This is a genomic window from Helicobacter monodelphidis (assembly GCF_003288845.1).
In the GTDB taxonomy this organism is placed as follows: domain Bacteria; phylum Campylobacterota; class Campylobacteria; order Campylobacterales; family Helicobacteraceae; genus NHYN01.
On the sequence record NZ_NHYN01000001.1, the window covers coordinates 115,344 to 173,014 of the forward strand.

General features: G+C 35.7%; 54 protein-coding genes (2 of these 54 cut by a window edge). 32 read left to right on the top strand and 22 right to left on the bottom strand.

From position 1 onward, the window contains the following. The 9 genes in view from CCZ01_RS00600 to CCZ01_RS00640 are tightly spaced (at most 30 nt apart) and all read left to right on the top strand, a layout consistent with a single transcriptional unit that may run on beyond the window. Positions 1-200, top strand: partial view of a YebC/PmpR family DNA-binding transcriptional regulator gene (locus CCZ01_RS00600; protein WP_112051286.1) — the final stretch only. 517 nt of this gene lie to the left of the window's left edge; only the last 200 of its 717 coding nucleotides appear in the window; its start codon lies beyond the left edge, outside the window; the stop codon is at positions 198-200. 19 nt (positions 201-219) lie between these two features. Then, the gene (locus CCZ01_RS00605; protein ID WP_112051287.1) at positions 220-1,440 is read left to right on the top strand and encodes a PLP-dependent transferase; all 1,221 of its coding nucleotides are present in this window, start codon (positions 220-222) and stop codon (positions 1,438-1,440) included. A gap of 30 nt (positions 1,441-1,470) precedes the next feature. Next, on the top strand, positions 1,471-3,495 hold the full coding sequence (locus tag CCZ01_RS00610; RefSeq protein WP_112051288.1) for a methyl-accepting chemotaxis protein: 2,025 nt from the start codon (positions 1,471-1,473) through the stop codon (positions 3,493-3,495). Between the two features lie 4 nt (positions 3,496-3,499). Then, positions 3,500-4,099 carry a sulfurtransferase-like selenium metabolism protein YedF gene (gene yedF, locus CCZ01_RS00615; protein WP_112051289.1) on the top strand — a complete coding sequence of 200 codons (600 nt, stop codon included), beginning with the start codon at positions 3,500-3,502 and terminating at the stop codon, positions 4,097-4,099. 11 nt (positions 4,100-4,110) lie between these two features. After that, a complete protein-coding gene (locus CCZ01_RS00620; RefSeq protein ID WP_112051290.1) occupies positions 4,111-5,523 on the top strand; it encodes a COG3400 family protein in 1,413 nt (470 codons plus the stop codon). Positions 5,524-5,530: 7 nt separating this feature from the next. Then, a complete protein-coding gene (gene aroB / locus CCZ01_RS00625; RefSeq protein WP_112051291.1) occupies positions 5,531-6,577 on the top strand; it encodes a 3-dehydroquinate synthase in 1,047 nt (348 codons plus the stop codon). Further along, a complete protein-coding gene (locus CCZ01_RS00630; protein ID WP_258436172.1) occupies positions 6,565-8,265 on the top strand; it encodes a mechanosensitive ion channel family protein in 1,701 nt (566 codons plus the stop codon). Before aroB ends, CCZ01_RS00630 begins: the two co-directional genes overlap by 13 nt. After that, the gene (mtaB, locus tag CCZ01_RS00635; RefSeq protein WP_112051292.1) at positions 8,259-9,524 is read left to right on the top strand and encodes a tRNA (N(6)-L-threonylcarbamoyladenosine(37)-C(2))-methylthiotransferase MtaB; all 1,266 of its coding nucleotides are present in this window, start codon (positions 8,259-8,261) and stop codon (positions 9,522-9,524) included. Before CCZ01_RS00630 ends, mtaB begins: the two co-directional genes overlap by 7 nt. After that, on the top strand, positions 9,511-11,211 hold the full coding sequence (locus tag CCZ01_RS00640) for an AAA family ATPase (protein WP_112051293.1): 1,701 nt from the start codon (positions 9,511-9,513) through the stop codon (positions 11,209-11,211). Before mtaB ends, CCZ01_RS00640 begins: the two co-directional genes overlap by 14 nt. Before the next feature lie 185 nt (positions 11,212-11,396). On the opposite strand, the gene CCZ01_RS00645 is transcribed toward CCZ01_RS00640, so the two are convergent. From CCZ01_RS00645 to CCZ01_RS00735, 19 genes are all read right to left on the bottom strand, one after another. Beyond that, positions 11,397-11,837 carry a hypothetical protein gene (locus CCZ01_RS00645; RefSeq protein WP_181566265.1) on the bottom strand — a complete coding sequence of 147 codons (441 nt, stop codon included), beginning with the start codon at positions 11,835-11,837 and terminating at the stop codon, positions 11,397-11,399. Next, positions 11,788-12,351 (bottom strand): DedA family protein, encoded by a 564-nt coding sequence (locus tag CCZ01_RS00650; RefSeq protein ID WP_112051295.1) that lies wholly within the window; start codon positions 12,349-12,351, stop codon positions 11,788-11,790. The genes CCZ01_RS00645 and CCZ01_RS00650 overlap by 50 nt, the downstream gene beginning before the upstream one ends. 15 nt (positions 12,352-12,366) lie before the next feature. Beyond that, the gene (locus CCZ01_RS00655) at positions 12,367-14,832 is read right to left on the bottom strand and encodes a DUF7494 domain-containing protein (protein WP_112051296.1); all 2,466 of its coding nucleotides are present in this window, start codon (positions 14,830-14,832) and stop codon (positions 12,367-12,369) included. A 15-nt stretch (positions 14,833-14,847) separates the two neighbouring features. Then, a complete protein-coding gene (gene nuoN / locus CCZ01_RS00660) occupies positions 14,848-16,359 on the bottom strand; it encodes an NADH-quinone oxidoreductase subunit NuoN (RefSeq protein ID WP_112051297.1) in 1,512 nt (503 codons plus the stop codon). 2 nt (positions 16,360-16,361) lie between these two features. After that, the gene (locus CCZ01_RS00665) at positions 16,362-17,894 is read right to left on the bottom strand and encodes an NADH-quinone oxidoreductase subunit M (RefSeq protein WP_112051298.1); all 1,533 of its coding nucleotides are present in this window, start codon (positions 17,892-17,894) and stop codon (positions 16,362-16,364) included. A 9-nt stretch (positions 17,895-17,903) separates the two neighbouring features. Next, a complete protein-coding gene (gene nuoL / locus CCZ01_RS00670; RefSeq protein WP_112051299.1) occupies positions 17,904-19,757 on the bottom strand; it encodes an NADH-quinone oxidoreductase subunit L in 1,854 nt (617 codons plus the stop codon). Between the two features lies 1 nt (position 19,758). After that, entirely contained in the window at positions 19,759-20,061 is a 303-nt protein-coding gene (nuoK, locus tag CCZ01_RS00675; RefSeq protein WP_112051300.1) for an NADH-quinone oxidoreductase subunit NuoK, read from the bottom strand. After that, entirely contained in the window at positions 20,058-20,645 is a 588-nt protein-coding gene (locus CCZ01_RS00680) for an NADH-quinone oxidoreductase subunit J (protein ID WP_343216150.1), read from the bottom strand. Before CCZ01_RS00680 ends, nuoK begins: the two co-directional genes overlap by 4 nt. Next, the gene (nuoI, locus tag CCZ01_RS00685) at positions 20,645-21,268 is read right to left on the bottom strand and encodes an NADH-quinone oxidoreductase subunit NuoI (RefSeq protein WP_112051302.1); all 624 of its coding nucleotides are present in this window, start codon (positions 21,266-21,268) and stop codon (positions 20,645-20,647) included. The genes CCZ01_RS00680 and nuoI overlap by 1 nt, the downstream gene beginning before the upstream one ends. An 11-nt stretch (positions 21,269-21,279) precedes the next feature. Further along, positions 21,280-22,269 (bottom strand): NADH-quinone oxidoreductase subunit NuoH, encoded by a 990-nt coding sequence (nuoH, locus tag CCZ01_RS00690; protein WP_112051303.1) that lies wholly within the window; start codon positions 22,267-22,269, stop codon positions 21,280-21,282. A gap of 11 nt (positions 22,270-22,280) precedes the next feature. Beyond that, on the bottom strand, positions 22,281-24,725 hold the full coding sequence (locus tag CCZ01_RS00695) for an NADH-quinone oxidoreductase subunit G (RefSeq protein ID WP_112051304.1): 2,445 nt from the start codon (positions 24,723-24,725) through the stop codon (positions 22,281-22,283). Continuing rightward, positions 24,718-25,497, bottom strand: coding sequence for a hypothetical protein (locus tag CCZ01_RS00700; protein ID WP_112051305.1), 780 nt, complete (start codon positions 25,495-25,497; stop codon positions 24,718-24,720). Before CCZ01_RS00700 ends, CCZ01_RS00695 begins: the two co-directional genes overlap by 8 nt. Then, the gene (locus CCZ01_RS00705; protein WP_112051306.1) at positions 25,494-25,724 is read right to left on the bottom strand and encodes an NADH-ubiquinone oxidoreductase subunit E family protein; all 231 of its coding nucleotides are present in this window, start codon (positions 25,722-25,724) and stop codon (positions 25,494-25,496) included. The genes CCZ01_RS00700 and CCZ01_RS00705 overlap by 4 nt, the downstream gene beginning before the upstream one ends. Positions 25,725-25,733: 9 nt before the next feature. Next, positions 25,734-26,960 (bottom strand): NADH dehydrogenase (quinone) subunit D, encoded by a 1,227-nt coding sequence (gene nuoD / locus CCZ01_RS00710; RefSeq protein WP_112051307.1) that lies wholly within the window; start codon positions 26,958-26,960, stop codon positions 25,734-25,736. A 1-nt stretch (position 26,961) separates the two neighbouring features. Further along, positions 26,962-27,777 carry an NADH-quinone oxidoreductase subunit C gene (locus CCZ01_RS00715; protein ID WP_112051308.1) on the bottom strand — a complete coding sequence of 272 codons (816 nt, stop codon included), beginning with the start codon at positions 27,775-27,777 and terminating at the stop codon, positions 26,962-26,964. After that, positions 27,777-28,286, bottom strand: coding sequence for a NuoB/complex I 20 kDa subunit family protein (locus tag CCZ01_RS00720; RefSeq protein WP_112051309.1), 510 nt, complete (start codon positions 28,284-28,286; stop codon positions 27,777-27,779). The genes CCZ01_RS00715 and CCZ01_RS00720 overlap by 1 nt, the downstream gene beginning before the upstream one ends. After that, positions 28,268-28,657, bottom strand: coding sequence for an NAD(P)H-quinone oxidoreductase subunit 3 (locus tag CCZ01_RS00725; protein WP_112051310.1), 390 nt, complete (start codon positions 28,655-28,657; stop codon positions 28,268-28,270). Before CCZ01_RS00725 ends, CCZ01_RS00720 begins: the two co-directional genes overlap by 19 nt. Positions 28,658-28,822: 165 nt before the next feature. Continuing rightward, complete coding sequence (locus tag CCZ01_RS00730) at positions 28,823-29,608, bottom strand: histidinol-phosphatase (RefSeq protein WP_112051311.1); 786 nt, start codon at positions 29,606-29,608, stop codon at positions 28,823-28,825. After that, complete coding sequence (locus CCZ01_RS00735) at positions 29,608-31,128, bottom strand: NAD(P)H-hydrate dehydratase (protein WP_112051312.1); 1,521 nt, start codon at positions 31,126-31,128, stop codon at positions 29,608-29,610. The genes CCZ01_RS00730 and CCZ01_RS00735 overlap by 1 nt, the downstream gene beginning before the upstream one ends. A gap of 152 nt (positions 31,129-31,280) precedes the next feature. Here CCZ01_RS00735 and CCZ01_RS00740 point away from each other — a divergent pair, with 152 nt between their 5' ends. From CCZ01_RS00740 to CCZ01_RS00750, 3 genes are read left to right on the top strand one after another with little or no spacing between them, the layout of a single operon-like run. Then, positions 31,281-32,063 carry a thiazole synthase gene (locus tag CCZ01_RS00740; RefSeq protein ID WP_112051313.1) on the top strand — a complete coding sequence of 261 codons (783 nt, stop codon included), beginning with the start codon at positions 31,281-31,283 and terminating at the stop codon, positions 32,061-32,063. Positions 32,064-32,072: 9 nt separating this feature from the next. After that, on the top strand, positions 32,073-32,660 hold the full coding sequence (locus CCZ01_RS00745) for a manganese efflux pump MntP (RefSeq protein ID WP_112051314.1): 588 nt from the start codon (positions 32,073-32,075) through the stop codon (positions 32,658-32,660). Then, positions 32,644-33,909: an aminoacetone oxidase family FAD-binding enzyme gene (locus CCZ01_RS00750; RefSeq protein WP_112051315.1), complete on the top strand. Its 1,266-nt coding sequence runs from the start codon at positions 32,644-32,646 to the stop codon at positions 33,907-33,909. Before CCZ01_RS00745 ends, CCZ01_RS00750 begins: the two co-directional genes overlap by 17 nt. A gap of 22 nt (positions 33,910-33,931) precedes the next feature. Here CCZ01_RS00750 and CCZ01_RS00755 read toward each other — a convergent pair whose 3' ends face one another. Continuing rightward, the gene (locus tag CCZ01_RS00755; protein WP_112051371.1) at positions 33,932-35,554 is read right to left on the bottom strand and encodes an L-lactate permease; all 1,623 of its coding nucleotides are present in this window, start codon (positions 35,552-35,554) and stop codon (positions 33,932-33,934) included. A gap of 254 nt (positions 35,555-35,808) precedes the next feature. Between CCZ01_RS00755 and CCZ01_RS00760 the strand changes: the two genes are divergently transcribed. From CCZ01_RS00760 to CCZ01_RS00775, 4 genes are all read left to right on the top strand, one after another. After that, the gene (locus tag CCZ01_RS00760) at positions 35,809-36,546 is read left to right on the top strand and encodes a (Fe-S)-binding protein (RefSeq protein WP_258436189.1); all 738 of its coding nucleotides are present in this window, start codon (positions 35,809-35,811) and stop codon (positions 36,544-36,546) included. Between the two features lie 16 nt (positions 36,547-36,562). Continuing rightward, positions 36,563-38,008, top strand: coding sequence for a LutB/LldF family L-lactate oxidation iron-sulfur protein (locus tag CCZ01_RS00765; RefSeq protein WP_112051316.1), 1,446 nt, complete (start codon positions 36,563-36,565; stop codon positions 38,006-38,008). Next, complete coding sequence (locus tag CCZ01_RS00770) at positions 38,001-38,633, top strand: LutC/YkgG family protein (protein ID WP_112051317.1); 633 nt, start codon at positions 38,001-38,003, stop codon at positions 38,631-38,633. The genes CCZ01_RS00765 and CCZ01_RS00770 overlap by 8 nt, the downstream gene beginning before the upstream one ends. A gap of 130 nt (positions 38,634-38,763) precedes the next feature. After that, a complete protein-coding gene (locus CCZ01_RS00775; RefSeq protein WP_112051318.1) occupies positions 38,764-39,222 on the top strand; it encodes a toxin-antitoxin system YwqK family antitoxin in 459 nt (152 codons plus the stop codon). A 3-nt stretch (positions 39,223-39,225) separates the two neighbouring features. Here the strand turns inward: CCZ01_RS00775 and CCZ01_RS00780 are convergent, their stop codons facing one another. Next, on the bottom strand, positions 39,226-40,086 hold the full coding sequence (locus CCZ01_RS00780; protein WP_258436192.1) for a YihY family inner membrane protein: 861 nt from the start codon (positions 40,084-40,086) through the stop codon (positions 39,226-39,228). A gap of 186 nt (positions 40,087-40,272) precedes the next feature. Between CCZ01_RS00780 and CCZ01_RS00785 the strand changes: the two genes are divergently transcribed. From CCZ01_RS00785 to CCZ01_RS00860, 16 genes are all read left to right on the top strand, one after another. Continuing rightward, positions 40,273-41,907 (top strand): hypothetical protein, encoded by a 1,635-nt coding sequence (locus tag CCZ01_RS00785; RefSeq protein WP_112051319.1) that lies wholly within the window; start codon positions 40,273-40,275, stop codon positions 41,905-41,907. Between the two features lie 133 nt (positions 41,908-42,040). Further along, positions 42,041-42,874, top strand: coding sequence for a metal ABC transporter permease (locus tag CCZ01_RS00790; protein WP_112051320.1), 834 nt, complete (start codon positions 42,041-42,043; stop codon positions 42,872-42,874). Beyond that, positions 42,858-43,058, top strand: a complete 201-nt coding sequence (locus CCZ01_RS00795; RefSeq protein WP_112051321.1) for a DUF5408 family protein — start codon at positions 42,858-42,860, stop codon at positions 43,056-43,058. Before CCZ01_RS00790 ends, CCZ01_RS00795 begins: the two co-directional genes overlap by 17 nt. Further along, entirely contained in the window at positions 43,058-43,888 is an 831-nt protein-coding gene (gene nadC, locus CCZ01_RS00800; protein WP_112051322.1) for a carboxylating nicotinate-nucleotide diphosphorylase, read from the top strand. The genes CCZ01_RS00795 and nadC overlap by 1 nt, the downstream gene beginning before the upstream one ends. A 23-nt stretch (positions 43,889-43,911) precedes the next feature. Beyond that, on the top strand, positions 43,912-44,442 hold the full coding sequence (locus CCZ01_RS00805) for a phospholipid:lipid A palmitoyltransferase (RefSeq protein ID WP_112051323.1): 531 nt from the start codon (positions 43,912-43,914) through the stop codon (positions 44,440-44,442). A 255-nt stretch (positions 44,443-44,697) separates the two neighbouring features. Next, positions 44,698-45,342, top strand: a complete 645-nt coding sequence (locus CCZ01_RS00810) for a DUF305 domain-containing protein (RefSeq protein ID WP_112051324.1) — start codon at positions 44,698-44,700, stop codon at positions 45,340-45,342. Beyond that, complete coding sequence (locus CCZ01_RS00815) at positions 45,339-45,974, top strand: NAD(P)H-dependent oxidoreductase (protein WP_112051325.1); 636 nt, start codon at positions 45,339-45,341, stop codon at positions 45,972-45,974. The genes CCZ01_RS00810 and CCZ01_RS00815 overlap by 4 nt, the downstream gene beginning before the upstream one ends. Positions 45,975-46,079: 105 nt before the next feature. Then, on the top strand, positions 46,080-48,713 hold the full coding sequence (locus CCZ01_RS00820; protein ID WP_112051326.1) for a valine--tRNA ligase: 2,634 nt from the start codon (positions 46,080-46,082) through the stop codon (positions 48,711-48,713). Between the two features lie 130 nt (positions 48,714-48,843). Further along, the gene (locus tag CCZ01_RS00825; RefSeq protein ID WP_258436201.1) at positions 48,844-49,605 is read left to right on the top strand and encodes a sulfite exporter TauE/SafE family protein; all 762 of its coding nucleotides are present in this window, start codon (positions 48,844-48,846) and stop codon (positions 49,603-49,605) included. A gap of 127 nt (positions 49,606-49,732) precedes the next feature. Continuing rightward, complete coding sequence (fliW, locus tag CCZ01_RS00830) at positions 49,733-50,146, top strand: flagellar assembly protein FliW (protein ID WP_112051327.1); 414 nt, start codon at positions 49,733-49,735, stop codon at positions 50,144-50,146. Positions 50,147-51,073: 927 nt separating this feature from the next. After that, on the top strand, positions 51,074-53,281 hold the full coding sequence (locus CCZ01_RS00840; RefSeq protein ID WP_112051328.1) for an NADP-dependent isocitrate dehydrogenase: 2,208 nt from the start codon (positions 51,074-51,076) through the stop codon (positions 53,279-53,281). Further along, positions 53,259-53,936: a DNA methyltransferase gene (locus tag CCZ01_RS00845; RefSeq protein WP_112051329.1), complete on the top strand. Its 678-nt coding sequence runs from the start codon at positions 53,259-53,261 to the stop codon at positions 53,934-53,936. Before CCZ01_RS00840 ends, CCZ01_RS00845 begins: the two co-directional genes overlap by 23 nt. A gap of 10 nt (positions 53,937-53,946) precedes the next feature. Beyond that, positions 53,947-54,627 carry an HNH endonuclease gene (locus CCZ01_RS00850; RefSeq protein ID WP_112051330.1) on the top strand — a complete coding sequence of 227 codons (681 nt, stop codon included), beginning with the start codon at positions 53,947-53,949 and terminating at the stop codon, positions 54,625-54,627. Then, positions 54,614-55,315 (top strand): DNA adenine methylase, encoded by a 702-nt coding sequence (locus tag CCZ01_RS00855; protein WP_458692847.1) that lies wholly within the window; start codon positions 54,614-54,616, stop codon positions 55,313-55,315. The genes CCZ01_RS00850 and CCZ01_RS00855 overlap by 14 nt, the downstream gene beginning before the upstream one ends. Positions 55,316-55,400: 85 nt before the next feature. After that, positions 55,401-55,547: a hypothetical protein gene (locus tag CCZ01_RS10970; protein WP_458692848.1), complete on the top strand. Its 147-nt coding sequence runs from the start codon at positions 55,401-55,403 to the stop codon at positions 55,545-55,547. A 56-nt stretch (positions 55,548-55,603) separates the two neighbouring features. Next, positions 55,604-56,539, top strand: coding sequence for a DUF4349 domain-containing protein (locus CCZ01_RS00860; protein ID WP_112051331.1), 936 nt, complete (start codon positions 55,604-55,606; stop codon positions 56,537-56,539). Positions 56,540-56,629: 90 nt separating this feature from the next. Here the strand turns inward: CCZ01_RS00860 and topA are convergent, their stop codons facing one another. Then, a protein-coding gene (gene topA, locus CCZ01_RS00865) for a type I DNA topoisomerase (RefSeq protein ID WP_112051332.1) crosses the window boundary here: on the bottom strand, positions 56,630-57,671 show its 3' portion. 1,169 nt of this gene lie beyond the right edge of the window; the window shows 1,042 of its 2,211 coding nt (coding positions 1,170-2,211); its start codon lies off the right edge, out of view; the stop codon is at positions 56,630-56,632.

Genomic DNA, 57,671 nt, shown 5'->3' on the forward strand with positions numbered 1-57,671 from the left:
TGTATGCCAATTATACTGATTTTGGGATGTTGTCTGAAGGATTAGAATCCATCAATGTTAGCTATTCTAAAGCGAATTTGCAACGCATTGCTAACAATCCCGTAGAATATACGCAAGAACAGTTGATGGAAATCGAAAGATTGCTTGACCGAATTGAAGATGATGATGATGTTCAGGCGGTTTATACCAATATTGCATAGTGATTGAGAGGTACTGTTAATGAAACATTATAAGAGTGAAACCAATTTGATTCACGCTGGTTGTGAATGTGCTGAGACAACGCAGATAAGGGGTGATCCATCTTATCAAATTACCTCATACCAAACGAAAGATATGAGTACTGCAACTAGTATTTTAGAGCAACGTATGTCTGTATTTGATGGAGGAGTGGGTGCCCTTGCTTTTGCGAACGGACAAGCTGCTATCCTTGCCACGATTCTTAGTGTTGCATCCGCAGGGGATGAGGTTATATCTTTAGATGGTCTTTGTAACCGTACGCATTATCTTTTTAAGCACACACTCAAGCAGTTTGGGATTAAGGTGCATTTTGCGGATTCTAGTAATATCTCTTCTGTCTCTGCCTTGCTGACTCCTCAAACAAAAGCAATTTATGCAGAGACGATTGGGAGATTAAAGTTGAATGTTACAGATATTGTTGCTTTGGGTGAAATTGCACATCGTGCACATTTACCTCTCATAATCGATAATACATTAATGCCTTTTGTATGTCAGCCATTGAAGCTTGGTGCAGATATTGTTGTATATTCTGCAACGGAGTTTTTAGGTGGGCATGGCAATAGTTCAGCTGGATTGGTTATTGATAGTGGGCAGTTTGACTGGATGTATCAGGAGAACGGGGAATATAAGTTTCCTCTTATTGTTGCAAGCAAGAATTGTTCTGAGTTGGATTCTGTGGGTTTATTAGTAGATTCTGCATTTATTATGAAAGCAAAGGCAACTTTATTGCGTGATTTTGGGGTTTGTCTTAGTCCCTTTAATGCTTTGTTGATATTGCAAGGTTTGGAGACATTGCACTTGCGCATGGAACGGCATATTGAAAATGCAAGAAAGGTTGTTGCATTTTTAAAAAATCACCCAAAAACACAAAGGGTTGTTTATCCTGGATTGCATTCTTCGCAAGAGGATATTCTTGCACAAGAAAATTTTAAGATTGGTGCTGGAAGTATTGTTGGCTTTGAACTTAAAGGTGATATTGGGAATGGAAAAAAGTTTATGGAATGCTTAAGTCTTTTTTCATGTTCAATGAATGTAGGGTGTGTGAAGTCTTCGGTTTGTTCTGTTGACACGATGTATACGGAACTGACTAATGAACAAAAAGAACAAATAGGCATAACCAAAAATTTTGTTTATTTAAGTATTGGTATTGAGCATATCGAGGATATTGTTGATGCTATTGATTCTGCCTTAAGAGATATTTGACCAAAATAATATTCAGAAAAAGGAGAAAATATGTTGAATAGATTCGTAGCTTTCTTTTCGGGTATAAAAATAAAGACAAAGATGAGGTTTTTAATACTCATTCCTCTTTGTTCTATCATTTTTCTGTCTTATTGGATAACTTCAGAGTACTACAAGGATGAAAAAAGTGCAGATTTATTGCAAGAAAGTGTGATTCTTTCTGTGCAGCTTTCTGCCGTTGTTCATGAGTTACAAAAAGAAAGAGGGGCATCTTCTGGATTTTTGGGGAGCAAGGGTGGTGAGTCCTTTAAGAACATTTTGACAAAACAACGTGTAGATACGCAGAAATCAATGGAATCTTTGGAGAATTTTTTAAAAAAATTTGATATATCCTTGCATCCCCGTTTGCAAAGTTCTTTGCAGGAATCTCTAACCCAATTAGCGAAAATTTCAGAAATTCGACAAAATGTGGATAGTCTGAATGTGAATATTAATCAGATTCTTGGTTATTATACAAGCACAATCGCAAAGATTATCGATACAATTTCTCAAGTTGCAAACGAAAGCACAAATAATCAAATTACAAAAGATTTGGTGGCTTATATTAATTTTCTCCTTTCTAAGGAAAATGCAGGACAGGAAAGAGCGGTGCTTTCTAATACTTTTGGTGCAAATCAATTTGCACCGGGTATTTATAACCGTTTTCTTGCATTGGTTGTTGCCCAAAATGCTTATTTGAGTAATTTTAGGGATTATGTCCAAAAAGATATTTTGGATATGTATGATAAAAAGAGTCAAGATAATAGTTTTGCGGAAGTAGAACGTATGCGTAAAATTGCTATGGACCGCTTTCTTGAAGGTAATTTTGGTGTAGAGGGGACATACTGGTTTACAACTATTACCAATAAAATTAATATCCTTAAGGAGGTAGAAGATCATATTGCTGAAAACTTATTGCAATCCGTAAGGGATATGTATGCACAAAGTAAATTTGCGTTTCAATTATTTGGTCTTTTAGCTGTTTTAGTTGTTTTATTTATTTTTGTTTTGGGTGTTGGGACTGTACGTGAAATTACGGGTAAGATTGACCGTATTGAATCTCAATTGTTAAACATTGCGGAGAGAAAAGATCTAAATCAGCAAATCTCTATTTATTCTAGTGATGAAATGGGTAATGTTGCAAAGGCTGTTAATGTGCTTTTGGAAAGTTTTAAAAAGGTATTGGCGAATGTTCAGCTGGGGAGTCGTCAAAATTCAAATATCTCTAGTGATATGTTTAAAATTGCAGAAGAGGCATTGAGTGTTACTAAACAAGGTAAAACTTTAAGCGAACAACTTGCAATTTTAGAGCATGATATGAAAGATTCTGTGTTGATGAATAATAAAATGGCACAGGATACAAAACAAAGAACATTGGAAGCCTCCGAAAACCTTGCAGGAATCATTCAACTAGTGAATCAGCTTTCTGAAATGGTAGAAGTAAATGCAAGTGTGCAAGAAAGTGTTTTAACGAATGTTAAACAGCTAGAATCTGATGCAATGAATATTAAAGGGGTTTTAACGGTTATTGCTGATATTGCCGACCAAACGAATTTGCTTGCCTTAAATGCGGCGATTGAAGCTGCAAGGGCAGGGGAACATGGTAGAGGCTTCGCTGTTGTGAGTGATGAAGTAAGGAGTCTTGCAGAGAGGACACAAAAAAGCTTGAATGAAGTGAATATTATCATCAACACAATCTCACAAGCAATTACAGGTGTTAGCTCACAAATTGCAGATAGTTCAGAGAGTTTCTTTAATCTTGTTAGTGTTGCTAGAGATATGACTTCACACGCACATAATATTGCAGATTCTATGAATGAAGTTACAGGAATGAGTGATTGTGCATTACAATCTTCACAAAAATTACAAGCCCATTCTCAGAGTTTTTTGGAGGGAAATCAGCAAATTACAGATTGTTTGCAAAATATCGTTAAGGAAATGGAGAAAATTTTTGATATCTCTCAAGAATTAGATCAAAAAACTTTAGAAATTCAGCAACAATTAGCAGAATTCCATATTTCACAAAAGGAGGTTTAAATCTATGCTGGACAATGAATATTTTTTGGATGTTCAAGGGCTGGGTTGTCCAGAGCCTGTTGTTCGTGTAAAACGTGCTTTAGATGATATGAGTAATGGAACTTTATATGTTACTGCAAATTCATCAATTTCTAATGAGAATATTCTTAGGTTCGCTAAAAAGGCAGGGTATGAGGCAAGTAGTGAGGAAAAAGGTGATGGTTGTTATCATATCAAAATCATTAAAGATGAAAGTTATGTCGCATTAATCACAGGAAATTCGCTAAAAAATAATACAACGATTCTGGTTACAAATGATGTATTGGGTGAACGGAATACTTTAGGTGAGAAACTACTGCGGACTTTTTTGCGGACTTTGCTTGATACAGATAGAATACCAGATAAGATTATTTTTGTCAACCAAGGTGTTTTTTTGACAACAAAAGAGGAAAATAAAGACACAATAGAATGTCTATGTCTTTTAGAAGCAAAGGGTGTTGAGATTTATTCTTGCAGTACTTGCTTAGAGTTCTTTGGATTAACAGAACAGCTGAAAGTTGGTAAGGTAGGTAATGCTTTTGAAACAATGAATAGTCTTTTGCAAGAGGCTACTGTTGTATTTTAAGAGGGATTATCTTGCGAAAAATATTACTGATTGTGGATGGAGTTGTTGCACAAGACTTTTTGAAAAATTTGTTAAAACGTGGTGTTTTACATAATAGTTATATTGTTGTTTCCAAGGAAGAATGGGTGGGGAACTTTTTATGCATTGAAGACGAATTAGTTTTTCATCATTTTGATCCTACATCTGCTTCAAAATTAAATAGTCTTTTAAGCCGGGAGGTTTTAGATGCCTTTATTGTAATGAGTGACCAAGCTGAAGCAAAGGCGGTTTATTATATTTTAAGGCAGTATTCTCAAAGGATTGCAATTACTTTCTTAGGCGGAGAGCTTGATGTAGAAGATAAGAATCTTAATATTATTACTGAAAGTTCTTTAATTGCAACACATTTAATTGAGCGAGTACCCAACATTCCAATTATTGCAAAAGATATTGGGCTTGGAGGTGGAGAGATTATGGAAGTTAGTGTACCATTTGGTAGCTCTTTTGCGTATCGCTCTATCGGTTCTATTAGGCAAAAAAACTATAAAATTGTTGCCTTGTATCGTGATGGACGTATGATGTTTGCAAAATATTCCATCATCATTGAACCTAATGATGCTTTGTTGCTAGTTGGTGATCCAGGCGTTTTGCTAGAGGTGTATAAAAGCATTAAAGAAGAATTAGGACAATTTCCTTTTCCTTTTGGAAGAAATTTAATTCTTTATTGTGACTGCTTAAAGGATTCTAATGTCTTGTTTCATTCCATTGAAGAATCTTTATATTTATTGAAGCATTCTAAGGCAAAGAAACTTTATATTCAAGTTCTTAATCCAACTTATCCTGAATTGTTGCATTCACTTCGCAAGAAAGTGGAGGAAGAATCCCATGTTGAAATTACTATTAAGTATCGTAGGCAACCCTTTGTTGAAATTCTTAAAGAAGATTATGAGAGACTTGGCGGTGGGCTTGTTTTGTTTCGGGACCATTTCTTTATGCAACGACATGTCCGCAAGGTTTTACTTAATTTAAATATTCCACTTTTACGTTTAGGGTGTGGGAGATTGCAAGATTTTGTCAGTTCTGCTGTGCTGATTAGCCCAAAAATAAGGGAAAGTGAAAAGATTTCTTCGGTTGCTTTTGATATTTCTAATCAACTTAAATATTCATTAATTCTTTATGATTTTGCCCCTGATGATCATTATCATACGGAAGTGACTGAACACTATGAAAGTATGGCGCAAATTTTTGATGTAGGCTTAGAGGTAAAAACAACTTCTATGGATAATCCTATTGTTTGGTTAATTGAGAATCCAAATATCTTAGGTATATTTCCTTTTACAGAGGAAATGACAAAACGACGTTTAGGTCCTTTTAGTACAAACTTAGGTAAACTTAGTCTGGATTTTATTGCAACACATAAATTATTTATTCCTATTGGAAAATGAGGAGGAAATGGTGCAGCGGATTGATGTAGAATGTAAAAATGAATCTTATCCAATTTTTATTGGTGAGTTACCCCAAAAATTAGAATTTGAAGGAAGTGTTTTAGTTGTTACAAATAGCAAGGTTGCAGGGATTCATTTACGTACACTATTGCAGTGTATTTATGCGAAAGAATGTTTTGTGTGTGTATTAGAAGACGGCGAAGAATATAAAAATATTCAATCTGTGCAACGGATTTTAGAAACAGCTTTTATCCATAAATTAGACCGTCAGTCGACAATGATTGCATTTGGCGGCGGTGTAGTTGGTGATATTGTAGGTTTTGCAGCAGGAATTTTTATGCGTGGAATTTCATTTGTGCAAATTCCCACAACACTTCTTGCACAAGTTGATGCAAGTATTGGAGGAAAAACAGCGATTAACAATAAGTTTGGTAAGAATTTAATTGGACTTTTTCATCAACCAAAAGCCGTTTACGTGAATCCTTTTTTCTTAGGAACATTAAGCCATCGTGAAAAATCTTCGGGCATTGCGGAAATTATCAAAATGGCAGTGATGTTTGATAAAGATTTTTTTGAGTGGCTTAGTATGCAGAATTTGCAGGGATCAAGTTTGCTTGAAGCAATTATGCGTGCTATTTTAATTAAAAAAGAGGTCGTTGTGAAAGACGAATTAGAACGAGGTGTGCGCATGGCTTTGAATTATGGGCATACTTTTGGGCATGTGATTGAAAAAGAGACACAATATAAGCAATATTTGCATGGCGAGGCGGTAAGTATGGGTATGATAATGGCAAATCGCTTGGCAGTACAATTGGGGTATTTGAGTGTTGATGAGGAATTTCGTATCCAAAAAATACTAGAGAAGAATGATTTACCGATTTATTATAAAATTCCGAGCATGGAGAGTTTTTATCAATCACTTTTTTTGGATAAAAAAAATGAGAATCATCAGATTAGATTTATTCTTCCGCATAATATCGGTCGCTTTATTCCTTGCACTCACCTTTCAAAAGCAGAAATTATGCGGACATTGGAGGAGTTTTGCGACGATTAATTTTTGTTTTTGTGGTTTTATTTTTGGGAGCGATTTACCTTTATGCAGAGGAGCAGAATCTCTCTAAAGTGGGAGATATGGATGTGGCAGCTACTTTGCTTTCCCAAAATCAAATTCTTCTACAACTTAAAACTATCAATAGAAGCTTGAATCAACAGAATAATTTATGGATGAAAAAATATGCAAATTATAAGTCTTATTATGATGTAACTATGGAACTAGTCAGCACAAAAGAACGATTGGATGCTCTTAAAAAAATCATTAAACCGTCTATTCAGCAACAAAGTGAGCTTTCAATTTTGCAACGTCGTGAGGAAACCCTAACAAAACAAAAAATGCTTCTTGCTGAATATAGAGAATCTCCGTTTAAAGAATTAATGCAACCAGCAGAGGATACAACCGAAGTTCCACATATTACGAATCCAATTCTTATTTTACAAGGATTTTCATATATTAAGCAATTAAGGCAGGAATTAGATAGGTTGAGTAATAACTACAATAGTCTTGCTGTGCTTGTTGATGAGCTTGAGAAGAAAGAAAAACTTCTTAAGGCATTGGTTGATATGGGTGTTGACAAAAATATTTTAGGTAATAATCATACACTTGAAGAGGAGATTAGTCTCACAGAGCATGCCCTCACTGAATTAGAGACGGCATATAGTGTTTTTAATACAACCCTTGATTTGTATCGCAAAAAAGTAGAGGATTTAACGGCTGTTCTAACGGCAGATATTAAGAAGCAATTTATTCAGGGCGGGATTGTTGGGATTGTTATTCTTATCTCAATTTTTATTGCATTTTTGATGAAAATGGTTATCCGCAAATATATTCGTGATAATGAACGTATTTATACGATGAGTAAGTTAATCAATTTTGTGAATATTACCATTATTATCTTTATTTTACTATTTGCTTATTTAGAGAATGTAACCTATCTTGTAACTGTGCTCGGTTTTGCTTCAGCTGGTTTGGCAATTGCGATGAAAGATTTATTTATGTCTGTTTTGGGTTGGATTGTGATTGTGGCTGGAGGTTCAATTCATGTCGGCGATCGTATTCGTGTTGTGAAAGATGGTGCAACATTTATTGGCGATGTATTGGATATTTCGATGTTGCGTATTACAATTCATGAGGGTATTACTTTATTGACCTATTCAGAACATCGTCGTGCAGGACGCATTATTTTTATTCCCAATAATTATATTTTTACAACAATGATTGCAAATTATACGCATGGTAGTATGAAAACAGTTTGGGATGGAATTGATGTTACAATTACTTTTGATTCAAATCACAGAAAAATGGTGCAGATTTGCATGGATATTGCAAAGCATTACGCAAAAGGATATACAGATATTACGCGTAAGCAGCTCAATCTTTTAAGAGACCGTTATTCCTTGCGCAATACAAATGTAGAACCCAAAGTTTTTACCATGCTAGAATCCAATGGTATTCGTGTTTCTTTATGGTATCAGACAAATGCTTATGCTGCATTGCCATTGAGGAGTACAATCTCAGGCGAAATTATTGATGCAATTAATCGCGAGGAAGATATTACAATTGCTTATCCAACAACAACTGTCCATTCCTCAAATGGGGAAAAAGGAGATGGAAATATTCCTTCAATTCAAACCACTCCTACATATCAAACAGGTGCTAGTTCAACGCATTCAGGAGAATTATTGTGAGTGTCCAAAAAGTGTTTTTTAAAACATTTGGCTGTCGCACTAATGTTTTTGATACAGAAATTATGCGTTCTTGTCTGCGGGATTTTTCTGTTACACAGCAAGAAGAACAAGCAGATATTGTCGTTGTTAACTCTTGTACTGTAACTAATGGGGCTGATAGTAGCGTTAGGAGCTATATACGTCGTTTAAATGCGATAGGAAAGAAGGTTTATTTGAGTGGCTGTGGTGTGCATACGCAAGGTGAAAGACTTTATAATGATGGACTTGTTTTTGGTGTCTTTTCACATGCATTTAGAGAGAAAATTAATGATATTTTAATGCAAGAGCAACGCATTTTTGAATGCAAAGAAAATGAATTGGTTGACTCTAAGATTGTACCTGAGGTGATTGGAAAAAGTCGTGCTTTTATTAAGATTCAAGAGGGTTGCGATTTTTCTTGTAGTTATTGTATTATTCCCTCTGTGCGTGGGCGAGCACGTTCCCAATCAAAAGAGAAAATTTATGAACAAATTGCTTTACTTTGTGATATTGGATTTACAGAATTTGTCTTGACTGGTACAAATATGGGTAGCTACGGAAAGGGCTTGGGAGATATTTTTTCAGACTCACTTGCAACTCTTATTAAGAATATTTCTAAGATTCAAGGTGTCAGACGTATTCGTTTAGGTTCGCTAGAGCCGAGTCAAATTGATGCTGAATTTAAAGAGTTGTTGGGTGAACCCTTTATGGCTAAGCATTTACATATTGCCTTGCAACACACTGATGATGAGATGCTTAAAATAATGAATCGTAAAAATTATTTTATGCAAGATTTGGAGCTTTTTGAAGAAATTGCAGATAAAGGGTATGCGTTGGGGACGGATTACATTATTGCACATCCAGGTGAGAGTCAGGAACGTTTTGAGAAAGGGTTTAAACGTTTAGAGCAATTACCCTTGACGCATATTCACCCTTTTATTTATTCTAAGCGGGACAATACCGTATCTGCTAAGTTTATGCAAGAAACAAAGGGAGATGAAGCAAAACAGAGACTCAAACGTGTAAATGATTTGATTGCACAAAAGAATTATGCTTTTCGTAAGAATATTCAAAACCAAAAAATCCCCTTACAAATTTTGATTGAGAATTCTTCACAACAATGTTTAAGTGGACTTGACCAGTACTATAATCGTATGGTGTTAGAAAATGGTGTAATGGGTTTTTGGGTAGAACTCACAAATTATCAAGTGGAGGATAAAAATAATTATGGCAAGATCTAAAGGCAGGAATTTATTAATCGGTATTGTTACATTATTATTTGCTGTGTTTTTGATGAGTTATGTTTTGTATAAAGATCGTGCAAAGCTTGTCAGTGCTGAAGAAATGGTGAATCTTGTTGAGCAGAACCAAGCATCTTATGCATATTTGGAAGGGGGGTATCTTTATTTAAAAATAAATGATTCTTTCTATAAAGCACCACAAATCAGCCTACCTATCCGTGAGTTAACAATGCGTGTACCTTTGGAAATTCGTCCAGAGTATGATGGCTATTCTTTATTGTTTGATGTTGTCATTGTTTTATTTTTTATTTTTATAGGTATTGCATTTTATCGTTTTTTTAAAAAAGAACCTCCTATTAAAGAGAGGCATTATACAGAATCTAAGAAGCATCAGCCTTTTAATCGTGAAATTCTTACGCGTAGTTATGAGGATAGAGAAGGGCTTGATATGCGAATTTCTCAAACAATGTGTGATGTTACTTTTGCGGATGTTGCGGGCATCAAGGAGGTCAAGGAGGAGCTGGAGGAGATTATTGATTTTTTAAAAAATCCTCAAAAATATCATCAATTTGGTACGAAACTCCCCAAAGGTGTTTTGCTAATGGGGCCTCCTGGAGTCGGAAAAACCCTCATTGCAAAAGCAATGGCAGGAGAGGCAGGGATTCCTTTTTTTTACCAAAGTGGCTCAAGTTTTGCACAAATTTATGTGGGAATGGGTGCAAAACGTGTTCAAGATTTGTTTCGTCGTGCTAAGATGGCAGCTCCATCAATTATTTTTATTGATGAGATTGATGCAGTCGGAAAAGCGAGGGGTGGTGGCAGAAATGATGAAAGGGAGGCAACGCTTAATCAACTTCTCACGGAAATGGATGGTTTTGAGGATTCTAAGGGCGTGATTGTCGTGGGTGCAACCAATAAAATTGATGTACTTGACGAGGCATTGTTAAGGAGCGGACGTTTTGATAGGCGGATTTATGTGGAACTTCCTGACTTTTATGAACGTGTGAAAATCTTAGAAGTGCACTTAAAGAATAAACGTTATGAATTAGATTTAGAGGAAATTTCGCGTCTAAGCGTTGGTTTTAGTGGAGCGGCGTTAGCTTCTTTGGTGAATGAAGCGGCATTAAGGGCGATTAAGCGGAAAAGCCCCAAGATTACTATGGAGGATGTTCTTGCCTCAAAAGATAAGGTTGTTTTAGGTAAACGTAAACAACTGAGTGTGAGTGACGAAGAGAAAAAGATTCTAGCTACATATCAGGCGGCAAAAGCGTTAGCAGCGTATTGGATGGAGATGGAATTTGAGAAAATCTCTCTTATTAATGAGGGAATTAAGGAATTTGATAAAGAACTGTTGAGCCGTAGTGAGATTTTTAATAAAATTAAGATTTTACTTTCTGGCATTACTGCACTTGAGATTAATTACGGCGAGAGTTATTCAAACTGTGAAGAGGATTTAAATAAAGCGAAAGTTTTAGCATTAGAAATGGCAGAAAAATATGGCATGGGGGATAAAATTATTGGTGATAGCTATGATGCCTTACAGATTTTAGGGAATGCGAAAAATGAAATGAAGGAGTTTTTTGAAAGTTCTAAGGTAGCTTTAAAAAGTATTGAAGAACGTTTATTGGAACAAGAAAGACTTAGCAAGGAAGAGATTAGAAATATTTTGAAGAAAGTGATGTTCTAGCGGTTGTACAAATTTTTATGCAATTATATTTATATTTGTTAAAGTTTTTTTATGTTCGCTTAGAAGTAAAGTGACATTGTTGGATACCGACAACAGGGGGGTATGTATTCTATTACTTTAGAATTTTTAGAGTAGAGATGATAAAGTATGCCCTATTTTTTAGGGTATGTGGGATAGGCAGATTTTTATTCAATGCTGTGGTAGATTTTGTTGCCAACTTTTTGATAGTTTTGTGTAGGAACTTGATGGATATCAACATTACCATACCGCGTGGAAAAACTGCCATCTTGATGTTGGATTAAACCCTTATCTTGAATAAAATGTTGTCCATCGCTATAATAGATATAGTTGCCCCATTGTTGTGTGTCATGAGAGATAGCTTTAAGGGAGTTCGGTAAATCTTCCTCAAGCTGAATGAGAATTTCAGGCATACTGTTTACAGGTTCTTCTAAGGAAAGAAGGGGGATATCAAGGATTTGTGTGGGTGGGAGAAGTGGCTCGTTGATGCTAACTGGTTGTTCTGCAAAGCAGAAAGTGAATGTAATTATAGCTACAATTTTTTTTATATGGATTCCTTTAATGTTTTTTACGTGCGAAACGATCGACAAGGATAAATAAACAGGCAAGGAGTATAATCCCAAATACTGGGAATAGATAAGGATGATCTTGTAGAGCATAAAAAGTTTGTACAAATACTTCTCCTAAAAAATATGCTCCCAAACCAATGGAAGCACCCCATAAAAAGGAAGCAAAAAGATTATAGACTGAAAATTTCAGTGGGGGATACTGCCCAACACCCATCACAATAGGCACAAAACTTTTGACTGCATAGATGTATTTTTGTATGAAAATAACTATACTCCCATATTTTTTTAGCCAATGTCGCACAAGTGCAATTTTACGGCGATGTTTTTGTAGTTGTCTAAGAACTTCTTGTTTTTGGTAACGTGCAAAGAAAAATAAACATTGTGAGCCAATAAAATTTCCCATAGAAGAGATAAAAATAACAAGAGAAATATCCATTTTTCCCATGAAAGAGAGAACGCTACCCGCTAGCAGAGCAACAAATCCGCCACCAAAGGAGTAGAGGAATAGAATAATATAACCATATTTAGCTAATGTATCGAGTGTTTCTTCCATATGATTCCTTAGGGTTTATTGAGGTTCCTCTGGGGGTGTTGCGGGTTCAATCTGTTCTGGAATGGGTGGTGGTAAAGGTTGATTATTCCCCTTTTGTGTACGTTGATTGAGTAAGCCCAAAGCATCGGCACAAAGTTTTTTGTATGGGCTATTGCCTTCCACTTGTGTGCATTTTTCATAACTCTCTTGACTTAATGGAGTGAATGTTAAAGAATCTGCTACAGAACCTTTGTTGTAAAGTACTTTTGCCCTCTCATCATCATTAAGCGGAAGTTGTTCTGATTGATTAAGTATTGCTAATGCCTCTTCAAGTCGATTGCTTTTAATGAGGGATTCTACATAAGTGAGTTCAGCCCATGGAGAATACTCTGGGCGTTTGTGTAATTCTTGTAAACGTAATAACTCCTTTGCATAGAGCTCAATCGCTGGACGATCATCTTTTTTTGCAGCTGCATTTAAGAGTTCCTTTTGAATCTCAATCATACGATCATCGTCTTTAAACATTTCTTCTAAACGCGGTAAATATTGCATTGCTTCTTCTATTCGTTGTTCTTTTAGTAAAGAGTTTATAAGGATAAAGCTAATATCATCGTATTTTCCTGTAGCAAGAGAATCATTCAAATCTAAACCATCTCTGGCTGCCTTAATTGCTTTAGGATAATCTCCCTTGCGTTGTTGCGTTGTTGCAATGCGATAGAGCCAATCAAGACGTCGAGTAATATTTTCAATATTAGGTTCTGCTTGAGCTGAAAGACGCAAAGCATCATCAAAAAAAGAACCTTCAGCAAGGCAATCAAAGCCCTTTAGCAATTCATCTTGATTTAAGTCAAGATTAGGGTAACGTTGTAGATAATAAGCAGCAGTTGTGCAATCATTGTTGTGTAGCGAACGTCTTACTGCACCTGTTGCCGCTTGTAGAACGGTAGGGTGTTCTGCACCCAAATTCTTTTCTAGGTTAACAGCATCACTGAAATCACCTTGCTGAATTAATAAATTTGCCTTGAGTTCATAGGCTTTTTGGGCTTCTTCTGAATCTGGATATGTGGCAATAACGCGATCTAGGTCTTCAAGCCTTTTAGTAACATTTCCCTCATTATAGCTAAAAAGTAAATTATCAGCCCTCCTTACCATCTCTTTGTGTGTTTCGCCGATGGGATAAAGCTTGAGATATTCCTGATAGACGCGATTTGCATTAGGAAAGTCAGCAGCACCTTCATACCAAATAGCTGCATTTCGTAAAAAAGCCTCTGTTAAAGCATCGTCATTTCCATCTTTAATGCCATTGTAAACAATTTCAGCAATTTTGCCAGTGGGATCAAAAAAGCCTTTTTCAGCCCATGCCCCTAAATTGTCAAGAAGTGCTTGAGAAGGCAGGTTGTGGAATAATTTAGGATTTGCATTAACAACTTGATTGAGGAGAGTTTTTGCATTATCAAATTGGTCAGTTTGGTCTTTTGTAATGTAATAGTCAGCAAGTCGGTAGGAAGCTAGGGAAGCTGTGTCAATATTGGTTGCGTCGTTTAATGCACTAATGTAGAGCTGTGGAGCAATTTTCGAATCCCCTCTTTCTAGCAAATCATCAGCAAGACTGATACGCGAAAGAATTTCAAAATTATCTCCTATATGTTCTTCTTTGAGTCTATCATAGTAGTAACGTGCCTCCTCATAAAATCTTTGTTGTCCATAAGTCTTTGCAAGAATGTAAAGTACTTCACTTACACCGCCATCAGCCGGGTAAGCCTTTAGCCAACCTCTTGCGAGTGAAATCATTTCTTCTGTAATATCTGGATCATTTTGTTTAAATAAAGCACGAATTTTGAATAGAAGTAAATCTTTTTTGAAAATAGAATCAGGGTAACGAAGAAGTGTGTCATTAATTGTGCTGACGGCTTCTCCATATGATTCTCTTTCCATAAAACCTTTAATGCTAACATAGAGTTGCGTATCTGGAGATTCATCGATAATCAAAGGTTTTTTAGCAATATCTAATGCACCGATATGAGGTGTTGTGCTACTTTGAATTGTGATGGGAAAGTTCAATCCTACTGGGTTTTGAGAGCTAAGGAATGGGATTTTGTCCTCATAGCCCACAACCTGCCATCTTGCTGAAAGTGTAGGACGTTCTTTGATAATGGGTGTAGAACGTTTGGAGTCTTGATTGAGTGCGAAAAGACGTGCTTTTTTCTTGGGTGTGATAACAAGAATGCTATTTTCTTTGTCTGCAAATGCATCAATTTTAAAAAATAAAGTTTGGTTAAAAGAGAAGCCCCTTCCAAGCTCCCCTTTGATGGTGCAAACGACTTTCTCAATTTCTGAAAACCGATTAAAGGTTTCCTGACAAGTAAAAGGTTCATTATGTTCTATTTTAAGGACAGAGAAACTCTTACCCGCCTCTTTTCCACTATTCAAATCAATCTCCAAGGCATTAAGAGATGAAAGAAATACGATAAACAAAACCCCAAATATTTTTGGATAATGCATACAATCCCCTATATTTTAGAAGTTACTTGACTCCACATAAGGCATAATAAACCCTAATAAATCATCTACATAGAAGATGGAACAAACCACCGCAAAAGCAGAAAATGCCAAGATACTTTTTAGCGGTATTGTAGCATTTTTTAGGAAAAAATCGCTTGAATTTTTTTCAAGAGGATCTTTTAAAAACATATAAATTACCAATTTTAAGTAATAGTAGGCAGAAATCGCACTATTAATTGCCATAATCACTGCAAGAATGATATGGTCGTTATTGATTGTTGCACTAATTAAATATGCCTTACCCCAGAATAGTGCAAAAGGTGGAACTCCTGCAAGTGAAAGCATAAAGATTGCCATCAAAACAGCACCCAAAGGCATGATTTGAACCATGCCTGAAAAGCGAGAGTAGGGGTGGTCATACCGTGTATGCCATTGATTTCCCTTTTGACGAGCAACCCACAACATACTGAATGCACCCAAGTTTGTAAAGAGAAACAAGCTCCAATAGAAAAATAAAGCACTCACTGATTGCGTAGTGTGAATCATCACGGCAGCAAGAGCAAAACCTGCATGAGAGATGGAGCTGTATGCCAACATTCTTTTTACATCTTCTTGAATTAACGCCATAATATTGGGAAGTGTGATTGTGATGACAACAAGGACATAAAGCAGATTCTTAATCCACTCTACCTCTAAGCTTGAATCTGTTCCAAAGAAAATATTAAAAAATCGCAATGCAACGACAAATGCGGCAATTTTAGGTGCAATTGAAAGATAGCCTGCCATTAGGGCATTAGAACCCTCATAAACATCGGGTGTCCAAGTATGAAAAGGAACGGTAGAGATTTTAAATCCAATTGCAGCAAGAATGAATAACATTCCCACAAATAGTAATTCTGGAGAATGGACAGAAGAGATGATGCGAGAAATTTGAAATTCTCCCGTTGAGACATAAATAAGCATTGCACCAAAGCCAAAGAACGCTGCTGCTAATGCACCCATACTGAAGTACTTAATTGCTGCTTCAAATGCAGTTTCACGATTGTGCATAGCGATGAGTGTGTAGAGAGCAAGGGAAGAGGTTTCAAGCCCAATAAGAATTAAAATAAGATTATCGGTCGCAACCATAAATTGTAAGCCACTAATAACAAATAAGAATAGAGCGTAGAATTCTGGATAAACAAATTCATGAAATCTTTTTTGCGTGAGTGTTAAAAGAATAAAAAATGCCGAGCTGATAAGAATGATGATATGGGACAATAATGCTATGCCATCAACTAAGATAAAATCAAAAAAGCCATAATCAATCCCCTTGATAGCGGTGTTATTATAAAGGATATAACCTAAATCAAGGGCAATGAAAATAATACACAATGCGGCATAAAAACTTTTGAGCGAATCAAATTTATTTTGTTTAGAGCAGACATCAACAATAAGAATGACTAAAGCACCTACAATGATAATAGCCATTGGAAGTAGAGAGGTAACATTGAGTGTTTCTAAAGAAATTTGAATAGGTTCCAACATAATTATTCTCCTCTTAGAATCTGTATTTGTTTTTTATTGAGAATGTCGCGTGCTTCTTGTGTTGTTGCCTTAAGTTGCATTTTGTCAATTAGTAAGGATACGCTGGTATCGATGGGAGACAACAGAGGTTTTGGGTAAACACCAAGCCAAATTACCACAAATACAAGTGGCAATAAAGCACTCCACTCACGCATATTTAAGTCTTTAAGCGTAAGGTTCTCATTGTGTGTGATTTTTCCAAAAAAGACTTTTTTAAATAATACAAGCATATAAACTGCACCAAAAATAATACTTGTTCCTGCAAAAAGCGTCATTACAGGAGAAATTGCAAAAAATCCTAGCAAAGATAAATATTCTCCTACAAATCCAATTGTAAGTGGTAAGCCTACACTTGCCATAAGCATAATTCCAAAAATAGCCGCATAATGTGGCATCACTCTTGCAAGTCCACCCATTTGATTAAGCATTTTTGTGTGCTTGCGTTCATAAATGACACCCACAAGCATAAATAATGCACCACTGACAATTCCATGACTGATCATAAAAAATATAGATCCACTGATTCCTTCCACATTCATTGCAAAAATTCCAAGCATAATTACACCCATATGTGAGATGGAGCTATAAGCGATAACCTGTTTCATATCTTCTTGTGCATAAGCAACCATCGCACCATAAATGATCATACAGAGGCTAAGGATTGCAATGGGTGTAATAAACGCAATAGAGGCATCTGGGAACATAGGGAGAGAAAAGCGCAAAAAGCCGTATGTTCCCATCTTTAATAAAACAGCAGCTAGAATAACAGAACCGATTGTTGGTGCTTGTCCGTGTGCATAAGGTAACCATGTATGAAAAGGAAACATTGGTACTTTAACGGCTAATCCCGCAAAGAATGCTAAGAATAACCATTTTTGGACATCAAATGGGATAATTAAGGATTGCCACTCTAAGATAGAAAAACTCCAATATGCACCATTGACTGCCTCATGATGGAGATATGCCATATAGAGCATTCCTACAAGCATAATAATAGAACCCGTGAATGTGTAGAGGAAAAATTTAACAGCAGCATAGATTCTTTCTCCGCTTCCCCAAGAACCAATAATGTATAGCATAGGTACCAATGAAAGTTCCCAAAATACATAAAAAAGCATCGCATCCAACGCACAAAATACACCAATCATAATAGTTTCTAAGAATAACAAGGAGATAACAAGGTGCTTCATACGTTGATGTTCGCCTAAGAAAATGAAGCCAATCAAGCTGATGAAAGCTGCAAGGATAATTAAGAAAAGCGAAATGCCATCAACACCAACATAATAGTGAATTCCAAAACTTCCAAACAGAGGATAAAAGTGGATAAATTGCATCGCTGAATTAGTGGCGTCAAACTGACTCCATAGCATTAATGCCCCAGATAATTCTATGGCACTAACAACAATTCCATAAATTCTAAAATTATCCCTTACTACTAGCCCAAGCAGTGCGGCCACTGCAGGAAAAAAGATTAGTAACGTTAAAATATGTTCCATAATTTTTCCTTATATTACAAAGATGAGGCAAAAAAGCAAGAATGCAATTAAGCCAAATGCCATTAAACGCAGGGATTTTGAAAGATTCCCGCTTTGAATTGGGCGTAACCCCTCACCACTCTTACAAAGAATACGAGCTACCAAATCAACTGATGCATCAATGATTTTCAATTCCACACCTTTCCATAAAAGGTGAGAAATCGCTTTATATGGTACCATAAAAATTTTCTCATAAAGCAATGGAATATAGTATTGATTAAAGAGAAGCTTGTAAATAAATTTCTCTTCCCACTTTTTCGATAGAGGTCCGTTACGATATATAAAGAGTGCAATAATAATTCCTGAAAGAGCGACAGCTGAAGTTACGGCAATAAGTGTAGAAATAATTTGAGCGTCAAGGTGTTGATCATTTACCGGTAAAAATTGTGCGAGCAAATGATGAAAATCTGATTCAAACCAACCAGCACAAACTGCCAAAACTGCTAAAGGAGTCATTGCACCTAGCATATAAGAATATGCTTCATGCGGATGTTCCTCGTGATTTTTAGGTGCAAAGAAGACGAGCATAATAAGTCGGAAGCTATAAAATGCTGTCAAAAATGCACCCAGCATTAATGCTACCCAAATGCCATAATATCCATAAGCAAAAGCACTTTCTAAAATTTTATCTTTTGAGAAGAATCCTGCAAAAGGAAAAATGCCTGCTAGAGCAATGGAAGCGAGAATCATCAAAATTGCTGTTACTTTCATTGGTTTATACAATGCACCCATTTTAAGAATATCAAGCTTATTATGCATGGCATGCATAACATTCCCAGCACCTAAAAATAGGAGGGATTTAAAGAATGCATGTGTCATTAGGTGGAATAATGCAATCCAATATGCACCAAGCCCAGCTGCGACAAACATATATCCAAGTTGCGAAAGTGTTGAATAAGCAATAATACGTTTTAAGTCGCGATTAACTAATGCCATAAACGCAGCAAAAAGGGCAACAAAAGCACCCAAACAAGAGATGGCAAAACTTAATTCAGGAACTTGCGAATAAAGAGGGTTTGCACGAATCACAAGATAAACCCCAGCTGTAACCATTGTTGCAGCGTGAATAAGGGCTGAAACCGGAGTGGGGCCTTCCATTGCGTCTGCAAGCCATGTGTGTAATGGGAATTGTGCTGATTTTCCCATTGCACCAATGAAGAGCAAAATACCTGCGATGGTTAGGAGGGTTATGTCTGCATTTTGCATTTTATCAAAGATTTCTTCGTATCGCAAAGTGCCAAAAACCCAAAAGAGGAGAAAAATACCTAAAAGCATACCCAAGTCAGCGATACGATTCATAATAAACGCTTCATTAGAGGCAAAGTTTGCACTCTCTTTTTCATACCAAAACCCAATTAACATCCAAGAGCAAAGCCCAACACCTTCCCAGCCAATAAATAAGCCCATAAAATTATCACTCATGACTAAAATTAACATAGAAAAAACAAAGGCAGAAAGGTAGGTGAAGAATCGGTTAAAAGAGCGATCGTGGAGCATATAACCAATCGCATAAATATGCACCATACTCGAAACAAGTGTTACAACAAGCATCATTGTAGCACTTACACCATCAACAACAAAACCAAAAGCTAGATTAATGTGCCCAACAACAATCCAATCCATTAATGTCGCTCGAACAATTTCATTGTTGAGTGTTGCATTAACAAAAAGTAGAACGGTTGCACCTAAGGAAGTCAGCAATAATAAGGAAGCGATGACGCCCACAAAAATATGTCTTTTAGATGAGCTAAAAAGCATTGAAAATAAAGAGCCAACAAGGGGTGCAAACAACGCAATGTAGAGAAGAGTAATGTTACTTAGCATATTACCCCCTCATCTTTTGTAGTGCATCAAGGTCAAGCGTACCGCTACGTTTGTACCAAAGAATGAGTAAGCCTAATCCTACTGCCACTTCACTTGCAGCGATAGCAATAATAAATAAAGCAAACATCTCCCCTGCCATATCACCCCTGAAACGTGCAGCGGCAACTAAGCCAACATTTACAGCATTTAGCATAATTTCCGTTGAAAGAAAAAGCATAACAAGATTTTTGCGTCTTATAACACCAATTAGTCCAACAGAAAAAATTAAAGCAGACAAAATCAGATAATGATTCAAGGTAATCATAAGTGACCTCCTTCGTGAGTATGCAATTCTTCATTAATTTGTTGGTCACTGATTAAAGTTAAGGAGCGATCCATACGTTTTCCTGCCAAGATAATCCCAGCAATCATCGCAACAAGAAGCATAATAGCGGCAAGTTCAAATGGAATGAGATATTGCGTAAAGAGTTGATAGCCAATCATATGCCCATCAGGAACACCCTCCTGCAAAGGTGATACCCCACCACTTAGCGTTTGTGCTTGTTCGTAGGTTAGAATGGGAGCGATGATCATCACAGCTAATAAAAGGAGTGTAAAAAGTGTGCCTAAGCAATACAGAACAATTTTTGATTGTCTTTTTTCAATGATATTCCGATTAGAATCAAAAAACATCAGTGAGAATGCGTAAACAACAACAACCGCACCAGTATAAACAATAATTTGTGCAATACCGATAAAATCTGCTCCAAGCAAGAAAAATACAGGTGAGATAAAAATCATACCTGCAGCCAACGCAACTAAAGCATATAAGAGATTTTGTGTTGTTACTACAACGCAAAACATAGCGAGACTTAATGCCCCAAAGAAATAGAATGCAAAGATTTCCATTATTGTTCCTCCTCTTTTCTTGCTTTTTCTTTTGGAATTACATAAAGAAGAGGGGTTTGCTTAATTTTTGAATCACAATCGACACTTAAAGAACCAAACCCTAAAAATTCTTTTTGTTTTCCTGCTAAAAATGTATCCATAGGGGTTAGCATATCTTCTTTTAAGGAGAAGCTTGCTCTTTGTTCTCCACCATTTTCATAGCGACCACCGTGTACAATGGCAAGCTCTGGGCAGACTTCAGCACAAAATCCACAAAAAATACAACGTCCAAAGTTAATTGTGTAAGCACTAATTGTTTTTCGCCCATCTTCTCCATAGCTTGTTTCCATACGAATACAGTTACTAATGCAGATTTTTTCACACAAGCCACAACCAATACATCGCTCATTTCCACTCTCTAAGAGTCGTAATAATTCGTGAATTGCCCTGTATCTTGGGCTTATAGGTAATCTTTCATGCGGATATTGCGTGGTGTGAATATTCATTCTCAAAAATTCTTTTAAAACTAATGCTAAACCAACAAACAATTCTCCTTTGATGGATCGTTTCAAAAAACGAACAAATCTCTGTGATGATGTCAGTTCGTTTGGTTTTTCTTGATCAATGCAACGATAATGATTCATGATTCCTCCTTTTAAAGAACTAAGATGATACCTGTGATAAGAACGTTTAAAATCGCCAAAGGCATAAGCACTTTCCAGCATGCCCACATAAGTTGGTCGGGACGAATATGGGGGTAGGCGGCTCTTGCCCAAACAAATAAAAAGATAAAAAATAAAACTTTAAGTAAAATTGCTATTCCACCGGGAATGATACCCCAATCATTGAATCCACCAAAAAAGATAATAGAAACAAGGAAGGCTAAAGTAATCATATTGGCATACTCACCAATAAAGAACATTCCCCAACGCAAACCAGAATATTCAGTTGCAAATCCAGCTACAATTTCTGCTTCATGCTCCAAGAGGTCAAACGGTGTTCGGTTTAATTCTGCATAACCTGCAATCATAAATAATATGAACGCTAGAGGTTGAGAAAAAATTAACCAAGAAGTGAACCCGTCACTTTGATATGCGTTGATGTCAATTAAAGAAAAAGAACCAATCATCATTAGTGGTGCAAGTATTGAGAGTCCTGAAACAACCTCAAAACTCAATAGTTGAATTGTTGCTCTTGCTGCTCCTATTAAAGAATACTTGCTCCCAGCGGATAAACCTGCTAAAAGGGGTCCATAGACACCAATTGCACCCACGCCTAAGACAAATAAAATTCCAATATTAATATCTGAAATAATGGGGCGAACCACATGATCACCAATTTTAAATTCCGGAAAAAAAGGAATTGCTGCCATTGCAATAAATGCAGTGCAGGCGGAGATGAGAGGAGCAATCTTGAACAAGAATCGATTCGCGTTTGATGGAATAATATCTTCTTTACAAAAGAGCTTAATTCCGTCAGCAAGAATCTGCAATAAGCCATAAGGGCCAACATACATTGGTCCCAATCGACGTTGCATTAAACCTAAAATCTTGCGTTCAATATAGGTTAAGAATCCGGCAATAGCGGCTAAAATTGCTACAACAAGAACCGCTTTAATGATAGTTTCAACAATATAAAAAACCATATTCTCCTCCTTTAAAGCATTTCAATTTTTGCAACTGCAAAACGACTAGATTTTTCAAAAATAGGATGTTCATCACGCATATATGATGCAAATGACAATGCCCCATATTCCTCACTTTCTAATTTTTTGTCCACATATAGTGTTGTTTCTAAGCAACCTCTATGATTGCTGAGTTTGATGCGACTACCTTCCTTTAAGCCTAATTTTTCTAAATAAGAGGGCGAGAGATAAAGCCCATCTTTAGAACGCAATAAATCTGAAGCATAACTCCAAGCCGAAAATTGAGACTCTGGGTCGCAACCATAAAGAAGAATCTCGCCTTCAGACTGATGGTTTAACGCAGAATCTATCGGAACATCTAATGCGATATTTGAGTCTGTGGCTCTTGCTTGTTCTAGGATATAACCTCTTTGGTGATGATATGTTGTCAAACGTACTAATTCTTGTAATGTAATTTGTCGATAACCTGATTTTTGCGGTAATAGGGCAGTGTAATCTTCAAGCGAATTTTTTTCGTTACGATATTTGAGTGCTACTGTTCCCAAAAGATTTGCAACAATATCACTTAAATCATAGCCACAATAATCAAATGCCGGTAATAGTGGGACAACCTCCTTATTAAGTGTTGTAAAAGTTCCAAATTGTTGCCACATCGATGGCATCAACATTGCCGTCTTAGTTTCTTGAGAATTAGGTAATGAAAGAAGTTGATAATCCCCTTCTTTGTTGTATCCGATACTATTGTGACCTTTTTCCGCATCTAAATCACAAATCAAAGCAACACCTAAGGCATTTCCCTCTGGAGGAAGCAAGATGACTTGAACACCAGTAATACATTCTAATGCGACTAGAATTTTTGCAATGTTTTCATGTTGTTTGGTAGCGTAAAGATCACTTCCTGCAATAATTGTAATGCGATTTGCTTTGGTAAGATTTGCTTTAAATACTTCAATTTGCTGTGTATCTAATCCTAAAGAGGTGGCAATTAGGCTCTCATAAGATTCGATAGTTTCCTTAGTCTCCTTAGTTTCACCCTTCTCATCAGTTGTGCTTGTGATTTTCTCTTTCTTATTAATTCTTTGTTGTGCTTGAAGATAAGATTCTATCTCTGTATTCACAGTCAAAGAATTCTCTGCCTTTGGTATAAGGAGTTGCAAGAGTAAACAAGCAACTTTTTCCTCTTCGCCCTGTTTATAGTTGAAATGTTGTGTCGTTTTTGCCATTTCTGTGAGTGCAGTATCTTTAAGGGGATGGAATGTCGTAAGTGTAGCACCTTTAATCATTTTAAGTGCATTATTAATGCTATATTTGAGAATCGGAACATCATGGCGAACGGAAGTTCCAAACGTGATAATGCAGTCGCTTTGTTCGATACCTTTTAAATCCCCATCATACAGGCGATGGTAAGCAGTTTTGAAAGTCTTGAGAAATTGCTGGAACATATAGGCAGTGGGATTGTAAAGTTTATAGCCACGATATTGTTTAAGGAGCTGTAGAATATAGGCTTCCTCATTTGTGATAAAATTTGTAAAACTGATAGTGTCCGCTTCTTCAAATGCTTTCGTAGCTTCTTGAAGTTTTAATGGGTTGCGATTCGATTCATTGAGTGGCATATTATAACCATAACGTCCTGCTCCACATAAAGAGTTTTGATTCCAATCATTGGTTACACGATAAACTTTGCCATGTTTACCCTCATAGGACAAGGCACAGCCAAGAGGGCAATGCACACAGCTACTTGGAATTTTTTCAAGCTCCCATGCGTTACTGACATAATGAAAATGATCTTCACCTAATGCACCAACAGGACAAACAGAAATACATTCTCCACAATCCTCGCAACTCCCATTCCCTACAAAACCAATGAGAGATTTACTCATCTTATTCCATACGCCAAATGCATCTTTGGGCATTGTTTCTTTGTAGGACTTATCAGGTGCATCAGCGTCGCGTTTAATGGTTTTAAGATAAGCATTGCCCACACGATCCTTACATGCTGTAATGCAACGTTCACAAACAATACATAAGTTAGGATCATAGAGTGCATGTCCCCAACTATCGCGTTTTTTGTAACTATCTTTGATAGCATACTCTTGGTGGCTAACACCCATCATTAGAGAATAGTTTTGTAATTCACATTCACCGCTTTTATCGCAAACACCACACTCAAGCGGGTGGTTAATATCATAAACACTCATGATTGCACGGCGCTCAGTCTCGATTTCCTCCGTGTTTGTGATAATTTTCATTCCATTCTTTGTTTTTGCGTTGCATGAATAAACGCGTTTTCCATCTGCTTCAACCATACATAATTTACAAGCAAGAGTGGGGGAGCATTGAGTAAGGTAGCAAATTGCTGGGATAAAAATATTATTTTCACGTGCAACCTGCAAAATATACGCTCCCTCCTCACATTCAATTGCTTGATTGTCAATATGAATTGTAATTTTACTCATAAATCGTCTCCTCTTTTAATTTTACACGCCAAAAGGGGTAGGAACTCAGGCTTCTATATTCTTGTTTTAGAGTGAGGATACCAATTACCCCATTCATTTCTTGTCTTTGTAGAAAATGGGCTTTAATCTTGTCTTTTCCTTGTTTTTCAAATTCAATGCAACAATCAACATCATGCCGAACTCTTGCTGCATTTGCAAATAAAGCAGAACCATATATGATGTTTTGTTGAGATTCCTGCATATAGCTTTCATAAACGACTATTCCGTTGAATTCACCAATTTCATCAATCTCTTGAATGGGATTTTGGGTAAGATAATAACCCTCAGGCAACAGAATATTGCATTGTTCAGAGATACGACCAAAAAGAGCAAGAATGTTCATCATTTTTGGGTGCAATAAAATATCTCTACCTACAATAATGAGGCTTTTTCTGGAGGTTTTTAATGTGTTTACAAGAGAATCTATTTCCTCTTCAGCAAGATTTGACTCAGCACTTAAGTAACCAATATCTAAATTCTCAAAAAAACTTTTATCTTCTTTTGCGTATTGTCCTTGCAAGAAAGTATGGATAAGCATAGCGACCACACCTTCTTCTGCACCTACTTCATAGCAATATTGCGTACTCAACGGGTGAATGTGTATCAGATTTGGGTGGTTGAGAATTTCTTTTAGTGAATCTTGTTTTTTGTATTCAGCAAGTTCTGCACCAAAAAGAAGAATATGTTCAGCGTCTAAAAGAGATTTTTGTACGACATAATCGAAGGAATTCATACCTTCCCCTTTTTAACAACGATCGTCCAATCTACTTCATTAAAACGCAAAGAATTCATCATTGTGCAATCCTTTTCTTGAATAAAATCAGCACTTTTTTGAATGGGTGAAAAATCCCCCACTTCAAACATAAAAATAGAGACCTCTCCTTCTTGCATTCCATCAATAATTTCCCCCATTCTAGGGATAAAATTTTCTTTTAAATGTCTTAAATCATATCGCTTCATTAGTATTCCTTATCGGTCAATTTCACCAAAAATAATATTTAAGTTACCAATGATTGTAACGGCATCGGCAAGATAATGTCCGGGTAATAAATCCTGTAGTAAACCCGTATGGAAGAAGCTCGGAGTACGGATTTTTAAGCGATATGGATAAGGGTCACCTTGTGAATGTATTAAAAATCCAAGCTCTCCTTTAGGTGATTCTGTTGCACAGTAAATCTCTCCTTTAGGTGGACGCATTCCTTGTGTAACTAGCACGAAATGTTGCATTAAAGAGTAATTTTGTGTCATAATTTGCTCTTTTGGTGCAGAGAGATATTGCGGAGATTCAGCCATGATGAGGCTATCTGTTTTGGGATACATCTCAATCAGTTGTTCGATAATTCTTGCACTCTCTTTGAGTTCTTCCATATAGACCAAATAGCGTCCATAGCTATCACATCTATTACTATAAGGCACCTCGAATTCTACTTCATTATAAAGCTCGTAAGGTTGCTCTTTGCGTAAATCCCATTGAATACCGCTTCCCCTTAAAATCACGCCACTACAACTCCAACTTTTTGCTAATTCTGGAGTAATTACACCGACATCTTCAAGGCGAATTCTCCAAATTCTATTTTCCTTGAGAAGCCCATCAAGCAATTTGACTTCTTCTGGAAGTTTATCGATAAAATTCTTTAGTGCTTTTAGCCACCCATCAGGAATATCTAAGGGGACACCGCCAATACGAATACTTGAATGTGTGAGTCTTGCACCGCAGTAGTCTTCCATTAGGTCCATACCCCATTCTCTTTCTCTGAAACAATAAAGCATTACACTCATCGCACCCACATCTAATGCGTGGGTAGCGAGCCAAAAGAGGTGAGAGATAATACGATTTAACTCTAAAATCATCATACGAATGATTTGTGCACGACGTGGAACTTGTATGCCTAAAAGTTTTTCCACGCTCATCGCAAAAGCGTGATTGTTAGAGCTTGAAGCGATATAGTCCATTCTATCTGTCGTGGGGATAAACTCATTGTATATCATATTTTCAGCCATTTTTTCCATGCCACGATGCAAATAACCGACATCAGGTGTTGCTTTTACAATTTTTTCACCGTCAAGCTCTAAAATAAGCCGTAATTGCCCATGTGCAGAAGGATGCTGAGGTCCAAAATTAATGATCATCGAGGAATCTTGCTGTTCAAAATGCAGGTTTTCATAATAAGGAATAAGTCGATTAGGTTGTTGCATTTTACTTCCTTTCTGTTAGCTGTCGTGATTCTTCTGGTTTTAATCGCTTAACAAGTGCCACGCCACCTTCTTCTTGATAATGAATAGGGGTTGGTTTTTCTTCTTTTGTATTATCCTCACCATAAGGTACTTCATAGCCAATGCGTCCAAACCTTGTTGTGTCGTAACGTTCAATTAATGCAGGGTCACGATTTTCAGCCCCCACAACTTCACGATATTCTTTGCCAAAAATCTTATCAACTTCATACCATTGTGCGGCTTCGTCACCATGTAAAGGGTAGGTTTTTAGTAGAGGATGCCCTAACCAGTCATCAGGCATAAGAATACGTTTCATATTAGGATGATGATTGATATAAATGCCAAACATATCGTACATTTCCCGTTCACTCCAGTCAGCAGATTTGTATAGGCTACACACACTTTCAATTTTTGTTCCGACAGGGATGAAGCTTTTTACTCTCAAGCGTGTGTGCCTTTCAAAACAAATTAATTGATAAAAGAGCTCAAAGCCACCTTTTTGCTCAATAAAATCAATAGCACTCATTTCAGTCAAGGATTCATATTTGTTCTTTTTGAGTATTTCTAAGCTTGCATAAATCGAACAATGATTCACCCAAACTACCAAATCTCCCGCTTCTATATAATGTTCCAAAATCTCCACCTTTTGTGACAAGGCACTAATATCATTTGCAAAATGACTTCCTTCTTCTACATTGGAATGTTCCAAAGAAGGTGTTTGGTAAAAAGGAGGAGTGTAATAAGATTGCTTTTGCTTGTCTGCTAGAAAGCGGACAGCACGATTATTAAATTTTGCCATCAGATTAACCTTTTTGTAGGAATTTTACCACTTGCTTTGTTGCGACGAATCTTTTGTTGTAACAGCATTAAGGCGTATTGCAATGTTTCCGGGCGGGGAGCACAGCCGGGTAAATAAATATCAACAGGAATGATTCTGTCGCATCCTTGCACAGTTGCGTAAGTGTTAAACATTCCGCCGGTATTTGCACAACTTCCCATCGAAATAACCCATTTGGGTTCGCTGATTTGATCATAGAGGCGACGTAAGAATTCAGCGTGTTTCTTAGTGATTGTACCTGATACAACCATCACGTCACTTTGCCTAGGAGAGGCACGAAAAATTGTTCCAAAACGGTCAAAGTCATAGCGTCCACCTCCTGTTGCCATCATTTCAATTGCACAACAGGCATGCCCATAAGTGAGTGGCCATAGCGAATTACTTCGCCCCCAATTAACAAGATGATCAACTGTAGTCAGCAGAACAGGAAGTCCTCCATTTTTTAACCAGTCTACTTGATTCCTTGCCATTGTAATGCTCCTTTCTTCCATGCGTAAATAAAACCAATACTAAGCAGGATAATAAAAATAATCATTTCAACAAAGCCAAAAATTCCTAATACCTTAAAATCTACCGCCCAAGGAAACATAAACAATATTTCTACATCAAATAAAATATAAAGAAGTGCAATTAGATAATATTGTGCAGAAATACGATTAGGTTGTTTGTTGGGTAGAGGACCGCACTCATAGGGTGCAAGTTTGAGCTTCTCTTCTCTTTTGTGTGAAAGTGCCTTTCCAACAAGGCGAAAGAGAAAAACTGCCGCACCAAACGCAATAGCAGTAAAAATTAGTAAAAAAAATACACCGAAATAAGGGTGTGCAAAGTCTGAATGACTCATATTTTCATCTCCGTAAAAGTGTAAGCTAAAAAACCTAGAGTAATCCTACAATTTTTCAAGCTAAAATGAGCTGAAAGGAAATATTTTTCTACAAGAATTTTTAGAAAAGATAACGAAAAGAAACACATTTGTATTTGCAGAGTTTCTAATTGTGTACTTATTGTATTAACATATGGAATGCATTTTGATGCAACGATTTTGAAAGCTAGCAGCTTCTTTGTATCCAATATGTAAGGCGAGATGATATGCTTCATTGCGTTTGAATCCAACCTGGTCTATGCTATGTGCATCGCTTCCAAAGGTAATGGGGATATGTAGAGCGAAAGCTTCTTTTAAAATATGAGTGGAGGGATAAAGTTCAGCGATTGGTTTTCGCAAACCTGCTGTATTAATTTCTAAAACTATATCTGCTTGCTTGAAAGCTTTGAGTGTTCTAAGTAAGTCTCCATGTAAAGAATGAGGTAAGGGATGATTAAAAATTTTTAGCAAGTCACAATGTCCAACAATGTCAAATGCTTTCATATTAGCCATTTCACGCAAAGTCTTTAAATATTGCTTCCAGCATAGTTCCATATCCTTATGTTGGTATTCACCAATAAATTGTGGATTATCAAAACCCCATTCCCCTAAAAAATGCACAGACCCTATAAGGTAGTCAACTTGTGCATTTAAAACACGGTTATCCATGTGCTGGGGAAGGTAATCGACTTCTAATCCGCATAAAATATGGCATCGACCGATGTATTCTTGTTTAAGGATATCTATTTGGTGCAAATAGTCTTCCATTTCGCAAAAATTCATGCGATATTTTTCGTCATAATCCATCGGTGCATGGCATGAGAAACCAAAAAAATCTACATTTTGTTGAATTGCTTCTTCAATATATTCTCGCATCGTGCCTGTGGCATGGTTGCAGTAATGTGTATGGTTATGTAAATCAATTTTTGTCATTATTTTGTTTCTCTTTGTTCAAGACGACTAACTGCTTCGATTAATCGCTGTGGTGTGAGGGCATAACTTGCACATTCTAAGCTTCTTGCAGCAAGAGTGTGGGCGAGAGAAGCATTACAGGCAGCTTCAAAAGGTGCAATACCTTGTGCAAGAAGAGCTGCAATGAGCCCGCTTAAAACATCACCACTACCCCCTTTTGCAAGACTCGGAATTCCTAAGTAATTTACTGCTAATCGATCATTTTGTGCAATAATGTGGTTTGCACCTTTAAGTAGTAATGTTGCATTTGGATAGCTATGAGAAAAAAGTCGTACAAATCGGAAGCGGTCGCGTTGCAAATCCAATACTTCACAATCTGCAATTCCCAAAAGTCGCATTAAGGCAACAAATTCCTTGGGGTGAGGGGTAAGAACAACTCTTGGATTTTGTTCTAAAATTTCTTTAGTAATATCTTGATACAAAATATCTGCATCAAGAAGGCATGGACGATTTAAAAGAGTATCTCTTACGCCACGTCTATCTTGAAATGCAAAGTCCCCAAGCCCCATTCCAGCAGCAATTGCTGCTGGATTTGTTGGAAGTGTAAATGAGTGAATAATCTCACTTGGAATATGGGTTGTTGAATCGCCAATAATTGTAACAACACCTGTTCCAAATTGAAATGCCGATAGTGCACTAAGAATCGCTGCACCCTCTTTTTCTCCCATTAAAATTACTAAATGTCCAAATGTCCCTTTGTGCGTATGTGACTGTGAACGAGTTGGTAATTTTAAATCTGTTTTTTCAAGCAAGAATCCGCTTGGTTTTCCCATACTCTCATACATTTTGCGTGAAAGTCCTAAGGAGCAAATATGAATCTCACCGATAAAATCTTTCACACGGTCAGCTAAAATTGCTTCTGTGCAAGCACCCATAATACAACTATAATCAGCCCTAAAAGCAGTCCACATTACATCACCTTCATGTGAGATTCCACTTGGAATATCGCATGAAATTTTGATACCTTGCAAACTGTTCAACCAATCGATTACCTCGCAAGCTTTATCGTCTAATGGACGATTTAATCCAGAACCAAACAATCCGTCAATGATAATGTCAGCATCTTTTGCCCACTCGCGAAGGCTGATATTTTCTATTGTGTCTAAAAAATATTGCACAGAGATGGTTTTTGAAGTACGGTTTGTGCAAAAATCAATTTCTAATGCATTTGCACGTTCTAGTTGTTTCATGCACAATTTACTTTTTGTGCCAAAAGGTAAATAGACAATAATATTAAATTCATCTTGCAAAATACGTGCAAGGGCAATGCTGTCTGCTCCATTATTGCCAGGACCAGCGGCAATAAGAATTTTAATTTTTTCATCTTTTTTTCGTGGTTTGATTTGTTTTGTGGAAACAATATGGCGGATAAAATTTGCAAGATTATTTGCTGCATTTTCCATCAGTAGTTCATGGCTAAGTTGGAATTCAGCACATGCTCGATTATCTAAGGATTGAACCTCTTGAAAAAATTGAATCATTATTGAACCTTTAAGGATAAATTGTGGAATTCTACCAAAAAATGTTTGAATCTGCCAGAAAGCAAATCTTTTATCTAAGATGATTTTAATCTTTTTTCAAGAATTTGTATGCTAAAACTACCAACTTTCACAAAATAAGGAGTTTTAGAAATATGGATACACTGAGAATTGGGGATAAAGAATTTCATAGTCGCTTAATTGTAGGTAGCGGGAAATATAAGAATTTTCAGACAACATTAGAGGCAACAAAAGCATCAGAAGCACAGATGATTACTGTTGCGGTGAGAAGAGTGAATATTACAAATCCCCACGAGGAGAATTTGTTAGATTATTTTAAAGATGAAGCGATTGAGTTTTTACCTAATTCTGCGGGTTGTGTGAATGCAAAGGAGGCAATTACGCTTTTTAGGTTGACGCGTGAGGCAACAGGGATTCATTTTATTAAACTTGAAATTATCGGTGACACACAAAAGACACTTTATCCTGATGTGTTGGAGACTTTGAACGCTTGTGAAGTTTTAGCAAAAGAGGGTTTTTGTGTGCTGGCTTATAGTAATGATGACCCAATTATGGCGAGGCATTTACAGAACGCGGGTGCAAGTGCTGTTATGCCTCTTGCAGCTCCTATTGGTAGCGGATTGGGAATTCAGAATCGCTATAATATTGCTTTTATTAAAGAGGCGGTTAGTATTCCTGTTATTGTTGATGCAGGTGTAGGTTGTGCTAGTGATGCGGCGATTGCAATGGAGCTTGGGGCTGATGCAGTGCTTACAAACACGGCTATTGCTTGTGCCAATAATCCGATTCTTATGGCAACGGCAATGAGAGATGCAGTGAGGGCTGGACGTTCTAGCTTTTTGGCAGGTAGAATCCCTAAAAAAGCTTTTGCGACAGCGAGTTCTCCAACAGAAGGAATGGCGAATCTGAATCTGTAGAGGTTACTTATGTTTAATTTTGCATATCTTGATATTTTTTTTCTTGGGGTTGCTTTAGCGATAGATGCGATGGTTGTCGCTTTTTGTTATGGTCTAATTTTAAAGCCTTATAAAATGAGCAATGGGATCAAGATTGCTGTAACTGCAGCGATTTTTCAATGTTTTATGCCGATTTTAGGATTTATATTGAGTTTTGTGACTGCAGAATTCTTAGATGATTGGATTACACATATTGACCACTGGATTTCTTTTATTATTTTTGCTATCTTAGGTTTAAAAGTAATGAAAGATTCTTGGAATGAAGGTTGCGATGATGTTTGTGGCATAAAAACACAAACACTCACAATTAATATGTTGTTGATGATGGGTATTGCAACAAGTATTGACGCTTTGTGTGCAGGTGTGATTATATTTGCACAACAATTTTTGATTATTCAAAGTGCAATTTTTATCGGCTTGATAACTTTTGTATTAGTGTTAATAGGATTTATGTTGAGTCGTGTTTTAAAGACATTACCGACCCGATATTTAGGAATTGTGGGTGGAGTTGTGTTGATTTTTCTAGGCGTAAAAGTATTGTATGAGCATCTCTCCTAAGAAACGAAGAATTGCTATTGTGGGTGGCGGAGCAAGCGGTATTTTTGCGGCTATTCATCTTTTGGATATGCAAAAAAGTCATTGTTTTGAAATAAGCATTTTTGAACAGAATGCTGTATTAGGACGCAAGATACTTGTTTCTGGAAATGGACGTTGCAATCTCACCCATCGCTTTTTTGAGAAGCAAAATTATCATTCTCAGAGTGCGGAAATTTTGCAGAATATTTTTCAACATCCCCCTTTTTCTGATGCCTCCTATATGCAAACATTTTTTACCCAAAAAGGTATTCAATGTGTGTGTGAATCTGATGGACGCATTTTTCCGATTTCCTATGATGCAAAATCATTGATGAGTATTTTTGAATCTTTATTGTTAAATGTTCGGGTAAATACGCATTCTAAAGTGTGCTTGATTCAGCCCATAAAACAGGGCTTTATTTTAGATATTGAAGATAAAGAAAACAAAAAAAGTTGTGAAGAATTTGAACAAGTGATTATTGCAACAGGAGGTATTGCATATCCACAGCTTGGCAGTGGTGAGGAGATGTTAGAGATTCTTAAGGGAATGGGTTTTTGTTTAGAGAGTTTTAAACCTGCATTAGTCGCAATGGAAGCAAAAATATCATCACAATTAGTGGGCATTAGAAGGGAAGTAGTGGCGAGTTTATGGGAAGGTACTAAGAAAAAGAAAATAGTGTCCTTGAGTGGCGATTTACTCTTCACGGATTATGGGCTTTCTGGAAGTGTTATTTTAGATTTATCTTTTTATCTGCTTTCTTGTCAGCGACCTGCTTATCTTGTTATCGATTTGCTTCCTATGTATTCGGTTCAGCAGGTTTTAGAAGAATACGAATATTTGTGTAAAAAGTTTCCACAACGTTCCATCTTTGTTTTTCTAAATCAATATTTACATTCTAAGATTTCTTTGGCAATTCTTAAAAAATCTAAAATTCAAGATTCTAGTACCTTATCGACACTCACAAAACAACAAATACAAGAGATAATTCAAGATATAAAATCGTGGAAAGTTTTTATTCAGAATGTACGCAATTTTAAATATGCGGAGGTGATGGCCGGAGGGGTGAGTTTAAGAGAAATTGATATATGCAGTTTTGAATCAAAAAAATACAAGGACCTGTTTATAATTGGTGAAGTGCTTGATATCGTTGGACAAAGAGGGGGATTCAATCTTGCTTTTGCATGGAACAGTGCTTATTGTGTAGCAAGGGCAATCACAAGATTGACTTAGCAATCTTGTGATTAAAAATGAATTAGGTAAGTATACCCGTAAATACGAAGGCTGCAAGATAAACAGCAATACCGATTAAAATTACAAAACCGATGGAATATTTCACTGTAAATCTAAATAAATCGGATTCTTTCCCCACCAATCCCACTGCTGCACACGCAATTGCAATACTTTGAGGGCTAATCATCTTACCAACAACGCCACCTACTGTATTTGCTGCAAGAAATAAGACTTCAGGAATACCAAGTTGTCTTGCTGTGAGTTGTTGCAATGAACCAAATAGGAGATTGCTACTCGTATCACTTCCGGTTAAGAAAACACCAAGCCAACCAACAATGGGTGAGAAGAATGCAAAGGCATTACCTGTTTTTGCTAAGGCTGTTGCAAGTGTCGCAGACATCCCACTATTATTGCAAACAAAGGCAAAACCCACAACAAGTCCAATGGTTACAATTGCCCATTTCATTTCTTTGAACGTTTCACTAAAGGCTTCTACCGCCATTGCGGATTTAACTTTAAGAAGTGGTATGGTAATAAGAGCGGTAATGAAAATAGCTGTACCTGTTGATGCGATAATAGGCAATTCATAAATGGATTTAACTGGGGTATCAACCGGGACGACAGGTTTTACTTGGATAATAGATTGGAGGACAGTAAAATCAAAACTGAAGGTTCCCCAACCAACCATTTTTTTAAACCAATCTTGAGTCCATAATAAAATCGCAATAATCAGAATAATAAAAGGAAGCCAAGCTAGGACAATTTCTTTTAGAGAATGTTGTGTTGGTGCTGGAATCTCCTTTCCGTCTTCTGTTTCAAAGCGGAATATATTCTTAGGTTGCCAAAAACGCAGGAAAATCGCCGTACAAATGATGGAAACAACAGCTGAAGCAATATCTGGCAATTCCGGTCCATGATAATTTGCGGTATAAAATTGAACAATTGCAAAACTCACACCAGCAACAAGAACTGCTGGAAAAGTTTCTTTAACTCCCTTAAAACCATTCATCAAGAATACAAGAAAGAAAGGCACGAACACAGAGAGAGGCGGGAGCATTTTTCCTGCAACTGCTGAAATTTCGATAGCAGGAACACTTACAACCTTTGCCATAGCGATAACAGGAATACCTACTGCACCAAAAGCAACGGGTGCCGTATTGGCAATAAGGCATAATCCTGCGGCGTATAGTGGTCGCAATCCCATTCCAACAAGCAATGCTGCAGTAATTGCAACAGGTCCTCCAAAACCAATCGCTCCTTCCAAGAATGCACCAAAACAAAAACCAATCAAAATAACTTGTAGACGCTGGTCCGGCGTAATTGCGATGATGCTGTCGCGTAGAATTTTAAAATAACCAGATTTGTCATTCAATTTATACAAGAATATTGCAGCAATAATAATCCAAGCAATTGGAAACATTCCATAAACAAAACCATACAAGAAACTTGTGAAAACTAACACAGATGGCATTTGGTAAACTACAATCGCGATAACAATGGCAACAGAAACGGTTAATAATCCCGCAAAATGCCCTTTTAATTTTAAGACGAGCAAGCAGACAAAAAAACATATAATCGGTAGCAATGCAACGGCTGCACTTGCCCATTGATTATTAAGCGGATTATAGTTTTGTAAATATTGCAAAACTTCCATGAGAAACTTAACCTCCCTTATTTAAGATTTTTTAGATTTGTAGAGTCGAGTCATTATACAAGTTTTTATGAGGGCATTCAAGAAAGAAAGAAGAATCTTTATAAAAATTGTGTTAAATAATTTTGAAAGTGGATAAAAAAGTAACACTTTCTATTAAAATGCTTCTTTGGTGAATTTCATTTTGCTATTTAAGTTATTCTTGCATACAATAGACTTTAAGATTTTATACTGGAGGAGTTTTGCTGATGATGCAAGAACGCGTTTATTTTTTTGCGACATGTTTGGGAGGGGTGGCATTTAGTGATACTTGCGTGAATGCAATTAAGCTTTTGCGAAATAGTGGAGTTGAGGTTGTTTTTAAGAAGGCACAGACCTGTTGCTCTCAGCCTAGCTATAACTCGGGGTATTTTGATGAATCGCGTCAAATTATTTTACATAACATTCGTTTGTTTAATCAAGATTATCCTGTGATTGTTCCATCAGGGTCTTGCACGGGTATGATGCGTGAGGACTATAAAGAACTTTTTAAAGGGAGGCCAGAATATAGGGAGGTTAGAGATTTTTGTAAACGTGTTTATGAGCTTTCAGAATATCTATGTAAAGTGCTGGGTGTACAATATGAAGATAAGGGGCAACCTCTAAAGGTGACTTGGCACAGTAATTGTCATGCATTACGAACGGCGAAAACTATCCCTTATGCCAAGCAATTGATTAGAAGTTTGTGTAATGTGGAGTTGATTGAGCTAGAGAATGAGGAAGAATGTTGTGGTTTTGGCGGAACTTTTAGTATTAAAGAGCCCGGTATTTCAGAAGTGATGGTGAATAAAAAGATTCAAGATATTCAATCCAGGGGGGTTGAATGCTTAATTTCTGCTGATGCAGGTTGTTTGATGAATATTAGTGGGGCAATGCAAAAGCAAAATGTTAATATTAGAGCTTATCATTTGTATGATTTTTTAGCCGACCGCATTGGGTTACAATAGAAAAAAAGGAATAAAGATGAAGTTTTATCATTCTAAGGAAGAATATGAGCAGGTAATTAGTCGGAAGCTAGAAGATAAGCAGCTTAAAGAGAATTTAGGGAGTGTGATGGGGATTTTACGTAACAATCGTAAAAAACTCATTGCGGATTCTTATGGGGACTGGGAAGGGTTAAGAGAGCAAGCAAGGTCAGTTAAGCAAAAATCTTTAAGTAATTTGGGAGAATTACTCCAAACTTTTGAAGCCAATGCAACTAAAAATGGTTTCATTGTGCATTGGGCAAAAGATGGTAGCGAAGCAAATGAGATTATTTTAGGCTTAATGCGACAATACAATGCTAATCGTATTCTTAAAGGTAAATCAATGGCAAGTGAAGAAATTCATTTAAACCAATACCTTAAAGAAAGGGATATTGAGGCGATTGAAACTGATTTGGGAGAACTGATTATTCAGCTAAATGGAGAACCGCCTGTTCATATTGTTGTGCCAGCAATCCATAAGAATCGTTTTGAAGTCGGCGAGATTTTTCATAAGCATTTAGGCGTGGAAAAAAAGGAGGAAATTAAGGATTTAAATGCTATTGCAAGGAATCATTTGCGTTCTAAATTTCAAGATTTTAAAATTGGGCTTTCGGGTGTGAATTTTGCTATTGCAGATGAAGGTGCAATTTGGCTGATTGAGAATGAAGGCAATGGGCGTATGAGTACAACAGCTTGTGATGTGCATGTTGCAATTTGTGGTATCGAGAAAGTGATTGAGAGTTTTGAAGATGCAGCAATTTTAGATACAATGCTTGTGCCAAGTGCAACAGGACAAAGCACAACTTGCTATAAAAATATTATTTCAGGGCCGCGTAAAAATGGTGATTTAGATGGACCAAAAGAGACGCATATTATTTTACTCGATAATGGACGAAGTCACATTCTAAGCGATCCCCTGTTGTATAATAGTCTAAATTGTATTCGTTGTGGGGCATGTATGAATCATTGTCCGGTTTATGATAAAATCGGTGGACATGCCTATTTGGCAACTTATCCTGGACCAATTGGTGAAGTAATTTCTCCCCAACTCTTTGGAATGGACAATTGTGGATATATTTTAAATTTATGTTCTTTGTGTGGACGTTGTTCGGAAGTGTGTCCTGTAAAAATTCCTTTAGCCGAAAATATTAGGATTTTGAGGAGTGAAAAAGTAGGTGAGGGCAGAAAGACGATTAAGGGGCAAAAAAATACATCTTTGAATCGTAGTGAAAAATGGGCAATGAAAACCTTTGCATGGATTGCATCGCATGGGTTTTTATGGCGTAGTACTTTGTGTAGTGCATCTATATTTAGCTCTTTGCTGGAGAAATTTAGTAACAAGCTTCCAGGACTTAAGGTATGGACGAGTTGTCGTAGTTTTCCTACCCTGAATGGGCAGCTACATCGTAAAGTTAAGAATCTTCAAGGGGTAATCTATGAATAGCCGAAGCGAAGTTTTAGAAAAAATTGCGTACGCAGATGAGGTGAATCCACGCAAAGCACTTAAGAGTCAATACATAGACATTATGATTCAAGGTGAGGATTTATATTTAGAATATAAAAAAAGGCAAGAAGCAAATAAAGCGATTGTGATTGAAAGCCAAGTAAGTGAATTGCAAAATAGTGTTGAAGAAATTTTACAGAAAGTTCAGCCTAATCGGCTTTTATACGCATCTTCTTTGTCACATATTAAAGCAGAACAACTAAATGTTGAATCGGTCTGCTACAATCAGCAACGTGAAGAAATGGGAGAAGTGATTTTCCAGAGTGATTGTTCGTTATTAGAGGCAAATTTAGGTATTTCGAATTTAGGTATCATTAATGTAGTTTCAAGTGTGAATGCTCCAAGATTACTTTCCTTAGCGACAAATACAGCTATTTTTTTGCTATCTAAGGAGCGTATTGTGCGGAATATACCTGAAGCATTACGAAAGGTTAAATTAGAAGCAGGAGAGATTCTTCCAACAAATATTTTGTTTATTGGAGGTCCTTCTCGTACGGCAGATATTGAATTTCAGGTTGTGTTGGGGGTGCATGGTCCGCGTGAGGTTTTTGTAGTACTTTATTAATGATTTTAAAAAAGTATAAAAGTGTCGATATGCTTTGTAGCGGAGAACAAAATAAGGGGGCGGTAGATTTTTAGAAATGTCTTAAGCACTCTTATTGTATAATGCGAACAATAAGAAAGGGGATAGAAATATGCGTATAATACCATTGGTAACTTTAGCTCTTTTGGTTGCAGGTTGTTCTTCAGCCATCAATCAATATAACTCTGAAGGCTTGAGAGATGGGCTTTGGAAGGAGTTTTATGAGAATCGCCTCGTGCGGAGCGAGACTTATTTTTCTGATGGGCAGCTTGATGGGGTTGCAAAGATTTGGTATAGTAATGGGCAATTAGGTAATGAGGCCTCTTATAGAAATGGCAAAATTGAGGGCATTCGCCGTTTGTGGTATAGTAATGGGCAGTTGCAAAGGGAGGAACATTACGAAAATGGGATTTTAAATGGTCCCAGACGTGTTTGGCTTGATAATGGGCAATTATGGGAAGAATCAAATTATCGTGGTGGAAAACTTGATGGCACAGTGAAAGCATGGGATAAAAACGGAAACCTTGTTGTTGAACATGAATATATCAATGGGGAACGCTCTAAGAAATAAATTTTAAAACTTCTTTTTAAAAGCAAAGATGCCCTTTTGACATCTTTGCTGAAATTCTTCGTTAAGTATTTCGCAAATCTTCATTCCATAAAGTAGAATTAGCCAAGAGATGTAAATCCAAAATAGAAAAAATAGGAGCATAGAAAAAGAACCATAGATTGTCATATATGCCTTGTTATATAAAACATAAGTAACAAAAACAATTTTCCCAATTGTCCAAACTAGACTTGCTATAAATGAGGAAAATAGAGAGACTGAGAGGTATAAGGATTTATTTGCTGAAATTTTAAATAGAACAAAGAATAAAAGCCATGTGAGTAACATGGGGAAGAAGTTAATTAAGTTTATATGCAAATCCAATCCGCTTTTATCTAAGAGGTTCTGAATGTAGCTGTTTAAAAATAGGGATATTCCGATGCCAATAGGCAATAAAGTTACAAGTGTCCAATAAACTGTTACAGAATTCCAGAAATCTCTAACTTTTGAGTGAAAAACTTTTGCTGCAATATATTGAAAGTTTTTGAAAAATAAAATAGAAGTAATGGCGATAGAAATAAATCCGAGTTCTCCTAATTTTGATGAATTTTGCAAGAAAGTATCCAAATATGAAGAAACAACTTGACTATTTGCAGGGACGAGATTAGAAAGAATTAGGTTTTTTACTTCTAAATAAAGATGATTGAAGTTAGGTAAAGTTGCAATGATTGAAAGAATAATTAATAATAAAGGAATGAGGGCAAAAATAGTATAAAAACTTAAACTTGCTGCATAGAAGTTGAGTTCAGTGTCTAAAATTGACATTATCGTTTTGATAGCTGTGCGGATTTTTTCAAGGCAAATTAGAATAACTTTTGTAGCTTGCATACAGAACGCCTTTATTGACTTTGAGATAGAATCAGAGAAGCATTCTATCCTAAAATTTAACAAATTGATATTAAATCCTCAAAAATAACTAAAATAAAGATGCCTATTGTATTTTTTAAGAGATAAATCAGTATAATGGGCGTCATATAATTTATTTTAACAAATCAAGTCTTTAAGGGAGTGTTCGTGTCAAGTCTTAAGGAATGCAATATTTTATGGTTGCGTGATGGAGAAACGAAATATAAAGATTGCGAAGTTTATATGAGCGACATTTTGAGTGGTTTTACTGTTCGCACGAAGGTAGATGAAGCACTTATGTATCTTAAAGCACGCGTGGTTGACTGTGTTATTCTCACTTTGGGCGATAAGTACATTAAAGATGAGGCTTATTTTATACAAGAAGTTAAAAAATTTGATGAGAGTATCCCTGTCGCGTTATGCACAAATGAACCCGAGGAAGTAATTAACGAACTTGTTTCCGCCCCACTTGATTTAATTGTACCTTTACCACTTAAGCTAGAGAGACTTAAACATATTCTGACGACTTTAGAATCCGTAATGGTGAACCACAATATTCACGCCTCTCCTCCTGCAAGCCAACCTTTGGGCGTGGAAGATAGTATCAATCAGTACTTTCAAGATGAGCAGAAATATTTGCAATCAATGGAACGTGAGGGTAGAATACGCAAGATGAGCTTTGAAATGATGAAAAGGTTTATTTTGACAGCTTATAATAATTTTTGTGAATTGGATGTACGTTTGCGAGATGATAGGGATTTAATTAAAGCTCATGATACATTGTTTCACGCATTAGAATTGCAAAAGATTCTTAAGCGGAATGTTACGGCAGGTATGGATTACCAATATGAAAAAATTTACTTAATGCAACACCCAAGTTATCTGAATACACTTGATCGTTTAGAGCAAATTGCACTCAAAACTTCTATCTATCATAAAGAATTATCGTCAATTACAAGCCAAATGGAGGAAATAAAAGATAGAATTCGCTATGTTCCAAATCCTGATTTGCGGATTGAGTTACAAAAAAAATATAAACAGTTGAATAGTTTAAGTACTGACCATGTCCATAATATTTCTGCCCTAAAAGAGGAATATGATAAACGCATTCGGGAAAAGGGTGAAATTTGGAATAGTGAATACAAGGCATTTGGTTTTGCATTCAAACGCATCAGTGAACATTATTTGCATGAATACGATGAGCTTGTTGACCGTCTTGCCTATTTATTTGACAGGACATTATGGATTGCTGCACGGGCTTCGAGGGTAATTACTGATTTTTTTGAGCAAGGTAAAATTGTTGGTGCGTTTTCTTCAAAGGCATATATGGAATACTATCTAAGAAATATTGATAGTGAATTAACAAAAGCAGAGAATGCAACTTTATTGAATTATCGTTCGCAAATGGAAGATGAAAATGCGATTCATATCGCAATTGTGGGAAGCGATAAGGAAAATATTAAATATGAAAGTATGCTTTTGGAATCTATAGACTCTTATGTAAAATGTAGAGTGTATGATGCTACAGAGCTTTTGCATTTTTGGAAGAATGCAGAAAAACTTGATGTTATCTTTTTTGAAGATGCGATTGGGAGGGTTATTTTTTATCAGTTTTATAAGGATATTGTACAATTTTATAAAAGTAAGAATAAGCAGCTACCCATATGTTATCTGATTTGTCGTTATGGTAAGAGTCCAGAAAAAACTTCTAAACTCGCTTTTTCTTTGGGAGTTAAGGCATCTTTTATTCCACCGATTGGTGAGGAACAGCTTAAGAGCGTTCTTTTAGAATTATTGACTTAAATCTAATATTTATCTAAAAATGGGAATTGATCAAGATTTTGAGGGTAGGGGGAATATCGTATTTTGTTGAAAACTAAACAAATTTGCATTACAATGGCTGGTAACTTGGGCGATGTAGCTTTGGTGGATAAGTATGGAAATTTTTGAGTTTCAATTTATGCAGAATGCTTTTATTGCAGCCTTTTTAGTGGCAATTTGTAGCGGTATTGTTGGTATGCTTTGTGTAGCCAATCGGATGATTTTTTTGGCAGGAGGAATTGCTCATAGTGCGTACGGAGGTGTTGGGATAGCTTTTTTTCTCGGTGTGCCAATTATGCTCGGTGCATCCATTTTTGTCATTGTGGTGAGTTTATTTGTGGGCTACTTGATGCTGAAAGATAGAGAAAGAACAGACGCTCTGGTTGGTGTGATTTGGGCTGTTGGAATGGCGATAGGAATTATCTTTGCAGATTTTACGCCGGGTTATCGCGATGAACTAATGAGTTATCTTTTTGGCTCTCTCATATCTGTGAGTTCGCAAGATTTATGGGTATTGTTGGTTTATAATCTTGTCTTAATTGCATTTATTTATATTTATTATTATGAAATATTATCTGTTTCGTATGATTCTTCTTTTTGTGCCATTAAGAATCTTCCTGTTAAAAGGTTTAATATTATCCTTTTATTATTTATTGCAATAGGTGTTATAATGAGTATGCAATCAGTAGGGTTAATCCTTCTTATTGCATTATTTAGTATTCCTGCATATATGAGTGAAATAATATGTAATTCGTTAAAAAAGGCATTTATTTGTAGTAGTTTACTTTCTTTTATGTTTATGGTCTTAGGTATATATATTTCATTTTATATGAATTTACCCATAGGTCCAACAATTATTTTGATTGCGGCAAGTCTTTTTTTGTTACAGCTTGCATTATTAAAAATCTTTAAATTTGTTCGGAAGGAGTATTATGAAAGAGGCACTTAATCAAAGTAAGAGAGCGATTCAAATTTCGCTTATTTCTATTCTTGTTTTATTGATTTTGGGCAGTGTTGGTTTGTGGATTATGGTAAATCAAGTTGTAGCAACTGCACAGATGAGTCAACAAATAAAGCTTATAGAATATCGTCTGCAACAGCTAGAATCTAATTCTACAAAGGTTGAGGGATAATGTTATTACAGCAAGACATTCAGCAATTTGTAAAATCTGCGATCAAAGAAGATGTCGGACGGCATGATATTTTTGGAATATTAGGCTTAAATCACAGAATTAAAGGTAGTGTTCTTGCTAAAGAAAAAGGGATATTTTCTGGAGAAGTTTATGCGAAAACATTGTTAGAGTTTTATGGAATTCAGTATGTAATGCACAAACTAGATGGAGAATATTTTGAGAAAAACGATATTTTATTGCAAGTTGAAGGGTGTTTTAGTGATGTATTGATAATTGAACGTACGCTTTTAAATATTTTGCAGCATAGCAGTGGTATAGCAACATTGACGCATTCTTATGTCAGGGCATTAAATAATCCCCGCATTAAGCTATTAGATACGCGAAAAACGAGACCTTTGTTGCGTGAATTTGAGAAATATTCTGTTCGTAATGGTGGGGGCATTAACCATCGTTTTGGTTTAGATGATTGTGTGATGTTGAAAGATACACATCGTATGGGGATTGTAAATCTTAAGCAAACAATTGCACAGATTAGGAGTAAATTTTGGGGAATAGTTATTGAAGTAGAGTCAGAAAATTTAGAAGAATTTAAAGAATCTTGTTTTGCGAATGCGGATATAGTGATGTGTGATAACATGAGTGTGAGCGAGATTCAGGAGTGTGTAGAGTATCGTAATAGCAATTACCCTCATATTCAAATTGAAGTTAGTGGTGGGATTTGTTTGGAGAATCTCTCTGATTATTCTAGTCTTGATATTGATGCAATCAGTATAGGCAGTATGATTCACCATGCCCAATTTGTAGATTTGAGTATGAAGATTCAGAAATAGGACTGGAGATAACAAGATTAGATATGTTGTTTGCAAGAATTATAAAGATATTTATTTTAACCTCCATTCTTTTATTTGCAGAAGAAGAATCGTTTATGCAGTTATTGTCAAAAATTTATAATAAGGGTGATACTACACTTCTTATTCCTCTTAATACTTGGCATAATCGTTTCTTTTATGACGCGAGAGCAAAGTCTTACACAGAGCTACCTTGGGGGATTGGAGTGAGTAAAATAATAGCTAAAGACCGTCGTCTTTATGGCTTATATGCAATTGCTTTCAAAGATTCGCATAACAAATTTCAGACAATGTATGGTTATCTTTCACAATATTACTTTGCTTTGGATTCAAAAGAGTATTGGAAGGTTGCTATTGGTTATACACTTGGAATTACACAACGTTATGAGTATCGCTATATACCACTTCCACTTCCGCTCCCAACAGCTGGTTTTAGTTATCAAAATGTCTATATTCAAATGGCATATGTGCCGGGCATCCCAAATGTAAAAAATTGGGGAAATGTTTTGTTTACTTGGCTTTCATGGCAATTTTAATTGAACTTTTGCAATCTTTATTAAGGTAAGGCTACCATATTTTGTTTGTAATATAAACATAGAATTATTTTTTTATACATTGAAAGCAAATGATATTGGAGTATTTAAGTGTTAAAAATAATAAATTTAATTGTTTATTTTTCATTAACTCTTTTTCTCTATTATTCTTTAGGTTCACTTTTGTTTTTAGTTTAGTTGCTAGAGACAATATTTTTATAAAATCTAACTTAGAGTTAAAGCAGGAGTTTTGCAATAATGACGCGTTATCAATTAGCGACTATACTTTTAACTTCCACCCTTTTTTTATCTGCAACGCCTATGCAGCCTGTCAGTTCTAAACAAACAGCTGAAAGTAGAAGAATTATACAGGCAATGTATAGCCCCATATATTCTGCATCTCAATCGCGTTCCGGAAGTGTAGATGAGGACTATCTTAAAGATTTGATTCCACATTATCAAGGTATTGTTCATTCTTCAAAAATGCTCATAGAAGCAAGTAAGAATCAAACCTTAATTACCCTTACTCAAGAAATTGTACACGAGCATGAGGAAGAATTAAAGAATCTAAATACAATTTTGAAAAGTGGCTTAATACATCATTCTATTTCTGATGATGAATATCAACGATTTGTTAGTATCAATAAAAAACACAATGAAGAGATAATGAAATCTGTTATAGAATTTCCGGTAACAAAAGATTTTGATAGAGATTTTTTAGAGGCAATGATAGTTCATCAGCAATGGATTATCATTGCCTCTAAAACCATTCTTCAGTACACGAAGAATCAACAAATTCAATCTTTTGCACAAAACATTATTGCTAAACGTGAAGCAGGAAATATGCAAATGCAAGATGTACTCAATCATTTAAATCATACAGATAAAGGAGAATATAGATGAATTTATTTTTACAAGCAATGTGCTTTCGTCATGCATGTAAACTCTTTGATGAAAGCAAAAAAATTAGTGATGAAGATGTTCGTATCATCTTAGAGTCTGGACAAAAATCTCCCTCATCATTTGGGCTTGAGCCATGGCATTTTTTGGTTATTCAAAGCGATGATCTTAAAGCAAAAATTAGACCCGTATGTTGGGGGCAACCTCAAATTACAAGTTGTTCTCATTTGATGATCTTACTTTCGCGTAAGAGTTTTGCATTCAAAAAGGGTAGTCCTTATTTAGAAGAATCTTTTCTGCGTAAAGCACAAAATGATGTCGCTAAAGCACAAGCTATCAAGGATAGATTTAATCAATTTATCACTTCTTTTGGTGAACGCGTTGATGATTGGGCTAGGATGCAAACTTACCTTGCGAGTGCAAATATGATGACGTCTGCAGCATATATTGGGATTGATTCTTGCCCAATTGAGGGCTTTGAAGTGGATAAATTAGATAAAATTTTGCATGATGAAGTAGAGTTTTATCGTGATGGGGCATTCAATATTGCCTATCTTATCGCCTTTGGCTATCGCATTCAGCCACAAAGTGAACAATTGCGAAAATCCATTCAAGAAATTGCCACATTTATTTAAGCAGTTCTTTTAAAAAGCTTACCTTCAAAGTTGATGTTACCTCTTGTTGAATGTAAGCTAAAAAAGGTTATAATGTGACTTTAATTCATATTATAAGGCATTTTTATGGAAGAATTAGAATCTACAAAAGGTTATAATCCTCATCTTATAGAAGAACGTTACTATGCTATTTGGGAAAAACGTAATTATTTTGAACCCAGTATAAGCAACCAGAATAATCATCAAGTTTTTTCTATTATGCTTCCACCTCCAAATGTAACAGGAAGTTTGCATATAGGACATGCACTCAATCATACACTTATTGATATTATGGTTCGATACAAACGAATGGACGGATTCAAAACTCTTTGGCAACCTGGTGTCGATCATGCAGGAATTGCGACACAAAATATTGTGCAAAAGCAACTTTTGAATGAGAATCTTACCAAAGAGCAATTAGGACGCGAAGCATTTTTAGAACGTGTTTGGGAGTGGAAAGAGAAAAGCGGAGATAAAATTTTGTCCCAAATGCGTCGTTTAGGGGCTTCTTGTGCTTGGAATCGTGTTAGATTTACGATGGATAAAGGACTTGCGGCAAGTGTGAGAGAGGTTTTCTGTCGTCTTTATGAAGAAAAATTGATTGTACGCGGTGAGTATATGGTGAATTGGTGCACACACGATGGTGCATTGAGTGATATCGAAGTTGAGTATGAAGAAAATGAAGGGAAGCTTTATCACATTCGTTATCCTATTGTTGATTCTAATGATGTTTTGATTGTTGCAACAACGCGTCCGGAAACCTATTTTGGAGATACTGCCGTGATGGTTAATCCGCAAGATGAACGTTATAAGCATTTAATTGGCAAAAAAGTGAGGTTGCCTATTATTAACAGAGAGATTCCTATTATTGCTGATGATTATGTGGATATGGAATTTGGAAGCGGTGCGGTGAAAGTTACTCCTGCCCATGACCCTAATGATTATGAAGTTGGTTTGCGCCATCAACTCCCATTAATTAAAGTTTTTGATACAAAGGGTATTCTAAATGCACAAGCAGCAGAATTTGAAGGGCTTGAACGTTTAGATGCAAGGGGAAAGATTGTAGAAAAACTCAAACAAATGGGTATGATTGAAAAAATTGAAAATCATCAGAATCAGGTTGGCAAGTGTTATCGTTGTGGTAATTTGATTGAACCCTATATTTCCCAACAATGGTTTATTAAAAAGGAACTTGCGGTTGGGGCAATCGAGAAAATCAATACTCAAGAAGCAAAATTTTATCCAGCGATTTGGAAAAATAATTATGACGCATGGATGCGTGAATTGCGTGATTGGTGTATTTCTAGGCAGCTTTGGTGGGGACATCGCATCCCTGTTTTTTATTGTGAATGTGGAAATGAATTTGCTTCAAGGGAGGAGAAGCCAACACAATGCCCACGATGTAAAAAAGATACTTTTACTCAAGATCCAGATGTATTGGATACTTGGTTTAGTTCCGCACTTTGGGCATTTAGCCCTCTTGGCTATGCGAATGGAGATTTTGGGGAGGGAAAACTTTGGAATCGGAGTGATATTGCAGAGTTTTATCCAAATTCTCTTTTAATTACGGGTTTTGATATTTTATTTTTTTGGGTAGCTAGAATGCTTATGATGGGAGAACATACATTAGGTAAGCTACCTTTTAAAGATATTTATCTCCATGCATTAGTACGTGATGAGCATGGTAAAAAAATGAGCAAAAGTAAGGGAAATGTTGTTGATCCACTTGAAATTATACAAAGTCATAGTGCAGATGCGTTGCGTTTTACTTTAGCAATTTTGTGTGCTATGGGAAGAGATGTACGTTTAAGTAGTACACAATTGGATATCAGCAAAAATTTCACCAACAAAATTTATAATGCAACACAATTCTTGCTCCTTTATTATCAGAAATATACCCCTATCGATTCTCTCAATTTTCAAAGCATGTTAGGACGTTATATGAAAAGTCGTCTAAATGTGGCAATCAGTGAAGTGAGAGAACAACTTGATTCTTATCGATTTAATGATGCTGCAACAACATTGTATCGCTTTTTGTGGGGTGAATTTTGTGATTGGGGTATTGAATTGGCAAAGGCAGACAAGAGTGCAATTCAAGAATTGGGGGCAGTTTTTATGGAATCTCTAAAGTTGCTACACCCATTTATGCCTTTTATTACAGAGTATGCTTACTCTCTTTTAAGTGGTATTCCACTTGAAGAAAGGGAAAGCATAATGGTTATGCCTTATCCTAGAAAAGCAGCCCAAGAAACTAGTATTGAAGATAGCTTTAGTGTGATTATTGATTCAATTATTTCTATTCGTCGCCTTAAAGCAAATGTTGATGTTGCGGCCCAAAAAATTCCACTTATCTATATTCAACCACAAAAAACCATTGATGAAGCATTACTAAAACAATTTATTCCACGACTTAGCAAAGTTGAATCCATAGAAATTGTGTCACAAAAAAAGGAAAATTGTCTTGCTGATATTGGTAAATTTAGTATAGTTTATCTCCCTAAGGCTGGTTTGGATTTAAGTTCCATTATTGCAAGGTTGCATAAGCAACAAGAAAAAAGTCAAAAAGAAAAAGATAAACTTCTTGGTATGCTCAATAATGAAAAATTTATGGCAAATGCACCTAAGGAACTTTTGCAAAAAAATCGCGTAGCATTAATAGAGTTAGAGGAAAGACTACTTAAAATCAACGCTGAATTAGAAAGTTTAAAAGGGTTAGATTAAGAAATTTTTATATTTGAATATCTTATTACCCTTATAAAAAGACTGGATTATTTGTGTATTACTGTATGTAACTTATAAAAATAGTATGTTTTTTCTTATATTGTAATTTGGGCTTTAAAAGGAGAGGGTTATGGAATTTTTAATGACTATTGGTTTGCTGATTTTTGGGTTAAGTGCTGGAGTGTTGGCTGGTTTTTTTGGAATTGGTGGGGGAACGTTCATTGTGCCAATGATGACACTTTTTGGCTTAGATATTAAACTTGCTGTAGGAATTTCTGTTATGCAAATGATGTTTTCATCCATCAGTGCTTCATATGTCAATTATAAAAATAATAATTTAAATATAAAAGAAGGTTTATGGGTTGGGATTGGTGGTTTTATTGGTGCAGCTTTTAGCGGATTGGTTGTTAACATTCTTAGTTCTAAAATATTAGAAGGCATATTTTTACTTCTTACACTTGTTGCATTATATCGATTCTTGGTTAAGGGTAACGAAAGTCAACTACAACCAAGACTTACCCCCCACCGTTTGATTTTGATGTTAATCGGTGGCATCACTGGCATTTTTGCCATTTCACTTGGTATTGGCGGAGGCTTAATTCTTGTTCCTCTTTTGAGTCTTTATTTGGGTATTAGTTCTAAACGAGTTATCCCTATATCTTTATTTTTTATAATTTTTTCCTCTACATCAGGTTTTGTAAGTCTTGCTTATTTTGGGTATGTAAATTATTTGCAAGGGGCTATTGTTGGGATTGCATCAATTATTGGGGCAATGATTGGTAGCTATCTTCTAAATATTATTGATGTTAAAAAACACCGCTATGCTCTTGTGTTGCTTTATGCGATTGTAATTGCTATTATGGCTTATGAATTTTTTAAAGATATTATTTGAGATTTTTACTGCTTCTGTTTAGCATCGCTTTAGAAAAAAGATTGTATAATTTTGTTAGCTTCTTTCATTATTAAATATACTTTTATATTTATAATAAGCCAAAAAGAAGCTTTACTAAGGAGATGGAATGATTTATGAGATGAAAAGCCCAATCATCGGGCTAGAGCAGATTGCAAAAGTGGAGTTGGAGCAGATTGACGAACGATTTGTAAAAATTCGTGGCTTGAGAAGTGATGGTAGTGATTGTGGACTTGAACTTCGTTTGGTAAATCCTTATGCACTTAAAAGGGACTATTCTTTAGATGTACCCACTTCTATTCAAACCCTACTTCATATGCATAGTGGTTCTAATGTGCGCGTTTTTTGTGTGATGATTTTACAAAATCCTATTCAAAATTCCTGCGTGAATTTCCTTGCCCCCATTGTCTTTAATGATGACAATCATAGTGCTGCACAGATTATTTTGCATGCACAAGAATACCCAAAATTCAGTGTGGCTGAACCTATCAGTAATTATATTTATGAGGCAATTGGTGCTTAAGATGCCTGCTTTATAAATGCCAAAAGACAAAAACTTTAGCAATCTTACAAATTTTTGTAAAGGCAGTTTACGAACTTTGTTTAGCCAAGGTTCGTATGGAATATGCTGAATCATCAAATGAATGTGGTCAATGTCACTTTCTATCGCGATGATGATAAGATCATATCGTCTAAAACCTTATTCTTTGTAATAATTTCTTTCTATACTTAAATATTAAAATTAAATGTGTTTTTAGATTATGCCTGTTTCTCTTGTTTGAGATATATCCACATAATTTATAATTATTTTCTCCCATATTATTCTTTTTTATAATAATTATGCTATTTGTTATATAAATATGAATATAAAAATTAAACATAAAGGCAAATAGTGCTTAGTGCTACTAAGTATGGAATTAATCCTAATGTTAATCAAAAACAACCTATAATCCTTAAAAGAAAAAATCAATATCGATTCAAAAGAGTGTAATTTCCAAAGCTTACAAATGCTATTAAGACAGTTTGTAACTGCATTCGATAATTTCCTTGCTAAAAAGAGCAAAATATCCTAAATTTCATAATACATTACCATTCATAAAGGTACAAAAAGAGTTAGTTTTCCAAAATTCAAGAAGGTATTAAAGCGAAGTTACATAGAGATTCACCACATAATGTAGCGGTTAAATAAGCCCTTATAATAGAACTGGGTCATACTAGATATTAGCTATCTATCATTGAATCAAGAAACAAAATCATCTTTAATGGTTGGGCAATTCACAGATTTCAGAGAATGTTAGAAAATTGATTTTAGAATTTGTATATGTTACAAAACTAGACATTTACCCAAAAACTTTTATCTCCCATTGTCATATATTGTGAAAAATAAAAATTTTTTGCTATACTCTATGCAAAAGCATTCTGCTTCAAATTCTTTTTTAAAGGACACTTTATGAAAATCACTTATACGCTTACTGATGAGTCTCCGGCATTGGCAACCTATTCGTTTCTTCCTATAGCAAAGGCGTTTTTAAAACACGCAAATATTGAGGTGGAGACGGCAGATATTTCACTTAGTGCCAGAGTTTTGGCACAATTTCCAGATTTGCTTGAACCACAAAAACGCGTACCAGATACATTAGAATCTTTAGGGCAACTCGTTAAAACAAAAGATGCAAATCTGATTAAAACACCTAATATTTCAGCCTCTATTCCGCAACTTAAGGCAACAATTAAAGAACTTCAAGGTAAGGGTTATCCTGTGCCAAATTTTCCTGATGAGCCACAAAATGATACAGAAAAGGCTATCAAAGAAAAATATCAAAAAGTACTAGGGAGTGCGGTGAATCCGGTACTTCGTCAAGGTAATTCTGATAGACGTTCTACAAAGGCTGTTAAAGAATATGCAAAGAAAAATCCCTATCGTGTGGTAGATTTTAGTAAAAATTCTAAAACAATCGTCTCTTATATGAAGGATGGTGATTTCTTTGATAATGAAAAAGCAATTTTTATTAAAGAGGAGTGTAATGCTAGAATTGAATTTGTTGATAATCAAGGTAATGTAACCATAATGAAAGAAGGTTTAAAATTAGAGAAAAATGAAATTCTTGATGCAACATTTATGAATACTGCAAAATTGGACGCATTCTACAAGGAACAAATCGCACTTTGCATGAAAGAGGATATTTTATTTTCTCTTCATCTTAAAGCTACAATGATGAAGGTGAGCGATCCCATTTTGTTTGGCTATGCGGTAAGGGCGTATTTTTGTGAACTTTTTACTGAATTTAGTGATGAATTCAATAGATTAGGCGTTAATCCGAATAATGGCGTGTCCGAATTGCTTTTAAAGGTGGAATCTTCTAGTCAAAAAGATGCAATTATCAATAAATATAATGAAATAATGAATAAAAGTGCAAAAATCTCGATGGTTAATTCAGCTAAGGGGATTACTAATCTTCATGTCCCAAGTGATGTGATTGTTGATGCTTCAATGCCCGCAATGCTCAAGAATGGTGCGAGATTATGGGATAAAGACGGTAAGGAATGCGATACAAATGCTGTAATTCCTGATAAAACTTATGCAACAATTTATGAAGCGGTATTGGAGGATTTGCGTGTAAATGGTAATTTAGAACCAAGTCAATTAGGTAGCGTTAGCAATGTTGGTTTAATGGCAAAAAAGGCACAGGAGTATGGTTCGCACGATAAGACTTTTGTTGCAGTAAGTGATGGGGAATTCCGCATTGTAGATTCTAAAGGTGCTGTGTTACTTTCCCATAAAGTGTGCAAGAATGATATTTATCGAGCAAATGAAGCAAAATATGACGCAGTGATAAACTGGATAGATTTGGGTATTGAGCGCAGTGAAATTAGTGGCGAAGAGGCAATTTTCTGGCTAGATTCTAAACGTGCAAGTAATGCCATAATGATAGATATAGTTAAGCAACGACTGCAAGAAAAAGGTAAAAATATCAAGATTCTAGCTCCCAAAGAAGCGTGCTTGGAATCTCTCAAACTCATTCGTGCGGGCAAAAATTGTATCTCTATTACGGGCAATGTGTTAAGAGATTATCTTACAGATTTATTCCCGATTTTGGAGCTTGGCACAAGTGCGAAAATGCTATCAGTAGTGCCTATGTTAAATGGTGGGGCGATGTTTGAGACGGGTGCTGGAGGAAGTGCTCCAAAGCAAGTCGAGCAACTCGTGGAAGAAAATCACTTACGTTGGGATAGTTTGGGAGAGTTTCTTGCTTTGCAAGCAAGCCTTGAGTTTTATGCACAAAAAAATGGCAATCAAAAGGCAAAGGTTCTTGCTAACGCACTTGATAGTGCTATTGGAGAATGGCTTAATAATAATAAAGCTCCATCACGCAAAGTGGGTGAAGATGATAATCGTACAAGCCACTTTTATCTTGCGATGTATTTCGCTAATGCCCTTGCAGAGCAGAATGAAGATAGTATGATGGCAGAGAAATTTGCACCGATAGCTAAGGAGTTAAACGATAATGAAGTTAAAATCCGTGATGAGTTTAATTCTACACAAGGCAAACATGTAGATTTTGGTGGATATTATAAGTTTGATGACACAAAGGCAGAATCTATTATGCGTCCAAGTAAAAGCTTCAATAGCGTGATTGAAAAAATACAACAATCATAAAAATAAGGATAATCTCATCAAGCACAATGATTTGGATTTATGGGCGTGGAAGCAGTGCGATATAAATACAGATTCGCTATGGATTATCCCAAATCGCGCCAAAGGTGGTAAGCACGAAAATAATTATCATGGGAATTTTATCCCTCAAATCCCAAATGAACTCATAAGGCGATATACAAAAAGTAATGAAGTCGTGTTAGATGCTTTTCTAGGGAGTGGCACGACACTTTTTGAGTGCGAGAATTTAGGGCGTAAATGTATAGGAATGGATATTAATGAGGGGATTTTGCAAAATATAGAATCTAAAATGCAAGATTCTGTGAGAGGGCGATTTTATTATGGAATGTGTGATAATACAAATAATGCAGAGACTGATAACTTCATCACTCAAGGTTTAGAGACTATTGGTGCTAAAAGTGTGCAGTTTATGCTTTTTCACCCGCCATATATGGATATTGTAAAATTTACCAACAAACCTTGTGATTTGAGCCAAATGAGCGAGATAAATGACTTTATGAGAATCTTTTTGCAAACTTGTCAAAATACATTAAAATTCCTCGATAAAAATCGCTACTTTGCGGTAGTAATCGGTGATGTATATAAACATAGTGAGATAAAACCACTTGGATTTTATGTGATGAGAGATTCAGATTGAGGAGCGAATTTTGACTTATGATGAGGCAATAGAAAGAATAATGCTAGATAATCATGGAATAGCGTCGCTCCAGTTTTTATATCAACATATTTGGAATTATAAAGATAAGAGTAAAATAGTTGGTAAAACACCAAATAACACAATACAGGAACGTTGTCAGAGAAATCCGAAAATCATGAGAATTGCTTATGGCGTCTATGCTTTAAAAGATTCTATACAAGACATAGAGAATAATAATGACAAACAGATTGTCATAGAACAAGCAGTAGATACAAGCATTCAGCTTACACAAAAGCAATCTCTACAAAATGTGCGTGTTGGTCAGCAGAATTTTAGAAATAAATTAATTGATACTCTCGCAGAATGTCCCATTACACATATAAGGGATAAAAAATTACTTATAGCCTCACATATTAAACCTTGGGTGTTTTGTAATAATAGTGAAAGATTAAATATTTATAATGGTTTTTTACTCTCACCTTTATTTGATAAGCTTTTTGATAAAAGCGTAGGGTTAATTACTTTTACAAAAGATAAAGAAATATTATTTTCTAAACAAATGGATAGATGCACAAGAGATTATCTTGCTTCAATTAATATTACAGATAAACAAACAATACATAACCTGCAAATACATGGACGAGAATCTTTTTTAGAATATCATTATCAATATATATTTGCACGAAAATAAATTTTGTGATTTATTTGCTGGAACTTCGGCAGTAGGGAGATTATTCAAAACTCAAGTGAAGCAAATTATTGCAAATGATAGAGAATATTATAGTTTCATTTTGGCAAAAAATTACATAGAAAATCATCAACAATTAAAGAGGATTGATGAGCTTATTGCTACGCTTAATGATACGCAAAAAACTCCACTTTTGCAATCAAAAATTTATCAAAATTATGCACTAGGTGGAAGCAAAGAAAGACAATATTTTAGTGATTTTAACGCAAGCAAAATTGATGGGATTCGCACTCAAATTGAACAATGGAAAAATACTTGCTATATCAATGATAAGGAATATTATTTTCTGCTTGCCTCGCTTTTAGAATCTGCCGATAGAGTGGCAAATACAGCTTCAGTCTATGGAGCATTTTTGAAGCATTTGAAAACATCTGCTCAAAAAGAACTTATACTTACTCCTGCGTATTTTGAGTGTAATGACAATACCCATATCGTGTTTAACGAAGATTCTAGCACACTTATTCACAAAATCAGCGGTGATATTCTCTATCTTGACCCTCCTTATAATGCACGCGAATATGGGGCGAATTATCATTTACTCAACACGATTGCATTATATGATGACTTTATCCCACGAGGCAAAACAGGTTTGAGGGAAATATCACACATCAAATTGGTGCAAAAAATCTAAAGTCTATGATGAGCTTGATTCTCTTATTAAAAATGCGAATTTTACATATATTTTCTTAAGTTATAATGATGAGGGTTTATTGAGTTTGGAGCAAATAAAAGATATTTTTAGCAAATATGGAAAATATGAATTTGTATATCAAAAACACCAACGCTTTAAGGCAGATTCAAAAAGAATCCAAAAGCAAGATTCTACATTAGAGTTCTTACATATCCTACATAAGCGCATTTAGAAACATTTAGAAATATTATGCTACTATTATTCAAAAAAGGAGTTGAAGGGAGATAAATGAGATATAATTTTTTTGTGTTTCTTATCACATTAGCTATAGTATTTTTTGCAGGTTGTGGCTCTAATGACGAGACACATACTATGAAAGAATCCTCCAATGCAGACGAGACAAGTCGCTTATCAATGGAAATGGAAGATTTTAGGGATTCTATGATGGAGAGTTCTGTTCCTATGGCAAAAATGAGTAGAGTAGCATCTTTAGAAACTCCTCATTCTCTAAACAAGGAGCATATCACCACAGAGTTAAGTCAAGCTCTCAATGAACGCAAACTTATTGTGAATGTTAATATGAGATTAGAATCTAAAAGTGCGCCTCAATCCTGTGCTGATATAGAATCTAAAGTAGCTTCGTTGGGTGGATATATAGAAAATATGCGAAGTTTTGATAATGGTTGCTATCTCACAGCAAGAATCCCAAAAGAATTACTTGAGCGTTTTATAGTCTCTATTGAGGAAGGAGATAAGGTCATTGAAAAAAATATAAATACGCAAGATATTACCGAAGCCTATTTTGATAATTATAACCGAGTAAAAAACCGCGAAGTTTTATTAGAAAAATTACGCAATTATCTTAAGTTTGCTAAAAATATAGGCGAGATTCTCGAAATTGAAGATAGAATCAATAGAATCACCTATGAAATTGAAGGTATGAAGGGGCGTTTGAGAGGTTTTGATAATAAGGTAGATTATGCTACGATGAGTTTAGATATTCGTAATGAATATGGACAAGATACCACAAACGAAGAATCATATTTATCAAAAGAATGGAAGAGATTTAAGGAGCATATAGGAGGGGTATTTGTAGATTTTATGTTTAAGGGACTTAAGTTTGTTGCTATTGCCTTACCTTTTATATTTGGGCTTATTCTTTTTTATTATGTTTGTTTTGGGCGATTAGGGCTTATCAAAAAGCTTTTTAGGTGGATAAAGTAGCTTTATTTATAGAATAAGAAAATAACATAGAATCTTAATCTTTGCAAAGCGCATTAACTAGATGACGATGGGTATAGGGGATTATAGTTCCTATATCCCCTCTCTATCCTCTCTATATTTACACAATACGCACTCATAAATTTCCTTTTTACGAAAAGTACGCTCTGCCATTAAGCCATTTTGACATGACGGACATTTTTTATTTGTAGGAGGGTATTTGCTGATAAAATCACATTTTGGGTAGTTAGAGCAACCAAAAAATGCCCCCCTTTTTGAAAATCTTTCAAGTAAATTTCCTTGACATTTTGGACATTTAACTTCAAGAATCTTATTTGTCTTATTTGCTTCTCCAATGATGGGTTTTGTGTTTTTACATTTTGGATAGCCACTACAGGCAATGAATCTCCCATTTCTCCCCATTTTAACTACCATGGGCTTTCCACACTTTTCGCATTCACCATATGAAAGTTGCTCATGCTCTTGAGAATTTTGGATGTATTTACATTTTGGATAGCCACTACAGGCAATGAATTTACCATAACGACCATCTCTTTCAACAAGTTCGCAACCGCATTGAGGGCAATATTCGCCAGTCGGTGTTGCAATTTTTTGACTTTGAATGAGTGTCTTACCCTGCTTAATTTTTTTATCAAAATCTTCATAGAATTCCCATAAAGCCTTTTGCCAATCCATTTCTTCACTTGCCACTAAGTCAAGTTTTTCTTCAAGTTTTGCACTAAAATGACTATCAACAATTTCACTAAAATGTTGTTCTAGCATTTCTGTAACCTTGAATGCAATTTCTTCTGGCACTATTTGTCGCTGATTAAGTGTGATGTAGTTTCTGCTGACAAGTAGGGTAATTGTGGGTGCATAGGTGCTAGGACGCCCAATACCAAGAGATTCAAGCATTTTAATGAGTGAAGCTTCAGAGAATCTTGCCGGCGGTTCAGTTTGTTTTTTTTCATTTTTTACTTTTAAAAGTGCTATAGAATCCCCTTTTTTAAGATTTGGTAGCAATTTATCTTTATCGGTGTTTTCTAAAATAGCATAGAATCCATCAAATAGTAACTTGCGTCCATTCGCTTTAAAGGTAGAGCATTCATTCTTAAAGGTGATATTCTGTAGCTCA

Coding starts and splice junctions, on each gene's coding strand:
- CCZ01_RS00605 (WP_112051287.1), top strand. CDS start 220: ATGAAACATTATAAGAGTGAAACCAATTTGATTCACGCTGGTTGTGAA.
- CCZ01_RS00610 (WP_112051288.1), top strand. CDS start 1,471: ATGTTGAATAGATTCGTAGCTTTCTTTTCGGGTATAAAAATAAAGACA.
- yedF (WP_112051289.1), top strand. CDS start 3,500: ATGCTGGACAATGAATATTTTTTGGATGTTCAAGGGCTGGGTTGTCCA.
- aroB (WP_112051291.1), top strand. CDS start 5,531: ATGGTGCAGCGGATTGATGTAGAATGTAAAAATGAATCTTATCCAATT.
- CCZ01_RS00640 (WP_112051293.1), top strand. CDS start 9,511: ATGGCAAGATCTAAAGGCAGGAATTTATTAATCGGTATTGTTACATTA.
- CCZ01_RS00650 (WP_112051295.1), bottom strand. CDS start 12,351: ATGGAAGAAACACTCGATACATTAGCTAAATATGGTTATATTATTCTA.
- CCZ01_RS00655 (WP_112051296.1), bottom strand. CDS start 14,832: ATGCATTATCCAAAAATATTTGGGGTTTTGTTTATCGTATTTCTTTCA.
- nuoN (WP_112051297.1), bottom strand. CDS start 16,359: ATGTTGGAACCTATTCAAATTTCTTTAGAAACACTCAATGTTACCTCT.
- CCZ01_RS00665 (WP_112051298.1), bottom strand. CDS start 17,894: ATGGAACATATTTTAACGTTACTAATCTTTTTTCCTGCAGTGGCCGCA.
- nuoL (WP_112051299.1), bottom strand. CDS start 19,757: ATGCTAAGTAACATTACTCTTCTCTACATTGCGTTGTTTGCACCCCTT.
- nuoK (WP_112051300.1), bottom strand. CDS start 20,061: ATGATTACCTTGAATCATTATCTGATTTTGTCTGCTTTAATTTTTTCT.
- CCZ01_RS00680 (WP_343216150.1), bottom strand. CDS start 20,645: ATGGAAATCTTTGCATTCTATTTCTTTGGGGCATTAAGTCTCGCTATG.
- nuoI (WP_112051302.1), bottom strand. CDS start 21,268: ATGAATCATTATCGTTGCATTGATCAAGAAAAACCAAACGAACTGACA.
- nuoH (WP_112051303.1), bottom strand. CDS start 22,269: ATGGTTTTTTATATTGTTGAAACTATCATTAAAGCGGTTCTTGTTGTA.
- CCZ01_RS00695 (WP_112051304.1), bottom strand. CDS start 24,725: ATGAGTAAAATTACAATTCATATTGACAATCAAGCAATTGAATGTGAG.
- CCZ01_RS00700 (WP_112051305.1), bottom strand. CDS start 25,497: ATGAATTCCTTCGATTATGTCGTACAAAAATCTCTTTTAGACGCTGAA.
- CCZ01_RS00705 (WP_112051306.1), bottom strand. CDS start 25,724: ATGAAGCGATATGATTTAAGACATTTAAAAGAAAATTTTATCCCTAGA.
- nuoD (WP_112051307.1), bottom strand. CDS start 26,960: ATGCAACAACCTAATCGACTTATTCCTTATTATGAAAACCTGCATTTT.
- CCZ01_RS00715 (WP_112051308.1), bottom strand. CDS start 27,777: ATGGCAAAATTTAATAATCGTGCTGTCCGCTTTCTAGCAGACAAGCAA.
- CCZ01_RS00720 (WP_112051309.1), bottom strand. CDS start 28,286: ATGGCAAGGAATCAAGTAGACTGGTTAAAAAATGGAGGACTTCCTGTT.
- CCZ01_RS00725 (WP_112051310.1), bottom strand. CDS start 28,657: ATGAGTCATTCAGACTTTGCACACCCTTATTTCGGTGTATTTTTTTTA.
- CCZ01_RS00730 (WP_112051311.1), bottom strand. CDS start 29,608: ATGACAAAAATTGATTTACATAACCATACACATTACTGCAACCATGCC.
- CCZ01_RS00735 (WP_112051312.1), bottom strand. CDS start 31,128: ATGATTCAATTTTTTCAAGAGGTTCAATCCTTAGATAATCGAGCATGT.
- CCZ01_RS00740 (WP_112051313.1), top strand. CDS start 31,281: ATGGATACACTGAGAATTGGGGATAAAGAATTTCATAGTCGCTTAATT.
- CCZ01_RS00745 (WP_112051314.1), top strand. CDS start 32,073: ATGTTTAATTTTGCATATCTTGATATTTTTTTTCTTGGGGTTGCTTTA.
- CCZ01_RS00750 (WP_112051315.1), top strand. CDS start 32,644: ATGAGCATCTCTCCTAAGAAACGAAGAATTGCTATTGTGGGTGGCGGA.
- CCZ01_RS00760 (WP_258436189.1), top strand. CDS start 35,809: ATGATGCAAGAACGCGTTTATTTTTTTGCGACATGTTTGGGAGGGGTG.
- CCZ01_RS00765 (WP_112051316.1), top strand. CDS start 36,563: ATGAAGTTTTATCATTCTAAGGAAGAATATGAGCAGGTAATTAGTCGG.
- CCZ01_RS00770 (WP_112051317.1), top strand. CDS start 38,001: ATGAATAGCCGAAGCGAAGTTTTAGAAAAAATTGCGTACGCAGATGAG.
- CCZ01_RS00775 (WP_112051318.1), top strand. CDS start 38,764: ATGCGTATAATACCATTGGTAACTTTAGCTCTTTTGGTTGCAGGTTGT.
- CCZ01_RS00780 (WP_258436192.1), bottom strand. CDS start 40,086: ATGCAAGCTACAAAAGTTATTCTAATTTGCCTTGAAAAAATCCGCACA.
- CCZ01_RS00790 (WP_112051320.1), top strand. CDS start 42,041: ATGGAAATTTTTGAGTTTCAATTTATGCAGAATGCTTTTATTGCAGCC.
- CCZ01_RS00795 (WP_112051321.1), top strand. CDS start 42,858: ATGAAAGAGGCACTTAATCAAAGTAAGAGAGCGATTCAAATTTCGCTT.
- nadC (WP_112051322.1), top strand. CDS start 43,058: ATGTTATTACAGCAAGACATTCAGCAATTTGTAAAATCTGCGATCAAA.
- CCZ01_RS00805 (WP_112051323.1), top strand. CDS start 43,912: ATGTTGTTTGCAAGAATTATAAAGATATTTATTTTAACCTCCATTCTT.
- CCZ01_RS00810 (WP_112051324.1), top strand. CDS start 44,698: ATGACGCGTTATCAATTAGCGACTATACTTTTAACTTCCACCCTTTTT.
- CCZ01_RS00815 (WP_112051325.1), top strand. CDS start 45,339: ATGAATTTATTTTTACAAGCAATGTGCTTTCGTCATGCATGTAAACTC.
- CCZ01_RS00820 (WP_112051326.1), top strand. CDS start 46,080: ATGGAAGAATTAGAATCTACAAAAGGTTATAATCCTCATCTTATAGAA.
- CCZ01_RS00825 (WP_258436201.1), top strand. CDS start 48,844: ATGGAATTTTTAATGACTATTGGTTTGCTGATTTTTGGGTTAAGTGCT.
- fliW (WP_112051327.1), top strand. CDS start 49,733: ATGATTTATGAGATGAAAAGCCCAATCATCGGGCTAGAGCAGATTGCA.
- CCZ01_RS00840 (WP_112051328.1), top strand. CDS start 51,074: ATGAAAATCACTTATACGCTTACTGATGAGTCTCCGGCATTGGCAACC.
- CCZ01_RS00860 (WP_112051331.1), top strand. CDS start 55,604: ATGAGATATAATTTTTTTGTGTTTCTTATCACATTAGCTATAGTATTT.